This window comes from Klebsiella sp. C360 (assembly GCF_048822415.1).
Classification (GTDB): domain Bacteria; phylum Pseudomonadota; class Gammaproteobacteria; order Enterobacterales; family Enterobacteriaceae; genus Klebsiella; species Klebsiella quasipneumoniae.
In genome coordinates, this window is sequence record NZ_JBMEZZ010000005.1 from 1 (window position 1) to 55,655 (window position 55,655).

The window sequence follows — 55,655 nt, forward strand, 5'->3', positions numbered from 1 at the left end:
AACCTGACGCTCTCCGGGCGGGTGGTGTCAGAAACCTGCAACACGGGTATGGTGAATAAACAACCTCTGCAACGCTGCGGGAAAATACCTATCTTTTTGCCTCGCAAAATACTGAGAATTACGCGCGTGGTGTGGTCGCTCGTACCGTGAATTTATCCAATGATACGAGTCGAAAAATAATTATCAGTGGCTACGATTAAATATCTCTCTCTATTTCAGCGCTATTATCTTGTGCTCTGCGAAATAATAGCGCTGCTTCTTCTTTCGGAATATTAACGCGTTAGCGAAATTACGAAATTATTTCCGCCACTGAGGACTTCACTCCCCATTTATTGCAACAATGGGTATGCATCTTGCCGGTTTTTGGGCTTGATGTGCCATATCATTAACACTTTGTTAACTTGATCTGGTTTATATGACAGCAAATTTGATATACAAAGAGGGATGATTGCCTGTATGGATGCTGTCCGACGTACCTTGCGCTATCTGCTCTGGTTATCGGCTGGCAATATGAGAATAGAAATGAAAATCCTGCTTAACTGGTCGCCGTTGCGCCGGCTCTTCACCTACCTTCAGGAGCGCTTTACCTTTCTGGTGCTGCTCTGCTGGCCAGCGATAATCTGGCTGTTCTGCCGGGTCGGCGTGTGGCTGACGGATAACCTGTATGAACTGCTGGGGAAATCACCCGCCCAGTCCTTCACTGTCTATCTGCAGCCGTTTATGACCCCCGGCACGCTGCTGCGCATCTCCATCAGCTGGGTGGTGCTGCTGTTCATTCTCTTCAGCATGGCGATGGCCTTCACCTGGGGTCTTCGCCACTTTATGAATCGCCACAAATAAACCATTCGGGCCGCCGGGAGTCGACGGCCCTTCTTAAGCCCTTACGCCATCTGACCAATCGTTTTGCGAAAACGCAGCAGGGCGATAGTAAAGAACACCGCTCCGATAGCCAGCAAGGTTAAGAACTGCGGCCAGACGATACTGAAGCTGGCGCCGCGGTAGAGAATCGCCTGCGCCAGACTGACGAAGTGGGTGGTCGGCATGGTCAACATGATATCCTGAACCAGCTGCGGCATACTTTCACGCGGCGTGGAGCCGCCAGAGAGCATCTGCAGCGGCAGCAGCACCAGGATCATCAGCAGCCCCAGCTGCGGCATCGAGCGGGCGAGGGTGCCCATAAAAATGCCGATCGAGGTGGTGGCGAACAGGCTGAGCGCCACCCCCAGCATAAACAGTGGAATCGACCCCTCAATGGGCACCTGCAAAATCCCCTGAACCATCAGCAGCAGCGACAGCCCGGAGACCACCAGCACCACCAGCCCCATCGACCAGATCTTGGCCATCATGATCTCAAACGGCGTAACCGGCATCACCAGCAGGTGCTCGATGGTACCGTGCTCGCGCTCGCGGATCAGCGCCGAGCCGGTGAGGACAATAGCCAGCATGGTGATGTTGTTGATGATCGCCATCACCGCGCCAAAGCGCTCCTGTTCCAGGTTAGGGTTAAAGCGCATTCTTACCGCCAGCTCTACCGGCAGCACGCTGTTCTCCCGGTAGCGGGCAATGAAGCCGTTTACTTCGCCGTTAATAATATTCTGGATATAGCCGTTACCGGTAAAGGCCTGGCTCATGCGCGTGGCGTCGACGTTGACCTGCACTTCCGGCTGGCGGCCGGCCAGCACATCGCGCTGGAAATTTGGCGGAATATTGATGGCGAAAGTGTAGCGCCCGGCATCCAGGCCGGCGTCCATCTCATCGGCGGTGATCAGCTCCGGTTCGAGAAACCAGGGGCGGTAGAAAGCGTTAATGATGCGTGAAGAGAGCTGCGACTTATCCATATCGGCAACCGCAATCGGCGCCAGGTGCAGCGAGCCGGGCATCACCGTAGCTGAGGAGTACACCGACACGGTAAAAGCAAACACGATCAGCGCCAGCATCGCTTTATCACCCAGCAGGCTGCGCAGCTCTTTAACGCCGAGGTTATAAATATTACGTAATCCGCGCATCACCCCTCCTGTTTCTTCAGCAGCAACACGCTCAGCCCGAGCACCAGCGGCACCGCAATCAGTAGGGGAATAAAGGAGCCCCACAAATCACTGAGATTCAGCGCTTTGGAGAAGGTGCCGCGGGCGATAGTCAGGAAGTGGCTGGTCGGGTAGATTTGTCCAATCCAGCGCCCGGGGCCTTCCAGCGACGCCACCGGATCGATCATCCCGGAGAACTGGGTCGCCGGGATGAGCGTAATGATGGCGGTGCCGAAGATGGCGGCGATTTGGCTCTTCATAAAGGTTGAGATCAGCAGTCCCAGTCCGGTGGCGATGGTGACATAGAGCAGCGCCGCCAGGCTCAGCGTCAGGAAGCTGCCCTTATGTGATACGCCAAAGACGAAGACCGACAGCGCGCACAGCAAAAAGAAGTTAAACATTCCCAGTACGATGTAAGGCACCTGCTTGCCGAGCAGGAATTCGCTGCGGGTGGTCGGCGTCACGTACAGGTTGATGATCGACCCGAGCTCCTTCTCGCGTACCACGCTCAGGGCGCTGAGCATCGCCGGGATCATCATCAGCAGCAGCGGGATCACCGCCGGGACGATGGCCGGCAGGCTCTTCACGTCCGGATTATAGCGATAGCGGGTCTCAATGGAGATGAGAGAGGTAGCGCGCTGCGGACTGCTCTGCCGGGCGGCCATCTCCTGCAGCCAGGCCAGATGCATGGCCTGCACGTAGCCGCGCACCGTTTCCGCGCGGTTTGGCATTGCGCCATCCACCCAGACGCCGATTTGCACCGGCGTGCCGCGGGCGATATCGCGGCCAAAGTTCGGCGGGATCTCTATCGCCACCGCCAGCTCGCCGTCGCGCATCCGCCGGTCGAGCTCATCGTAACTGCGCAGCGGCGCCTGTTCAATAAAGTAACGTGAGCCAGCGATATTCTGCGACCAGCCCTGACTGCTGAGGGTTTGATCGCGGTCGAGTACCGCAAAGCGCAGATCCTCGACGTCCATGCTGATCCCATAGCCCATGATAAACATCAGGATCACCGTTCCCAGCAGCGCCAGCGTCGAGCGCACCGGATCGCGGCGCAGTTCCAGCGCTTCGCGGCGGCTGTAGCTGAACAGCCGTTGCAGACTGAAGGCCTGGCGCGGGGCCGCGCGTTCTGGATGGAATGCTGCAGCAGGCGCAGGTTCCTCAGGAGCTGCGGCGGTTGGCTGCGCCTCCTGGAGCCAGGCGATAAACGCCTCTTCGAGGCTGGCGGCACCGCGCTGCTCGACCAGCGCCTGCGGCGTATCGCTGGCCAGCACCTTGCCGGCGTGCATCAGCGAGATGCGGTCGCAGCGTTCTGCCTCATTCATAAAGTGGGTGGAGATAAAAATGGTCACCCGATCCTGACGCGCGAGGTCGACCATCAGCTGCCAGAACATATCCCGTGCCACCGGATCGACCCCGGAGGTGGGTTCGTCGAGGATCAGCATTTCCGGGCGATGGATGACCGCCACCGCCAGCGACAGACGCTGACGGATGCCCAGCGGCAGGGCGGTGGGCAGGGCGTCTTCCACTTCGCTGAGCATGAAGCGCTCGCTCATTTCCGCCACCCGCCCGGGGATCTCGCCGTCCGGAATATGAAACAGGCGGGCGTGCAATTCGAGGTTTTGCCGGACGGTCAGTTCGCTATAGAGCGAGAAAGCCTGCGACATATAGCCCACCCGCTGGCGGGTAGCGATATCTTTCGGGTCGACCGGCTGGCCGAACAGCCAGGCTTCGCCTTCGCTGGCGGGCAGCAGGCCGGTGAGCATCTTCATGGTGGTGGATTTGCCGCAGCCGTTGGAGCCGAGGAAGCCGAAGATTTCACCGCGGGCGATGCGGAAGTTAACGTGGTCGACGGCGACGAAGTCGCCAAAGCGCATGGTCAGCCCACGGGCTTCGATGGCGATCTCTTCCTCGCGGTCGTCGCGCGGCGGGATTACCACTGCCTTATGCGCCTGGCGCTGCGCTTCCGGCAGCAGGGCGATAAACGCCTGCTCCAGTGTCTGACTGCCGGTCTGCGCTTTCAGCTCCGCAGCGGTACCGGTCGCCAGCACCTCGCCGGCGTTCATCGCCACCAGCCAGTCAAAGCGCTCAGCCTCTTCCATGTAGGCGGTAGCCACCAGTACGCTCATCTCCGGCTGGCGCTGACGAATGCTGTCGATAAGCTCCCAGAACTGCGCCCGGGAAAGCGGGTCGACGCCGGTGGTGGGTTCATCGAGGATCAGCAGCTGCGGGTCGTGGATAAGGGCGCAACAGAGCCCCAGCTTTTGCTTCATCCCGCCGGAGAGCTTACCCGCCGGGCGATCGCGAAACGGCGCCAGCCCGGTGCTCTGCAGCAGCTCGTTGATACGAGATTCGCGTTCGGCTTTATCGTGGCCAAACAGGCGGGCGAAGAAGTCGACGTTTTCATACACCGAAAGGGTGTGATAGAGGTTTTTCCCCAGCCCCTGCGGCATCCAGGCAATCTTCGGGCACACCTCGCGGCGGTGATGAACGTCGCGCATATCCCCGTCGAGCACCATCACGTTACCCTGCTCAATGGCCCGCGCCCCGGCGATGAGAGAGAGCAGGCTCGATTTGCCGACGCCGTCCGGGCCAATCAGGCCGACCATGCGCCGCGCCGGGATCGCCAGACTGATATCCCGCAGCGCCACGGTGGTGCCGAAGCGCTGGCCAACGTTGTCCAGCCGGGCGACGGGGGGCGAGGTATCCTGTGGCGTCAGTATCATTGCGGCAACCTCACCGTCAGGGCTTCAGGCCAGGACTGCTGGTTATCCAGCCGCACGTAAGCCATGCCGGGCAGACCGGTTTTGACATACTCCAGGTGCTGCGCCAGCAGCTCCGGCGGGATACGCGCTTTGACGCGGAACATCAGTTTGAGACGCTCGTCGCGGGTCTCCACCGTTTTCGGCGTGAACTGGGCGACGCTGGCGACAAAGCTGATATTGGCCGGGATCACCAGATCCGGAGCGGCATCGAGGATCAAGCGCGCTTCGCTGCCGAGCGCCAGCAGACCTGCCTGTTCGGTGGGCAGAAAGAAAGTCATATAGACGTCGGCGAGATCGACCATATTCAGCACCCGACCACCGGCGGCCAGCACTTCGCCGGGCTCGGCGACGCGATACTGAATACGGCCGTCGCGGGGGGCTTTCAGCTCGCTATCGTCAATATCGGCGAGGATCCGCCGCTCGGTCGCCTGGGCGGCTTCGACGCGGGTTTGCGCCTGAATAATACTGGTGCGGGCGGCCTCGATGGCGGCGCGGGCGGCAGAGACCTGGGCTTTCGCCGACTCCAGCGCCGCGCGAGCGCTCTCCGCCGCGGCGCGATCGTCATCCAGCTGCTGAGCGGAGACGGCGCCGCGCTGGGAGAGAGTGTGCGAGCGGACGTGACGTTTCGCCGTGGAGTCGAGCTCCGCCTGACGCTGCTTCACTACCGCTTCGCTGGCGCGCATTTCACTTTGCCGCTGATCGAGCAAGGCTCTGGCGGCCAGGACCGTGCTTTCCGCTTCCTTGATTTGCGCGGCGGCTTCAAGACGCTGCTCGTTCAGTACACGGGTATCCATTCTCGCCAGCACCTCTCCCTGGTGCACGAACTGACCCTCTTTGACCAGAATGGTGTCGATACGCCCGGCGATTTTGCTGGCAATATCCACCTCGGTGGCTTCGATTCGTCCGTTGCTACTGGCAAAACCCTCCGGGAGGCCCGGCGGGCGCAGCAGCCACCATGCTGCGGCGGCGAGTACCACCAGTAAGCCGACAAAATACCCTGTCCAACGTTTCTTTATTTTGTCCATACGCGACTCGCTTGATTCCCTGTGCGAAGTGATACGCGTGTCTTCTCCGACGGGCGGAGCGTCCTCCTTGCGAAGGACGAATGAGTGGGGAAGGGCCGCTGACGCAGCGCTCTACCGCGTCGATGCGCAGCCGAACGCTGTACTACTTATGTGGTCATCATCAGCGATCCTGGCCTTAATGAAACACGCATAGTGAGAGCTACCGTTAACGTGATAGTAACATTCGCGGCGGTATTGTCCACACTAAAGACAGGGTCTTGTCGGCGCGTTAACAAAATATCCACTACCGGAAACCTTTCATCACCTCAGAACAGGACCGGCAGCCCCAGACCTCGTTTCACCTCATGCAGCGTCTGCTGCGTCAACTGGTGGGCGCGCTCGCTGCCCTGACGCAACAATTCCAGCAGCATCCCTTTATCCTGAATAAAGGTGGCCCGCCGTTCGCGGATCGGCGCCAGGAGCGCCTGCAGGCAGGTTTCCAGTTCATTCTTACACTGGCGATCCCCCAGCCCGCCGCGCTGATAGTGGGCTTTCATCTCAGCCACCCGCGCCTTATCGCTATGGAAAGCGTCGAGATAGGTGAACACCACGTTGCCGTCGACATGGCCCGGATCGCTGACTCTCAGGTGCGTCGGGTCGGTATACATCGCGCTGACCGCGCGGTGGATCTCCTCTTCACTGGCCGATAACGTCAGCGTATTGCCCAGCGATTTCGACATTTTGGCGTTGCCGTCGACGCCCGGCAGGCGGCTCACTTCGCTGAGTAGCGCCTTGCAGTGGCGCAGCACCGGTTCGCCGGTGAGGCTATTCATCTTGTGGACGATCTCGTTGGTCTGCTCAATCATCGGTAGCTGATCGTCGCCCACTGGCACCAGTTCGGCTTTGAAGGCGGTGATATCGGCCGCCTGGCTAATCGGATAGGCGAGAAAGCCCACCGGCAGCGAACGGGCGAATCCCTTCTGGGCAATCTCATTTTTGACCGTCGGATTACGTTCCACGCGGGCGACGGTGACGATATTCATATACAGCGCGCTGAGCTCCGCCAGCGCGGGCAGGGCGGACTGCAGGCAGAGCGTGGTGAGCCTGGGGTCAATGCCGACGGCCAGATAATCGGCCATCACTTCGAGAATATGATGGCTGATTTTTTGCGGGTGGCTGCCGTTGTCAGTGAGCCCTTGCAGGTCGGCGATAAGGATAAACTGCTGGTGGTCGTGCTGCAGCGCGACGCGCTGGCGCAGCGAGCCGACGTAATGGCCAAGATGTAGCTGGCCGGTGGGGCGGTCGCCAGTGAGGATGGTTTGCGGATGGTTCATCAGGGACTCCTTATCAGACTGTTCAGCCGAAAGACGTCCTGAAAACACCAAAGCCGCCTTCCGGCGGCTTTGAAAATGGAAACGTGTATCGTGCCGCCTGTTATGCAGGCAGCCACCAACGGCGGGGATAGGTTACGATCGCGTTTCTGTTCATCTTTTTATCCTGCCACGGAATAGGCCAAGAGCGCAATCAAAAACCATATGATTTTTCTGGTATTATTTTTTTGTTGTTTTGCGGTAAATGACCAGACGGGAAAATAGGTTTTCTCATAGACCTGATAATTATTATGGAACAATAAAGTATGTTGCAGGCTTTTTGTGAAAAAGCTCACGTCACAGGATTATAGTATTATTATCCATATTTATAGCTGGATATTACCTGTCTGCTGTTACAGCTTGTGTTTATTCTCTTCTAAATTATTAACATTATTACTATTTATATCTTTTTTCCATTTTGCGTCATACCCCTGTCTGACTACAACGTATTGAGGCTAATTATTATGCATAAACGTCTGGTCGTTAATATTTTTTCATCCTTGCTGTTGGGGGCTGCGCTTATTTCCGCGCCGGTATATGCGGCGGAAAAAACGGTAGTCAATATTTCAAAAGTAGATGGCATGCCATGGTTTAACCGGATGGGTGAAGGGGTAGTCCAGGCTGGGAAAGAGTTTAACCTCAACGCCTCTCAGGTTGGGCCGTCCAGCACCGACGCGCCGCAGCAGGTGAAAATTATTGAGGACCTGATTGCACGTAAAGTGGATGCCATCACTATCGTGCCTAACGATGCCAACGTGCTGGAGCCGGTATTCAAAAAAGCCCGTGATGCCGGCATCGTCGTGCTGACCAACGAATCGCCCGGGCAGCCGAGCGCCAACTGGGATGTGGAGATCATCGATAACGAGAAGTTCGCCGCTGAATATGTGGAGCATATGGCCAAGCGGATGGGTGGCAAAGGCGGCTACGTTATCTATGTAGGTAGTCTTACGGTACCGCAGCACAACCTGTGGGCCGATCTGCTGGTGAAATACCAAAAAGAGCATTATCCGGACATGCATGAAGTCACCCGCCGCATGCCGGTAGCGGAAAGTGTTGATGATTCCCGCCGTACCACGCTCGATCTAATGAAAACTTATCCGGATTTGAAAGCGGTGGTCTCTTTTGGTTCGAATGGTCCGATTGGCGCGGGGCGCGCGGTGAAAGAGAAGCGTGCGAAAAACAAAGTTGCGGTCTACGGGATGATGATCCCATCGCAGGCGGCCTCCCTCATTAAGAGTGGTGATATTACAGAAGGCATTACCTACGATCCGGCGACAGCCGGCTATGCCCTCGCGGCCGTCGCCAGCACCCTGCTGAACGGCAAATCCATTGAGCCAGGATTTGAACTGAAAGAGCTCGGTAAAGCGGATGTCGATAGCGACAAGCATATTATCCGCTTCCATAAAGTGCTGCTGGTAAATAAAGACAATATTGATTCGCTCTACTAATCCATCTTCCGGGGCGCCTGGCGCCCCGGCTTAACCTGCCAGGGGATGTTATGGAACCTTTCCTTTCCCTTCGTCACGTCAGCAAAACCTTCCACGCCAACCGCGCGCTCAATGATATCAGCATCGATTTTATGCCCGGGGAAGTACACTGCCTGGCCGGGCAGAACGGTTGCGGGAAGTCGACGTTGATCAAAATTATCTCCGGCGTCTATCGCCCGGATGAGGGCGCGGCGATGGAGCTGGGCGGCAAGACGTGGCCCAGACTGACGCCTGCGGCCTCTGTCGCCCATGGGATCCAGGTGATTTATCAGGATCTGTCGCTGTTTCCCAATCTCAGCGTGTGGGAGAACATTGCCATCAACCACTATCACCGCGGCGTGCTGGTAAAGCGCAGCGAACTGCGGCGCAGTGCGGAGCAGGCGATGCGGAGTATTAACGTCTCGCTGCCGCTTGATGCCACCGTTGAGTCGCTCTCCATCGCCCGCTGCCAGCTGGTGGCGATCTGCCGCGCGCTGGCGCAGGACGCCCGGCTTATCATTATGGATGAACCCACGGCCTCATTGACCCATCAGGAAGTGGAGGGACTACTGAATGTCGTGCGCCAGCTACGTGAGAGGGGGATCTGCATCGTCTTCGTTAGCCACCGTCTGGAAGAGGTCATGGCCGTATCGGATCGCATCAGCGTGCTGAAGGATGGCAATCTGGTCGGCACCTTACCGGCAGCAGAGGTGACTACTCGGCGACTCGGTTTTCTGATGACGGGCCAGGAGTTTGATTATCAGGTGCGCGAGCTGTGGCAAGGGAAGGGCAGCACGCCGGTACTGGAAGTGCGCAATCTCAGCCGCAAGGGGGAATATCACAACGTCTCTCTGAAGGTCGAAGCCGGAGAAGTGGTGTCGATAGTCGGCCTGCTGGGTGCGGGGCGAACAGAGTTGTGCCTGAGCCTTTTCGGCATGACCCGCCCCGACAGCGGCGAGATCCTGATAAATGGCCAACCGGTGCGGTTGCGTAGCAATCAGGACGCTATCCGCCACGGTATCGGCTATGTCTCTGAGGACCGTATGTCACGCGGCCTGGTGATGAGTCAGTCGATTGAAAATAACATCATCAGCACGGTGTTTCATAAAGTGAAAGGCACTTGCGGACTATTGAGTGACAGTAAAGCTCAGCAACTGGTCGCGAGAATGGTCAACGCGTTGACCATTAAAGCGCCGGATACGCATTTGCCGGTGAATACCCTCTCCGGCGGCAATGCCCAACGCGTCTCTATCGCCAAATGGCTGGCGATCGCCCCTAAGCTGCTGATCCTTGATAGCCCGACGGTGGGGGTGGATATCGCAAACAAAGCCGGGATCTATCATATCATCAGCGATTTGGCTGCCCATGGCATCGCCGTGCTGATGATTTGTGACGAGATCGAAGAGGCGTGGTACCAGAGTCATCGCATCCTGGTGATGAAGCAGGGCGAATTGACGCATAGCTTCCTGCCGGACAGCAGTAACCAACAGCAGATAGCGGAGGTGGTTAATGGCTAATCTGTTGAAACAACATGAATTCTGGTTAGGTATGTTTATTATCGCGCTGTGCCTGATGCTGGGCTGGCGCAGTGAGGAATTTTTCACTTTCGGTAATATTTACGACCTCGCTAATAACTACGCGATGCTGACTATCCTCGCCTGTGGCCTGTTCGTGGTGCTGATCGCCGGCGGGATTGATATCTCCTTCCCGGCCATGACCATTATCGCCCAGTACGGCATGGTAGTGATGCTGCAAAAAGTGGGCGGCAACTTCGCGGTGGCCTTTGTGCTTGCCGGCGGTATCGGCGTGCTACTGGGGCTGGTTAACGCGCTGTTGGTCAATCGTCTGCGGGTCCCCTCGATCATTATCACCATTTCCACGCTCAATATTTTCTACGGTTTGCTGCTGTGGTTAAGCAAAGGTGTCTGGCTCTATGACTTCCCCCCGTGGTTTGAAAAGGGGGTCATGCTGTTCAAATACACCGATGCCGATGGTTACGATTACGGCCTGGGGCTGCCGCTGCTGACGATGATAGCGGTGGTGTTGTTGACCGCCTTTATCATGAATTTCACCACCGTTGGCCGCAAGATCTATGCCATGGGCGGCAACCGGGAATCCGCCAGCCGCGTCGGCTTCAGTGTGCTCCGCCTGCAGTTGTTCGTTTATGGCTATATGGGGTTGATGTCGGGGGCCGCAGGTGTCGTGCAGGCATGGACAGTGATGACTGTCGCGCCGGATTCATTGCTGGGCTATGAGCTGACGGTGCTGGCCGCGGTGGTGCTGGGCGGTACCAGCCTGATTGGCGGGCGCGGATCCCTCACCGGTACGCTGCTGGGGGTGATTTTACTGGCGGTGATGCAGAACGGCCTGAACCTGCTGGGGGTCTCCTCCTACTGGCAGACCCTGATTACCGGGGCGATCATCGTCGTCAGTATCAGCGTAACGGCCTGGAGCCAGCATCAGAACCGGAGCTTGTTATGAAAAAATCATGGCGCAATAACGTTGAGTTTTACCTGATCGGCCTGCTGCTGCTGACGGTTATCGCCTTTAGCATTGCCATGCCAAACATCTTCTGGTCTGTCACTAATTTCCAGTCGATTGCCTCGCAAATGCCGGTGTTGGGGATCCTGGCGCTGGCGATGGCAATGACCATGCTTTGCGGCGGCATTAATCTATCAATTATCGCGACCGCCAACGCCTGCTCGCTGGTGATGGCCTGGGTAGCGACAAGCTATCCACCGGGTGCCGCCACTGCGCTGGCGACGCTGCTGGCCGGCGGAGGGGCGGCGATGATCATTGGCCTGTGCAACGGGATACTGATCGCCGGGATCCGTGTTTCGCCGATCCTGGCTACCCTCGGTATGATGACCCTGCTCAAAGGGATAAATATTTTGATCACCGGCGGCAGCGCCATCGCTAACTATCCTCAGTGGGTGCTGTGGCTGAATCATGCCCAGTGGTTTGGTATTCCGCTACCAATGTGGCTTTTTGCGGTGGTGGCGATCGGGCTGTGGGTGCTGCTGGAGAAAAGCCCGCTGGGTCGGGCGATCATGTTGATCGGATCCAACGAGCGGGCGACCCATTATTCCGGGATCAATACCCGACGGGTGTTGATGTGGGTATATGTCATCTCGGCCCTGCTCTGCGCTGTGGCCGCGTTTCTGATGATGTCGAAGCTGAACTCAGCCAAAGCGTCTTATGGAGAATCGTATCTGTTGGTGTCGATCCTCGCGGCGGTGCTTGGCGGCGTGAATCCGGATGGCGGCAGCGGGCGCATCGTCGGGATGGTGCTAGCGCTGTTTCTGCTGCAGATTATTGAGAGTGGGTTCAATATCCTCGGTATCAGTCCCTATCTGACGATGGCGCTGTGGGGTGTATTGCTGCTGTGCTTTATCCAGGCGCGAGGCATGCTGGGGCTGGAGAGAGTCGGATAAACTACCCATCCTCGGTGGCGAAGACGGGCAGCGTTTGTCTGCTACTCGCTACGCAAATGCACCGCCAGGCCGCTTTGCCCCGGCGCCAGCTCCGGGCGCAGCGTCAGCGACGGGATCAGATAGTCGCCATGATTTTGCCGGCGAAATGGAATGGGCTCAGTTTGCCACAGCGTGTCCAGCCGCCCGGCCAGGGTGGCGCACTGGTCGGCGAACTGCGCGGCATCGGTTTTGTCCGTGCGGTAGAACACCAGCGGCGGAAGCACCTCGAAGCCGGGGTAGAACAGCATACCGTGCTGAATGGGGAACAGGATGTCGTCGATGGGGCCATTGATCCCGCGAGGTGAATAGTGTTCCGCCCAGCCGCCGGCGGTGACGATCAGCATTGCCCGCTTGCCGACGAAGGTGCCTTCCCCATAGCGATCGCCCCAGTGGCGGTCGCTGTGCTCGCCGACGCCATAGGCAAAGCCCCAAGCGTATACCCGATCGATCCAGCCTTTCATGATCGCCGGCATCGAGAACCACCACAGCGGGAACTGAAAAATCACCGTATCGGCCCACAGCAGCTTTTCCTGCTCGGCTGCGATATCCGCGCTTTGAGTTCCTTGCGAAAAGGCCTGTTTTGAATCAAGGGTAGGACGCCAGAACTCGCCGACCGGCGGCGCGCCGCTGTCGTCGGCGTCATACCCGGCCTTCCAGCGCATGGCGTAGAGATCGGACACCTGGACTTCATGACCGGCCTGCTGCAGATGACGGATGGCGAAATCTTTGAGTCCGCCATTGAGGGAGCGCGGTTCCGGATGGGCGTAAATCAGCAGTACTTTCATAACATCACCTCTGAAGTGGGAAGATCTGCAGAGTAGGAAAGCTGGCGCTATAGTAGAAATTAATTACTTCAATCCCAGGTATAGCTGTGATTAATTTACATCGTCTGGATCTCAATCTGCTGCGCACGCTCGACGTGCTGCTCAGTGAAAACAACGTCACCCGGGCGGCGCAGCGGCTGAATCTGTCGCAGCCGTCGGTGAGTATTCAGCTCGCCAGGTTACGGGAGATGTTTGCCGACCCGCTGTTGATGCCGGGCCCGCGCGGCATGCAGCCCACCGCCCGCGCCGATGAGCTTCGCCAGCCGCTGCGCGCCGCGTTAGCCGCGCTGGAGCAGGCGGTGGCGCCGGTCAGCCCTTTTGATCCGGCGACGGCGGCGGAGACCTGGCGGGTGGCAGCGACGGACTATATGGCCTCGGCGATCCTCCTGCCGATGCTGGGCAGGCTACGGCTGGCCTCTCCCGGCAGTCGGCTGGCGGTGTTCGAGCTCCAGCCGGCGCGTCTGGAGCAGCAGGCGGCCAGCGATGAAGTGGATCTCTGCTTCCATACCCGCGAGGGCGCGCCGCCGGGGCTGCATCAGCGCCTGCTGTTTCGCGAACGCTACGTGCTGGCAGGCCGGGCGGAGCATCCGGCGCTGCGGCAAGGGTTGAGTCTGGAAACGTTCTGTCAGCTGGAGCAAGCGATCGTCTCCCCGGACGGGGGCGGCTTCAGCGCGGCGACCGATACCGCGCTGGCGAATCTTGGCCTGGCGCGGCGGGTTGTCCTTTCCGTGCCACATTTCCTGTTTATGCTTGAGACCCTGCGCAACAGCGATTTGGTGGCGATGCTGCCGGAGCGGCTGGTGCGCGGGCAGAGCGGGCTGGCGGTCGTCGAGCCGCCGCTGGCGGTCGCCGGCTTTGAGATGCTGATGCTGTGGCACGAGCGCTGGCACCGCGACCCGGCGCATCAATGGCTGCGCCAGTTCATTGTGAATTCACTGGAGGAACAGACATGCTGAGCGGACTGAATCACCTGACCCTGGCGGTCAGCCAGCTGGCGCCGAGCGTGGCGTTTTATCAGCAGCTGCTGGGTATGACGCTGCACGCCCGCTGGGAGAGCGGCGCCTATCTCTCCTGCGGCGATCTGTGGCTATGCCTGTCGCTGGATCCGCAGCGGCGCATCACCCCGCCGGAGGAGAGCGATTACACCCATTATGCGTTTAGCATCAGCGAAGCCGATTTCGCCTGCTTCGCCGCTCGTCTTGAGGTTGCCGGCGTGGCGGTCTGGAAGCTGAACCGCAGCGAAGGCGCCTCGCACTATTTCCTCGACCCCGACGGCCATAAGCTGGAGCTGCACGTCGGCAATCTCGCCCAGCGTCTGGCCGCCTGCCGTGAACAGCCGTATAAGGGGATGGTATTTTTTGACCAGTGAAGCTGATTTGCGGACGCGAGGTAACCCGTCGCCCCGGTAAGCACAGCGCCACCGGGGAGAACAGGTTAAATTCATTCCATTGCCACCTTCACCGCTTCTCCCAGCTTCACCATCACCGCTTTATGTTTCTCGGTCGGCGGCAGGGCGCAGTTGATCCTGACGCAGTTGCGATACTTGCCCGCCGCGGAAAACAGCGACCCCGGCGCGACCTGGATCTTCAGCCGGCACAGCTGTTTGGCGACACAGACCATATCCACCTGCTCCGGCAGCTCCACCCACAGCATAAAACCCCCTTTCGGCCGGGTGACGCAGATCCCGCAGGGGAAAAATTCCCGTAGCCAGCAGGTATAGATCTCCATATTGCGCTGATAGATCTGCCGCATCCGCCGCACATGACGGTGGTAGTGGCCTTCGCGAATAAAGTTACAGGCCGCCAGCTGAGTGGAGGGGACGTTGGTGCCGCTGGCGGCGTACTTCATCTGTAGCAGCTTGTCGTAGTAGCGACCGGGGGCGATCCAGCCGATGCGCAGCCCGGGGGCGATGGTTTTGGTAAAGGAGCTGCAGAGCATCACCCGGCCGTCGATATCCCAGGAGTGAATGGTGCGCGGGCGCGGGTACTCGGTGGCCAGCTCGCCGTAGATATCATCCTCGAAAATAACGATATCGTGGCGCTGGGCCAGGTTCAGCACTGCGCGCTTGCGAGCGTCCGGCATGATAAAGCCCAGCGGGTTGTTGCAGTTCGGCACCAGGATCACCCCTTTGATCGGCCACTGATCCAGCGCCAGCTCCAGGGCCTCGATGCTGATCCCGGTTTCCGGATCGGTGGGGATCTCAATCGTCTTTAATCCCAGTCCGCGCAGCATCTGCATGGTGCCGTAGTAGCAGGGGGATTCCACGGCGATGATGTCCCCTGGCTGGCACACCGACAGCAGGGCCAGCGACAGCGCGCTGTGGCAGCCGCTGGTGAGCACCAGATCGTCGGCAGTCACCACCGATCCGCCGTCGAGCATCAGGCGGGCGATCTGCTCCCGCAGCTCGCGGCGCCCGGCCAGTTCGTCATAGTTCAACACCTCAGTGAGGTTGTGCTGGATCGCCCGGCTCAGTTCGCGCCAGATGGGCTTCAGGCTTGGCTGCGTCACGTCCGGCGAGCCGCCGCCGAAGGGGATGATCGTTTTATCGTAGCGGGCGTCGAGCATGGTCAGCACCTGATCCCACTGGGTGATCTCCACCGGGCGCTGCACCGGGCGCGACATCGGCGGCACCGGCGGCTGGGCCTTGCGGGGGGCGACGAAATAGCCCGATCGCGGCTGCGGCACAATCATCTGCTGCTGCTCAAGCAGCTGATAGGCCTGCTGGACGGTGCTGATGCTGACGCCGTGCTCCTGGCTCAGGCTGCGCACCGACGGCAGCTTTTCGCCGTGGCGATACAGGCCCTGTTCAATGCGTTCGGCCAGCAGCGTCGCGAGATGTTGATAGCGGGTCATGTGTATCCTTAATTGCCGCCATACAGATGGAATAACCAGTACAGATGGCCGTAAAAAGTGGGGTCTGCTGTACGTTTTAGCTAATCTGTATGTTAAAGAAAAGTGTTTTGTGAATCTGTATTCCTTACCCCCAAATCCGTGAAGATAAAGCCTCTGGCAAGGTGAGGAGGTAGAGGATGGAATTTCACGAGAACAGGGCAAGACAGCCATTTATCGGTTTCGTACTGCTGACGCGGTTTGTCAAAAAATGGTGGCTTCGGGAGCAAACGCGCAGAGCTTTGCAGAAAATGAGCGACGAACAGCTGAAAGATATCGGCCTGCGTCGGGATCAGATCAATTAAAAAGTGCGGTTTTTTTCAGACATCATTTCTTCTTTGCCCCGGTAAGCGCTGGCGACGCCGGGGAAACATTCACGAAATTTATCAATTGATGCGACGCGACCTTCCGTTTCTTGATACTTACCCTGATAAGTATTATTTTCTTCTCAACAATGAGAGGAAAAGCTGTGACTGAAGACGAACTGTTTGCCCGCCGCCCGCTGGGGATGCGGATGGCCATGGTGGTGCGCCAGTGGCGCGCGATTATTGACTCCGCTATCACCGATACGGGACTCACCCAGTCCAGCTGGACGGTGCTGATGCAGCTGCATCAGCTGGGAGACAACGTCTCGGTCAGCGAACTGGCGGAGGTGCAGGGGATTGAACTGCCGCCGCTGACGCGCACCCTCTCATTACTGGAAAAGCAGGGCTATCTGTTGCGTTCCACATCGCCATATGACAAACGCATTCGCCTGCTGACGCTGACCGCCGAGGGGCGGGCTATTCTGGAAAAACTGAGCCGCGTGATCGAGACCTATCAGGAGCGCGTAACCCAGACCATCCCGGAGGCCGACCTCGCCACCTTCAGCGCCACGTTAAATCAAATCGCCTGCCGTTTGCGGACTATCCGCGAAGAAGATAACAAGATCTAACACACTATGATGACGCCTGAACAAAAATTTGCCCGCTGGGTACGGGTGAGTATTGCCGCTTTTCTGGGAATATTCGCCTGGTTTATCGTTGCCGATATCTGGATCCCGCTGACGCCGGACTCCACCGTCATGCGCGTGGTGACCCCAGTTTCGTCGCGGGTCTCCGGCTATGTCTCGCACGTCTACGTGCATAACAATAGCCAGGTGAAAAAGGGCGACCTGCTGTATGAGCTCGACCCAACGCCATTCATTAATAAAGTTGAAGCGGCACAGATCGCCCTTGAACAGGCGAAGCTGAGCAACCAGCAGCTGGACGCGCAAATCGCCGCCGCCCGCGCCAACCTGCGCACCGCGCAGTACACCGCCCGTAACGATAAGGTCACGCTCGATCGCTATCAGCGCCTGAGCACCATGCAGAACGTCTCGCAGTCCGATCTCGACAAGGTGCGGACCACCTGGCAGACCAGCGAGCAGTCGGTCTCGGCGCTGAACGCGCAGATCCAGAACCTGCTGATCCAGCGCGGCGAGCGCGACGATAAGCGCAACGTCACCCTGCAGAAATACCGCAACGCGCTGGAGGAGGCGCAGCTGAACCTGGCCTGGACCAAAGTGCGTGCGGAAACTGACGGCATGGTCAGCAACCTGCAGCTTAACCCGGGGATCTACGCCACCGCGGCGACGGCCGTGCTGGCGCTGGTCAACAACAATACCGATATCGTCGCTGACTTCCGTGAGAAGAGTCTGCGCCACACCGCGGTAAACACCGATGCGGCGGTGGTCTTTGACGCCCTGCCGGGGGAAGTTTTCCCGGCGCACGTCACCAGCAGCGATGCCGGGATTCTGGCGGGGCAGGAGGCAGTTAACGGTCAGCTGTCGCAGCCGGAACAGTCCACCCGCTGGGTGCGCGACGCCCAGCGAATGCGCATTCACGTCGCGCTGGATCAGCCGCTGGAGAAACCGCTGCCGACCGGCGCCCGCGCCACGGTGCAGCTGTACAATAGCGAGGGACCTTTCGCCCGCACCTTCGCCGGCCTGCAGATCCATCTGGTGAGCTGGTTGCACTATGTCTATTAATACCCTGGCGCACGTCTTTACCCCGCACGGCAATATCGTCTACACGGCGAATGATTTTCGCCAGACGGTGCGTATCGCCGTGGCCGGGACCATTGCCCTCAGCATCTCCACCTTCTACGACGTGCAGTACGGCGTATTTTTTGTGGTTTATCCGCTGATGCTGATGTCGCTGGTGCCGGTGTTCAACCGCCATGTCGCCCGCCAGTTTGTATTCAGCGCGGCGGTGAACTGCGTCGAAATGGTATTGATCGTTGGCTATCTGTCGCAGTGGCCGGTGATCATGACGCTGGTGGTGTTCGCCTTGTATGTGATGCGTTTTCGCTTTATGAGCCAGGGGCCGCTGTTTCTGCTGGGGTCGATGGGGGTGGTGTGTCAGAGCACGATGCTCAACTTTATGAGCTACCCGACCAGCAACTGGCACACCCTGATGTTCTCCAACATGGAAGCGTGCGTGCTGGCGGTGGCGCTAAGCGCGCTGCTGCATTACCTGATCCCGGACGTCGAGCCGCGCAAGCCGCCGCCGCGCCTTGAAAAAGACGCCGCCCGCATCCGCCACGAGTCGCTGCTCTCCGGCACGGTGGCGACGATCATCTTCGTGGTGTTTCAGATCTGCGATCTCAGCGACTCGCTGTCAGCGCTGATGGCCGGGATCCTGATCCTGTTCCCGATGCACTATCGCGGGGCGGTGATCAGCTCGATCTGGCGCGTGGCGGGGGTGGTGCTGGCCTGTCTCTATATTCTGGTGGTGCAGTTGATTATCTATGACTTCAGCAACCACATGGTCCTGATGATGCCGCTGATTGGCCTCGGGCTGGCCTTCAGCGCCCGTCTGCACGTGATGGAGAAAGTGGGCGCCGGGGTGGGCTTCGCCAGCATCACCACCATCGGCATTATGTTTGGCCAGAATCTGCATCCCTATCAGGATCTGGTATTCAGCGATCTGTACCGCATCACCTCGGTGACGGTCTCGCTGGTGGTGACGCTGACCCTAGTCTTTCTGATGCACCGCCTGCTGAACTGCTTCGCGGCGACGCGCTTTGTGGTAAGCGATTAACCTGCCGATGGGAAGGTGGCGAGACAGCGCCACGCTTCCCCGTCCTGCTGATACAACGCCGCCGTCAGCTCCGGCAGGATCCAGCTTCGCGCATCGGCTTCCGTCCCCTCCAGCAGGATGCACAGCCCGCAGCCGCTGCGTAACTGGCGGGGAATATCTTTGACCTCGAAGGTCATTCCCGCCGCCTGCAGGGCTTTGCGCGTGCGCACCACTCCCACCGTGGAATGAAATAAAAACAGAAAGGTTGTCATCCGCGCCTCCGCTGACGCTGGCCGATCAGCGCCGCGCCGATCGCCCCGGCATACTGGGCGTCGGGATGGGTTGTCACCGCCATGCCGACATGGCTTTCCAGCATGCGGGCAAAGGCGGCGCAGTGGCTGACGCCGCCGGTAAACAGCAGCGGTCCCTGCGCCGATAAGCGGCCGATAAAGTTCGCGCTGCGCCGGGCCATGGCGTTAATCACCCCCGCCAGAATCGCCTCCGGCGCGACCCCGGCCGACCGCAGGCTGATGACTTCCGATTCGGCGAATACCGTACACATGCTGGTGATGGCGTGCGGTTCCACGCCGTCGGTAATGACGTCCAGCTGTTCGACGCTGGCGCCGAGGGTTCGTGAAATGACCTCCAGAAAACGGCCGGTGCCGGCGGCGCATTTGTCATTCATCAGAAAGTCGCTGAGGTTACCCCCGGCATCCAGCTGGATAACCTTGCTGTCCTGGCCGCCGATATCAATCACCGTGCGGGTGTCCGGCGCCAGCAGGCGGGCGCCGAGGCCATGACAGGAAATCTCCGTCACCTGTTTATCGGCAAAATCCACCAGCTGGCGGCCATAGCCGGTGAGGGTTAAAAAGGGCGTTTCCGCGAGGCCAGCGCGCAGCGTCTCCCAGGCCTCATGGATGGCGTCGGCGGGGCGAAAGGGGGTCGGGCAGAGGAAACGACGCGTAATCACCCCGTCCGCCAGCAGGATGCCTTTCGTGGCGGTGGAGCCGGAATCAATACCAACCGTGTAGATCACGCCTGCTCCTTACAGCATTTCGATAAAGGCGGCGACGCGGGTGCTGAGCTGGCCGAGGTCCGCTGTCGAATAGTCGGTTTCAATCGACATATAAGGAAGGTCGTGCTGCTGGCGCAGATGGCGTTTAATGGCCAGCGATTCCACGGCATAGGTATGGCAGGCCTGCAGGATGACGTCGATTACCCCGTCGGCCTGGTACTCCTCCACCATCTGGCTCAGCAGCTGCAGGCGCTGATCGTTAGGGGAAATACAGGAGCAGCCGATGGCGAGATATTTATCGGTTAAGGCGTCGTAGACGTCGCCCTCTTCCGCCACGCAGCGCTCGGTAGCCTTCGCGCCGGTGCAGTTTTCATAGCCCACCACCCAGCCGCCGTTTTCTTCGATGGCGCGAACCACTTTCTCCGCCGCGCCGCCGATCGGGCAGCCGGTGATCAGAATGCGCGGGCGTGAGGCCAGTCGTTTACCCTGCCGCCACTCCTGACGGATGCGCTCCGCCATGGCGTTGAGCTCGTCAATCAGCGCGGTTTTGTCGAAGCGGAAGGTGGCGCCATACACCACTTTCAGGATGTCGCCGCCGCTGAGCGCCGGCGGATTGAGCTGCCCGAGACGATAAAAGTGGGCCAGCGCCCGGCGTTCGCGGTTTTTCAGCACGATGGCCTCGCGCAGCGCCGCCTCGCTAATCGGCGCGCCAAACTGCGCCTCAATCACCTGCTGCAGGCGCAGGATCTCCGCTTTCCACAGGGCGCGGGAGGCCGCGTCGCTGGCGCTGTTCGGTAACTGCATCACGTGGACCGCCTTGAACTCGGCCATGTACTCGTACATTTTCTTTTTACCGTCGCAGGTGGTTTCCCCAACCACCAGGTCAGAGAAATAGAAGTAGGGGCATTTATCGGTTTTGCCGAAGCCGTAGCTGCTTTTGATTAACGGACAGAGGTTGCGCGGCAGATCTTTTTCCGCTTCCTCGATGGTTTCATCGGAGGTAGAGCACAGCGAGACCACCACGGCCCCCGCCGCCATGGCGATCTCCTGAGGCATAAAGGTGCAGTAGGTGCCCACCAGCGGCACGTTCTGTTCTTTAAGATCCATGACGGTGAGAAAGCCCTTCTGGCGAGCTTCCGAGAACTGGTCAAAAATGGCGGGTAGATCGGTGATAAGCGACATGGTTTTCCTTCCCCGTACACGGGAGATGCTGAAAGAGTCGCCATTATAACCCTGTTATTTGTATGCTTTTATTGATCTCCTGCGTCTGCGCGCGGCGTTAATAGACCTTCTTTAAATCCATCTCTTCCTGGATCCGCTCGCTCCATGCCAGATGGGTGCGGATGGCCTCTTCGATACCGGCGTTGTAAAACAGCGGCCCCAGCTCCTGGGCGATAAAGTCGACAAAAAATTCAGCGTCAAACTGCTCCAGTTCGAGGTTAAATGTCTCTTCGCAGTACTTGCTGAGCCTGTCGCGCAGCAGGTCGCGCTGCGCCGGGCTGAGTTCAATCTCACTCATGATGGGGCTTTCTCCGTAAAAGGGGTCACGACTGCCGGGCTTCAATGACCGCTTGCGCACACTGACGCTGGTGGCGTAACAGTCCGGCGAGGCAGCAGGCGGCGGCGAGCCCCGCGACCACCGCCAACAGGTGGAAGGGCAGTCTCCCGCCATGGAACCACAGCCAGCGCGCGCCTTCAATCGATAAGGCGCTGACGCTGAGGATCACGATATTCAGCGAGGCGGAGACCGTGCCTTTCGGCAGGTCGTTGGAAAAGAGGGTAAAGCGGAACAGCGTCGGGAAAATCAGCCCGATGCCAAAGGCGTAGAAGCAGGTGCCGAGCACCGACCACAGCCAGACGTGCGGCCAGGCCAGATTCCCGACGATCAGGATGGCCAGGCCGAGCATCTGTACCGGCACCGCGCTCAGCACAAAGCGCGGACGGGTGGGATCTTTTACCCAGCGCGCCACCGACAGGTTGGCAATGATGACGGCGCTGAAGACCGGCACCTGGCTCCAGGCGAACTCGCTGGTGGTCAGCCCGCCGGCGTCCATTAAAATCACCGGCGATACCGCCACCCAGCTCATCAGCGGAATATAGCTCAGCGACAGCGTGGCGGCGCCGAGCAAAAAGATGCGGTTGCGAAAGACGTTGCGAAAATCGCGCAGCACGCCCAGGGGGCTGAACGGCACATCGCCGCGGCGCACCGTCTCCGGCATGGTCAACAGCAGCCCCAGCCAGGCCACCAGCCCCATGGCGGCGATAATGCCGAACAGCGCTTTCCAGTGGATAAAATGCATCAGCGCCGCGCCGGAGAGCGGGCCGACGATCGGCGCCACCAGCACGACGGAGGTGATCACCGCCATCAGCCTGATCGACCTTTTTTCCTCAAAGGCTTCCTGTACGGTGACGTAGCCGACGGTGGCGATAAAGCAGATGCTGGTGCCCTGCACGAAGCGGGCGATCAGGAACTGGGTCATGGAGGTGGTGAACAGCGTCGCCAGGCAGGCGAGGGTGAAAATCAGCGCGCCGGTGAGCAGTACCGGACGCCGTCCGATCCGGTCAGAGAGCGGCCCCAGCAGCCACTGCAGCGCCATGCCGCCGGCCATATACAGGCTCACCGAGGCTGGAGCCAGCGCCACATCGGCGTTGAAATCCCGCACCACGTGCAGGATCCCCGGCTGGATCAGGTCGGTGGTGAGATAGGCGGAAAAATCATACAGAATGAGCGCCGCCGGGAAGAACAGCGCGGCGGCGTGCCGGGTTAGCCAGCGGGTCATCCGGTGCATCATCTCGCCCTCCCTGTGGAATATTTTTCAGCGCTATTGTTCAGATAGTATCATTGCTAACCAATATGCAGATGCAGCAGCGACGGGATCTGCGAGAGCAGCCACAACAACAGGCCGATGGTTCCCCCCACCAGGGTGCCGTTGATGCGGATGAACTGCAGATCTTTACCGATATTAAGCTCGATCTGCCGCGACATATCGCGGGCGTCCCAGCTCTTCACCGTGTCGCTGATATGCCGAGTGAGGAAGGCGGCGAACTCCGGCGCCACCCGGTGCGCCGCCTGCTCCAGGTGTTCGTTAAGCGATTCGCGCAGCGCGTCGTCGCGGAGTAAGGTTTCACCGAACCACTGGCCAGCCTCGGCGATGCGCTGCTTGATACGCGAGTCGTCGCTGCTGATATCGTTTTTTACCCAACCGCGCAGGTCGCCCCACACTTCGCCAAGATAGCGGTTGAAGGTCTCATCATTTTTCAGCCAGGCTTTGATGTTATCGGCCTTCTGCGCCAGTTCCGGGTCGGATTTCAGGTTATCGATTAGCTTTTGCGTCGCGCGGTCAAAGGTCTGGCGGATCTGGTGGGTGCGATCGTGAGTGACCTCGTCCAGCAGGGTATTCACGGCGTCGGTGACCATCTCGGCGCTGTGCTCGCCGAGCCACTCGGTGGGTAAGAGCCTGGCCTTCAGCGGGTGTTCGGTCTCCAGCCAGCGTACGATGCCGCGGGCGATAAAGGCGCGGGAGCTGTCGCGCTGCAGCAGGGCGATCAGCTGATTTATCAGCGAATCCAGCAGCTTTTGATGGCGGTTGTCGCGGGTCAGCCCCTCCAGCATCATGGCGCTGGTCTGCGTCAGGTCGACCTTATCGATCGCCTTATGCACCGCGCGCCGCAGCAGGCGCTGAATGCGGGCGTCATCGGTCAGTTCGAGAAAACCGCTCATCACCTGCAGCAGGTGCTGGCCGACCCGCCGGGCGTTCTCCGGCTGGCTGAACCAGTTGCCGAGCATCAGAGCTGGTTGATAGCGGCGGATCAGCGCCACCAGCGACGGGGTATCGAGGAACTTCTCTTCCACAAAGCGGCCGAGGTTGTCGGCGATGCGATCTTTGTTGCGCGGGATAATCGCGGTATGGCGGGCGACAAAGGGCAGCGGAATACGACGAAACAGGGCCACCACCGCAAACCAGTCGGCCAGCGCCCCGACCATCGCCGCTTCGGAAATGGCCTTCAGCGCGCTGACCCATGGCGTCGGCGGCAGCAGCAGGGTGGTGATAAATAGCGCGGCGGCGATCAGCAGCAGCGACAGCGCCAGCAGTTTGGCGCGTTTCAGTTCAGCGAGTTTTTCCATAAACTTAAGCATATAACCTGACGGCGAGGTCGTGCAAAAATCGCCAGATAATCCACAGACCGAACATCATCAGAATCGCCCCCGCCGCCCGCTCGACCCGCCAGACGATGGCGCTCAGGCGGTGCTGCACCTGCGGCAGCGCAATCGCGCTCACCAGCAGTAAATCCCAGAAGAACACCACGCTGACCATCCACAGGCCACTTACCGTTTGCTGCAGCAAGGTAACCGCCGGCCCCAGCAGGGAGGTCATCAGCGCCAGATAAAACAGCGCGTTCTTCGGGTTGAGCAGCGATGACCCCAGCCCCAGCAGCAGCTGCTTGCCGAACCCCGGACACGATGCGCGAACGCTCTCCACCGCCAGCGCCGCGGGACGGCTGCGAATCAGCAGGCTGCCAATCCACAGTAAATAGCCTGCGCCCAGCAGCTCGATGAGCAAAAACAGCAGCGGCGCCTGGCGCAGAAGCCCCCAGCCAACGATGGCCAGGACAATATACAACGCATTCCCGGCGGCGATGCCGAGACACAGTCCGAGGCTGCCGCGGATCCGGTAGCGTACAGCGTAACCGACCAGCAGAAAAAAATCGGGGCCCGGGCTGAGCAGGGCGACAAAGTGGGACAGGGCTAACGCCGGGAAGGCGGCGGGGAAGAGAGTCGATAAGGTATTCATAGTGGCCTCGATAATGGTGCTGAGGCCACCCTACGCCAGGTGGAAAATTACTTATTGTCGGAAATTGATCGGCTTTGCGCATACTGCCGCGGCGTGGCGGCGGTATAACTGACGAAGGTTTTATGGAAATGGCTCTGATCGGCAAAGCCGGCCTGATAGCCGACGTCGGCAATAGGGTCCCCGGCACGTAAGCGTGTTTTCGCATATTCAATGCGCGCCATATTGATCAAACTGGCGGGCGTCAGGCCGGTATCCTGTTTCACGGCGCGGATAACGGTCTCTTTACGTAGCGCGCTGTCGTGGGCCAGCTTATCCAGCGATGGCGGCGCCGGCAGATCTGTCGCCAGGCGCTGAAACAGCAGGGCGCTGGCGTGATGTGGCGCCTGCGGCGCGGCGGCGCACAGCGGCAGCGCGTGCAGGAGCTGCGCCAGCCGGGCGGGCAGTTGCTCAATGCGGCCGCGGCTCATCAGGGCGACAATCTGCTGGAAGCAGGCAAAGAGAGGGCTGTCGCGCAGCAGCGGCTGCGGCGAGGTGATACTGGCGCCAGGGGGAATATCTGGACGCTGCGCATGGCACCATGCCGCCTCCAGGTACAGCATATGATAGCTGCGCGGCCGGTCACGCAGCGGATTACAGCTATGCGGCGCGTGCGGCGGGATCACGATCAGATCTCCGGGCTGCAGGAGATATTCCTGACCATTGCACAGGCAGCGCGTTTCACCGTCGATAATCGCCCCCACCGAGAGCTGCGGGTGGCTGTGGCGCTTATAGGCCTGACGGCTGCCCCAGGTGCTGCGCAGCTCCAGCCACGGCAGGCGATCGTCTCGCCAGAAGGTTTGGGGAATATCTCGGGTATGGTTCACCGCATCGACCTTTGCTGAGGGGATAAATCGTTTATAGCATGCTGCGCCGAGGCTGTCGCCCGCCGGGATTTGCGTACCGCGTCGAAAAAGGATGTCACGCTTGCAGTCCGGGGAAATATGTTTTCGTCGCGGAATGTAAAATCCCGGTTTCCGGGGTGTCAGCGACATTCATGGGAGGTAGAGTCCCTGCAGGATAAGCAGGCAGGGATGAGTCGATGGCAAAGGGCACCACCTCGACGCCGCATGATGCGGTGTTTAAACAGTTTCTCACTCAGGCCGACATCGCGCGTGATTTCCTGGCGATCCATCTACCGCCTGCGCTGCGTCAGCGCTGCGACCTCGATACCTTACAGCTGGAGTCGGCAAGCTTTATCGAGGAGAGCCTGCGGGCCTGGTACTCCGATGTGCTGTGGTCACTCAAAACCGCGTCTGGCAAGGGATACATTTATGTGGTTATCGAACATCAGAGTTCACCGGGTGTGCAAATGGCTTTTCGCCTGATGCGCTACGCCATCGCCGCGATGCAGCGCCATCTGGATAACGGTCATACCAGACTGCCGCTGGTGGTGCCGATGCTGTTCTATCACGGAGCGACCACGCCATACCCGTGGTCGCTCAGCTGGCTGGACTGCTTTGCCGATCCACCGCTGGCGAGGGAGCTTTATGCCTCGCCCTTTCCGCTGGTGGATATCACGGTGATCCCCGACGATGAGATCGTTCGTCACCGGCGGGTGGCATTACTCGAGCTGATACAGAAGCATATTCGCCAGCGCGATTTAATGGCGATTGTTGAGCAGCTGACGACGATTTTACTTAGCGGTGACGCTAATGACAGGCAGATAAAAACGCTGTTTAATTATCTACTGCAGACTGGCAACGCGCGTCGCTTTGGCCGGTTTATCCAGGAAGTGGCGCAACGGGTTCCTCAGCACAGGGAGAGATTGATGACCATCGCCGAACGAATACAGGAAGTGGGCCGCAGAAAAGGCAAACGGGAAGGCCGGCAGGAGGGACAGCATGCCGAGGCGCTGCGCATTGCCCAGAGGATGCTGGCCGACGGCATTGCCCGCGAGACGGTGGTGAAAATCACCGGCCTGACCGCCGATGAGATCGCCGCGCTGGCGCATTGATAACGCCGGGGCGGCCTGACGGTCGCCCCGGTTAGCCACCGTTATGGAATATTCCGGATATACCTAACTTTACCCGCATCGCCAGCCATCTCGACTACCCTTAATATCCTTAACGGCATTTTTGACTGCCTTAATAGCGATAACAAGGAGACATGCGATATGGCCTATCAGACGGTGAATCCTGCGAACAATCAGCTTATTAAAACGTACCCGGCGCACAGCGATGCGGACGTGGAGGCGGCGCTGCGGCAGGCGGATGCGCTCTATCATTCTGCCTGGGCGAAAGGCGATATTGAACCGCGTCTGGCGGTGCTGCATAAGCTGGCGGATCTGATCGACAGCCGGGCGGAAGATCTGGCGAAAATCGCCAGCGAGGAGATGGGGAAACTCATTAAGCAGAGCCGCGGCGAAGTGAAACTGTGCGCGCAAATCGCCCGCTATTACGCCGATAACGCCAAATCGATGCTGGCGCCGGTGAAATATCCCACCGAACTCGGCGACGCCTGGGTTGAACACCATCCCATCGGCGTATTAGTGGCGGTGGAACCGTGGAACTTCCCCTATTACCAGCTGATGCGCGTCCTGGCGCCAAACCTGGCGGCCGGGAACCCGGTTATCGCCAAACACGCCAGCATTGTGCCGCACTGCGCGGAGACCTTTGCTCATCTGGTGCGCGAGGCCGGCGCACCAGATGGGGCGTGGACCAATCTGTTTATCTCCCAGGATCAGGTGGCGAAGATTATCGCCGACGATCGTGTGCAGGGCGCGGCGCTGACCGGGTCGGAAAAAGCTGGCAGCGTGGTGGCGGCGCAGGCGGCGAAGCATATTAAAAAATCGACCCTGGAACTCGGCGGCAACGATGTGTTTGTGGTGCTCGACGATGCCGACCTCGATCGCGCGGTGAAAATCGGCGTCCAGGCACGGCTGAACAACGCCGGCCAGGTGTGTACTGCCGCCAAGCGGTTTATCCTGCATGAGAACATCGCTGAGTCGTTTCTGACGAAATTTAGCGAGGCGTTTCGCCAGGTAAAAATAGGCGATCCGCTGGATGAAAGCACCACGCTGGGGCCGCTCTCCTCTAAAGATGCGCTGGAAACCTTAAGCAAGCAGGTTGACGAGGCGGTCAAAAACGGCGCCACGCTGCATCTGGGCGGCAAGCCCGTGGCGCGAGACGGCAACTTCTTTGAACCCACTATCCTGACCGGTATTACCCGCGACAATCCGGCGTACTTCGAAGAGTTCTTTGGCCCGGTGGCGCAGATCTACGTGGTGAAAAACGATGAGGAGGCGATTGCGCTTGCCAACGATTCTCACTATGGCCTGGGCGGCGCGGTGTTCAGTCAGGATATCGAACGCGCTAAACGGATGGCATCCGCCATTGAAACCGGGATGGTCTATATCAACTGGCTGACCGATACCGCGCCTGAACTGCCGTTTGGCGGCGTGAAGCGTTCCGGTTATGGCCGGGAGCTCTCCGATCTCGGCATCAAAGAGTTTGTGAACCAAAAGCTGGTGGTGGTTCGCCGCTAAGCCCGACCATAAAAAAACCTGCCATCCGGCAGGTTTTTTTATAATAGATTTATTGCACTTCGACTTTATCCCAGCCGCTTTTGAACATACAGCTGTCGACTAAGGTCTCCCGCTGATATTCATTCGCGTCTTCTACCGTATAACTTGTTTCAACATCCTGTTTCTTATGCTTTTTGTCGGTTTTTTCTGAACTGGACCCGGTCACCACGTTATCCGGAGGGAGATCGACCAGGGCCTGCGCTTCACATTCGGTGAGCTTTTTATGCATGTCGGCATCGCTTAAACCCGGCTTCACCCAGGTATACTGAGTGCAGCCGGTGAGCAGCAACGCCAGGCTCAGCGCAGAGAGCGCGGCGAGACGTGATTTCATCAGAAGGTAATCCCGCCGCCCACGTAGGCGCCATCAATCAGGGTGTGGTTTGGGCGGCCCTCTTTGCCGTCAACGCTCACGTGACGGTAACCGACCTTCAGGGTCAGTGGACCAACCGGGGACCAGCTCACGCCGCCGTTCGCCTCAACATAGTTTTTCACGCTGTTGTTCAGGCCGTCGGGGGCGACATACCCTTCGCCAAACACGTGGATGCTGTCGGTCAGGGCCACGTTCACTCCGCCGCCGACCGGAAACGCGACGCCGTTATCGCCTTTTTTCGGCCCGAGGTAGATAGCTTTCGCGCCAGCGTTGAGCATCACCGGGCCAACTTCCAGATTGTAACCCGCGCCAACGCCGCCGGTCTGGCTACCATCATCGGTATTCTTCAGCCAGTGGCTTTCGGCATACAGGCCGGAAGAGGATTTACCCATTTCCATATTCAGGTTGGTAAAATTCTTACCTTGTTCAACGGTAAACCCCATTGCCATGGCGGAACCAGAGACCGCGGTCAGGGCAGCAACAATCAGGATGTTAAGCTTTTTCATGGTTTGCTCCTCGTCATTAAATTTGTCTGAGGGCACCTTAACAATCGATGTTTACCTCTGCAAATGTGACTTACGTCGATTTTTTATGCTGTGTTTGTCAGGGAAGTGTTTTGAAAATGTTGTAATGACGTTGGGTTATGGCGAGGTCAATCATCAAATTTGGTCTGTTTAGCCACAGTTTAATGGGTGGGCTAAACAGAAACTGAACAGGGCGGGCATTAATTATTAAGCATCCTATTCATTGAATTTCTTATTATTTGCAAAAGTGTTTCTGCTGTTACTTATAAAAACGTTGATTTACATTTTTCGACGCGATGACGACGTTTTACCCCTGTCTTTGACGATGTACGGGGAGAGAAGGGGGCCTGCGCCTTAGCGCGCAGGCGGGCAGATTAGCGTCGTAGCCCGGCAAATGCCGCGCGAATCTCCTCTTCCGGCAACTGAATGCCGATAAACACCAGCGTGCTGTGCGGCGTTTCATCGCCCCACGGGCGATCCCAGTCGGCGCTGTAGAGGCGCTGCACGCCCTGGAACAGCAGGCGATTTGGCTCGCCGTCGATCCACAGCATCCCTTTATAGCGCATCAATTGCTCGGCGAAGGAGAGCAGCAGGTTTTCCATTACTCGCGACACTTCGCTGATATCCACCGGGTAATCCATCTCAACCACGATTGATGACACGTCGTTTTGCTTCTCTGCCATAAAGTGGAAACGCGGTTTGCTGTTTACGACGTTCTCTTCCAGCATAAAGCCGCTGGTGTTAAACAGCTGGCTAAGATCGATATCGCCGTGAATGACGGTATAAATCGGCGCCCGGGCATTAATGCGCGCCAGCCGTTCGCGCAATTTTTCGGTGTCGCCGGCAACATCAGTTTTGGTCAGCAAAATGCGGTCTGCGTAGCCTACCTGCGACTGGGCGATGGTGAACTGATCCATCTGCTGGTCGGCATGGACCGCATCCACCAGGGCGATCACGCCATCCAGCAGATAGCGCTCGCAAAGCACCTCGTGGGAGAAAAAGGTCTGGATGATTGGCCCCGGGTCGGCCATGCCGGTGCATTCAATCACCAGCCGGTCGAACCCGATTTCACCGCGGTCTCGACTGTCGAGCAGATCGAGCAGGGCGTCTTCCAGTTCGTTGGAGCGCGTACAGCAGATGCAGCCGTTGGTCAGGGTTTTAATCTGCGTGGCGCGGTCGCCGATCAGCTGATCGTCAACGGCGACTTCGCCAAATTCATTTTCAATCACGGCGATTTTAAAGCCGTGCTGTTCGTTGAGAATATGGCGCAACAGGGTGGTTTTACCTGCGCCGAGAAAACCGGTGAGTAGGGTGACTGCAATCGGTGCCATTATTGCCTCCATTAACAGCAGCGGACGCCGCCTTTGCCGTCGCCGCCGTAGCGGGCCTGCTGGCGTTCGCGGAAGAATTCTTCATAAGTCATGTACGGCTGATCCGGATGGTTGGTTTGCATATGGGTGACGTAGTTGTCGTAATCCGGAATGCCAATCAGCATTTTCGCCGCCTGACCGAGATATTTTTTTGCCTGACCTAAGTTACCAAACATTGTAAGTTCCAGATAACGAATAAAGCCGGATGGCGGCTAGCGCCTTCTCCGGCCTACGTTGATGCGCTTTTTTGTAGGCCGGATAAGCGTAGCGCCATCCGGCATCGGGGTTAATGATGTGACGAGGTCTTCACGCCGCCTTCCGGTACCGGCACGTACGGGGTCTCTTTGTCGGTACGCACTTTATTGTTGCGGACAGTGAGCCAGGTTTTGATGCCGTAGAAGATGATGCTGTACACCACCACCAGGAACAGGATGCTCAGGCCGGCGTTGGTGTAGTTGTTGACCACGATATGGTTCATGTTGGCCACCTGCTGGGCGGTCAGCTCGCCACCGGAAGCGATCTTCTCTTTGTACTGCTGAGCCATGAAGAAGAAGCCTTCCATCTGCGGGTTGGTGCTGAACAGCTTCAGACCCAGCGCCCAGGTGGTGCACAGCAGCAGCCATGCAGCCGGGATCACGGTGACCCAGATATATTTGGTGCGCTGCATTTTGACCAGCACCACGGTACCGAGCACCAGCGCCACGGCGGCCAGCATCTGGTTAGAGATGCCGAACAGCGGCCACAGGCTCTTCACGCCGCCCAGCGGGTCGACCACGCCCTGATACAGCAGGTAGCCCCACAGCCCGACGCAGCCGGCGGTACCGATAATTCCGGCGACCAGCGAGTCGGTTTTTTTCAGGAACGGCACGAAGTTACCCAGCAGATCCTGCAGCATAAAGCGGCCAGCGCGGGTCCCGGCATCCAGCGCGGTGAGGATAAACAGCGCTTCAAACAGGATACCGAAGTGGTACCAGAAGCCCATATCCGCCATCGGGATGATTTTGTGGAACACATGAGCGATACCCACGGCCAGCGTCGGCGCGCCGCCCGCGCGGTTCAGTACCGACGGTTCGCCGATATCTTTCGCCGTCTGCAGGATCTGCTCTGGTGAAATTACGAAGCCCCAGGAGCTGACGGTCGCTGCCGCGTGAGCGGTGACATCCCTCAGCTGGGCGGCAATCAGCGCCGCGTTTTCACCGCCCATTTCGTGCAGGTTCGGCATGGTGATGCCCAGACCCGCCGGCGGGGTGTTCATCGCGAAGTAGAGGCCCGGTTCGATAATTGAGGCCGCTACCAGCGCCATCACCGCCACGAAGGACTCCATCAGCATTGCGCCGTAGCCGATAAAGCGGGCGTCGGTTTCGTTGGCCAGCAGCTTCGGCGTGGTGCCGGAGGCGATCAGGGCGTGGAAGCCGGAGACCGCGCCGCAGGCAATAGTGATAAACAGGAACGGGAACAGGGCGCCTTTCCACAGCGGACCGGTACCGTCAATGTACTGGGTCACCGCCGGCATTTTCAGGTCCGGGTTAAGGATCACGATACCCAGCGCCAGGCCAACGATGACGCCGATTTTCAGGAAGGTCGCCAGGTAGTCGCGCGGCGCCAGAATCAGCCATACCGGCAGCAGAGCCGAGATAAACGCGTAGCCAATCAGGGTAAAGGTGATGGTGGTGTCTTTAAAGGTCAGCGCCGGGCCCCAGTACGGGTCGTGGGCAATCACGCCGCCGAAGTAAATAGACGCCACCAGCAGGACGATACCGATGACCGATACTTCGCCTACCCGGCCCGGGCGCAGGAAGCGCATGTAGATCCCCATAAACAGGGCAATTGGCACCGTCGAGCAGACGGTGAAGACGCCCCACGGGCTTTCCGCCAGCGCTTTCACCACGATCAGCGCCAGCACCGCGAGGATGATGATCATTATCAGGAAGCAGCCGAATAGCGCGATGGAGCCCGGTACGGGACCCATCTCCTGTTTGATCATCTCGCCCAGCGAGGCGCCGTTACGCCGTGAGGAGATAAACAGCACCATAAAGTCCTGTACCGCGCCAGCCAGCACGACGCCCGCCAGCAGCCACAGGGTGCCCGGCAGGTAGCCCATCTGCGCGGCGAGCACCGGGCCCACCAGCGGACCGGCGCCGGCAATCGCGGCAAAGTGATGGCCAAACAGCACGTAGCGGTTGGTCGGCACATAGTTCAGGCCATCGTTATTAATGACCGCTGGCGTGGAGCGCGTCGGGTCAAGCTTCATCACCTTCTGCGCGATATACAGGCTGTAATACCGGTAGGCGACGAGGTACACGGAAACCGACGCCACCACGATCCACAGGGCACTGACGTGCTCACCGCGGCGCAGGGCGACGACTGAGAGGCAAAATGCCCCGATGATCCCGAGAATCACCCAGGGTATGTGCTTGAATAGTTTTTTGGTATCCATAGTAAAACCTGGCGTTAATGAGATGAATAATTGGCCGAAGCCGTCTGGTTTTAAGTAAGAGTTGATGGAGGTATTGATTAGCTAGGCTGCCTCCGATCTTGCCAGACCGGCGCGCGCGTAAAGATGAGTAAATGGGTGAGTGGTTGTATAGGAGGTTAAGCGGTTACTGGAAGGGGTAAGCGGTTGGCTACGAAGTGAACAGGGCGGGATTATGTGATTGTGATCACAGGAGATTGTGGCCTGCGACGCTGTGGGTTAACGCTCCTCCCCAACCGGGGAGGAGCTGACAAGGCGATTACACTGCGACTTCCATTTCCATCATTACCGGGTGGAAGCGGCGCTTAAAGTAGATCAGCCCGTGGCCCTGCTGGCTCAGGGTTATATTCCTGATTTCTACCAGATAGACCAGGTGGGTGCCGATGGTTTGTACCTGGCTAATCTCCCCCTCGAGACTGGCCAGCGACCCCTTCAGCACCGGCTGCCCGAGCGCGCCCTGCTGCCAGCCGCTGAGGGCAAAACGCTCTTCCATCGTCACCCCGGTCATCCCGGCGAAATGACGGGCCATGATTTCCTGTTCATGGTTCAGCACGTTGATGCACAACTTGCCGTTGCCCTGAAACACCGGGTTCATCGCGCTGTTGGCGTTGATACACACCATCACCGAGGGCGGCGTATCCGTCACCGAGCACACCGCCGTGGCGGTAATCCCGCAGCGGCCGGCTTCGCCTGCGGTGGTGACCACGTTAACCGCCGCCGACAGGCTGGCCATGGCATCGCGAAAACGCAGGCGTTGTTCATCTAATTGCATTATGACCTCCCGCTGCGAATTACTTCAGCAGCTTATCCAACATGTTGATATCAGCGTTATTGTGCAGATGCGGCACCGTCCAGCCGTTCTGGTCGTACTCGGACAGGCAGCGGTCGACCATCGCCATCATCTTGTCCATATTGCCGGAGCTCTGCGCCTGGCGCAGACACTGCAGGCGAATCTCATCCTGGCTACCGGAGTAGTTGATTTCATACAGCTCGTGGCGGCCGCCGAATTCGCTACCGATGGCGTCCCACATCAGTTTGAGGATCTTGATACGTTCAACGTGATCCATACCGTTGGAGCCGCGCACATACTTCGCCAGATACTGGTCAATCTGCGGGTTGTTCAGATCGCGGGCGCTGGACGGCAGATAAATCAGGCCGCTGGTGACGTTGCGCTCGATGATGTTCTTGATCTTGGCGTAGGCCATCGGGGCCATCACGCGATAGGTCTGCAGCGCGGCGTGATCCGGCAGCCATGCGCCGTTGACCCACGGCGTCGCTTCCGAGCACATGGAATCGCTCAGCGCCCAGAACATGTTGCGCCACGCCACCACTTCGCCGAGGTCGGCCTGCACGCCGCGGAACTCGAGGGTGCCGGTACATTCCAGCGAGCGCTTCAGCAGGGCGGTGATAAAGTCCAGTTTTACCGCCAGACGCACGCAGGCCTGCAGCGGGTACATGCGGGCGAAACCCCCTTCCATGGTCCAGCGGCGGCAGCGGTCGAAGTCGCGATAAATCAGGACGTTCTCCCATGGGATCAGCACCTTATCCATTACCAGAATCGCGTCGTTCTCGTCGAAACGGCTGGAGAGCGGATAGTCGTACGGGGAGCCGGTCGCGCCGGCGACCATCTCATAGGAGGCGCGGGAGATCAGCTTGACGCCTTCGGCGTCCATCGGCGCGACGAACATCAGCGCGAAGTCCGGGTTTTCGCCCATCACCTGCGCGGAGCCGAAGCCGATCATGTTGTAGTGGGTCAGCGCCGAGTTGGTGGCGACCACTTTCGCGCCGCTGACGATGATCCCGGCATCGGTCTCTTTTTCCAGCTTGATGTAGACATCCTTCACTTCATCGGCCGGCTTGTGGCGGTCGATCGGCGGGTTGACGATCGCATGGTTAAAGTACAGGCCGGTTTCCTGTATGCGGGTGTACCAGTTGCGGGCGTTCTGCTCGAACTGGCCGTAAAACGCCGGGTTGGCGCCCAGCGCGCAGCCGAAGGCGGCTTTATAGTCCGGGGTGCGGCCCATCCAGCCGTAGCTTAAGCGCGACCACTCGGCGATGGCGTCGCGCTGCTGGCGCAGATCGTCGGCGCTTTTCGCCACGCGGAAGAATTTATGGGTGTAGCCGCCGCTGCCGGTATCGGTGCCCCAGCACAGGGAATCCTGCATCTCCGGTTTGTGCAGCGCATCGTACAGTTGAGCGACGGAGGCCGCGGCGTTACGGAAGGCCGGGTGGGTAGTGACATCCTTCACGCGCTCGCCGTAGATATAAATTTCGCGGCCATCCTGCAGGCTTTTTAAATACTCTTCGCCAGTTAACGGGCGTTTCGCGTCGGCGCGGAAATCTTCAGGTTTCATAGGGGCCTCTTCAGTATTTATCGGAAAATGATGTTAAATATATGTTTTGTTTTTGTTGTTCAATTGAAGCGGTTATTGCGCTGGTCGTGAAGGGACGTTTGCGACAACGACGGGTACTTTTCAGGCGGGAGTGAATTTTGTGATCTCTGCAGCGTTTGCTGGCTGGCGCGGCGCTGAACCGACCTGTGGACCATCGCCCGGCAGGCGCAGCGCCAGCGGGGAATTACGATACCGGTACTTTTTGCGCCCGGTAGCTGCTGGGCGAGCAGCCGACCTGGCGGCTAAAAAAGCGGGCAAAATAAGCGGGGTCTTTAAACCCCAGCTGCCAGGCTATCTCATTGACGGCGCTATCGGAGAACAGCAGCAGGCGCTTCGCCTCGCGCAGCTGGCGGTCGAATATCAGCCGTTTGGGCGAACGGTTGGCAAAGCGGCGACAGATATCGGTCAGCCGCGATTCGGTCAGGTGCAGCTCCCTGGCGTAATCCGGTACCGTCCAGTGCTGATGGTAGTGGCTGTCGATCATCTGGTTAAAGCGCTGGAATAGCTTCAGCTCGCCGCGCATGCCGCTGGCGGCGTGATCGTCGAGCTTTGCGTTACGCAATAGCAGGGTAAAGACCGCCTGCGCCAGCAGCGCCAGGGTGTGCTCGCGCCCCGGCAACTGGGCGGTGGATTCCCGGCGGATCAGCTGCCAGTAGTGGGCCAGCGCCGCCAGCTCGTCGGGTTTATCCGCCAGCGACAGGCAGATCCCCGGCAGGCCGAAGGTCTCCCGCGTGCCGGGATAGAGCACCTCCAGCAGCGGCCAGATGAGTTCTTCGTGCACCGTCAGCACATGGCCATCGCTATCGGACTCGGTAATAAAGGCGTGCGGCACCGAGGGCGGCGTTAACACAAACAATGGCGCCTGCACCGAATAGCGATGGTCATCAAGCTGCAGCTCAATCTGCCCGGTATCAAGATAGTGCATCTGGAAATAGCGGTCGTGGCGATGCGCCTGCATGTCGCGGCCAAAAAAGGCCGCCATGCGGGAAAACGACTGATAGTGCACCTCCTCGGTGCCCAGGCTCTCGTCGTAATCTTTATTGATATCGATATTGGCGATGGAATGCTGGCACATACCCGCTCCTTAGTGGCCTTTTTGCGCCGCTAAGCCCGGCGCGGCGGCGGCGTCCTCACGCTGGCTCATTGGGATGCGGGTGAGCACCAGCGCGCCGACAATCAGCAGCCCGGCGACAAACCACAGCCCGGAGCTAAAGCTGCCGGTGGTATCGCGCAAAATGCCGATCAACAGCGGGCTGACGGCAGAGCCGACGTTGCCGATGGCGTTGATCACCGCCAGCGCCACCGCGCGCGACTGCAGGCTGATCACCCGATCCGGGGTGGTCCAGAAAATGGCCATCGCGGTAAAGGATCCCACCGAAGCCATAATAATGCCGATCAGCTGGATCAGGCTGTGGTGAGTTGCCGAAGCCAGCAGCCAACCCGCCGCGGCGAACAGGTAGGGCAGGATGGTATGCATCTTGCGCTCTTTGCGCCGGTCGGAGCGGCGGCTCCACCAGATCATGCCGAAAATAGTGCAGAACTGCGGGATCGCCGCCAGCAGGCCAATCATGATGTTGCTACTGCCGGTGTTGAAGCTCTGCAGGATCTGCGGCGTCCAGATATTAATGGCGCTCAGGGTATTGGTCAGGCAGAAGTAGGCCAGGGTATACATCAGCACCGCTGGCGTCAGGACTTCGCGCAGCGTGGAACGCGGCGAAGCCGGAACGACCGCCGCATTTTCCCGTTCACGATCGATCATCGCCTTCAGCGCCTGTTTTTCTTCGCTATCGAGCCAGTTGGCTTTATCCGGCGTGTCGTTGAGGAAGAACCAGGTGACGACGCCGAGCACCACCGACGGCAGGCCTTCCAGCAGAAACAGCCACTGCCAGCCCTTCAGGTTCCACAGGCCGTCGAGCGCCAGAATATAGCCGGAAAGTATCGAGCCGAGCATCATGGTCACCGGCATGGCGATCATAAACAGGGCGTTGGCGCGGGCGCGATGGTAGGCCGGGAACCACCAGGTCAGATAGACGAGGATCCCCGGTAGAAAACCAGCCTCGGCGATGCCGACCAGCATGCGCAGGATGTACAGCGTATGCGGGCTGGTGGCGAACATGGTGCAGGTCGAGGCGATCCCCCAGACCACCATAATTCCGGCGATCCAACGGCGCGCGCCGACTTTCGCCAGCATGATATTGCTGGGGATCCCGCACAGCACGTAGGTGACGTAGAACAGCGTCGCCGCCAGGCCGAACATGGTGGAGGTCAGGCCAAGGTCTTTGCCCATCGTCAGGCCGGCGAAGCCGATATTAATGCGGTCCAAAAATGAGAAAACAAAGAGAACAAACAGGAAGGTAATCAGGCGGCGGAACAGCTTTTTGATCACCCGGTTTTCTACTTCAACGGCTTTATTATCATTGTGTTGCAGGGTAGAGGTAGTCATGTTGCGCTCCACATTATCCGTTCAATAGACGGATTTATTGTTATTGGTTGTGGTCGTTGCGGTGTGGGTAAAACGGGCCGCCAGCGCTTCTGCGCCGCGCGCCAGCAGGGTGGTATCGACGCCGACGGCGACGAACAGCGCGCCCAGTTCGAGATAGCGCTTCGCCAGCGCTTCATTGGCCATCAGGATCCCCGGCGCCTTACCGGCCTGACGGATTTGCTGGATGGCCTGTTCAATGGCGGCCTGCACTTCCGGGTGCTGCGGATTGCCGCCATGGCCCATATCGGCGCTGAGGTCCGCCGGGCCGATAAACACGCCATCCACCCCGTCGACATCGAGGATCTGCGGCAGATTTTTCAGCGCTTCGCGGGTTTCAATCTGTACCAGGACGCACATGGCGTCGTTGGCCTGGTGAAGATAATCCGGCACCCGATTCCAGCGCGAGGCGCGGGCCAGCGCGCTGCCGACGCCGCGAATGCCGGCGGGCGGGTAGCGGGTGGCTCTGACCGCCAGCCGCGCTTCGTCGGCGTTCTGCACCATGGGCACCAGCAGGGTTTGCGCGCCGATATCCAGCAGCTGTTTGATCTGTACCGGGTCGTTCCACGACGGGCGAACCACCGGCTGGCTGGGGTGGGGGGCGATGGCCTGAAGCTGGGTCAGCACCGTTTGCACATTGTTGGGCGCGTGTTCGCCGTCGATCAGCAGCCAGTCGAAGCCGGCGCCGGCCAGCAGTTCGGCGCTGTAGCTACTGCACAGCCCCAGCCACAGGCCGATTTGCGGGCGCCCGGCCTTGAGCGCCGCTTTAAAAGCGTTGTTCATGTTGCTCTCCTCAGACAAAGCGGCAGCTGATGGCGCCCATGTTGCCGTAGTCGACGTGGAAGGTATCGCCCTTGCGCGCCGGGACCGGACGGGTGAAGGAGCCGCCGAGGATGATTTGCCCGGCTTCGAGCTGGACATCGTACGGCGCCAGTTTGTTGGCCAGCCAGGCCACGCCGTTGGCCGGGTGATTGAGCACCCCCGCGGCGACGCCGGTCTCCTCAATCACGCCGTTGCGATACAGCAGGGCAGAGATCCAGCGCAGATCCAGCTCGTCGGGCTTGATCGGGCGGCCGCCGAGGATCACCCCGGCGTTGGCGGCGTTATCGGAAATGGTGTCGAACACTTTACGCGGGCGCTGGGTTTCCGGGTCGATGTTGTGGCAGCGGGCGTCAATCAGCTCCAGCGCCGGGATCACGTAGTCGGTGGCGTTGTAGACATCAAACAGGGTGCAGTTCGGGCCGCGCAGCGGTTTGGCCAGCACGAACGCCAGCTCGACTTCGATACGCGGAACGATAAAGCGGTCGGTGGGGATATCGCTGCCGTCGTGGAAGAACATATCGTCAAGCAGCGCGCCGTAGTCCGGCTCGCTGATCTGCGAGCTGGCCTGCATGGCTTTTGAGGTCAGGCCGATCTTGTGGCCTTTGAGTACGCGGCCTTCGGCGATCTTCATCTCGACCCACTCGCGCTGGACGGCGTAGGCGTCCTCAATGGTGATCGACGGATAATCCAGCGAGATCGCGCGGATCTGTTCACGCTGTTTTTCGGCCTGATTCAGCCGCTGGGCAATCAGGGTTCGGGTCTGTTTATCGAGCATAGTGATTCCTGTGGCATTGTATTGCCGGATGGCGCTTCGCTTATCCGGCCTACAAATTCATGGCCGCTGTAGGCCCGGTAAGCGCAGCGCCGCCGGGCAATTTGCACGTTATTTAAATAAAGCGTGCACGTTGTTCTGTTTGTAGTTCAGCGTCGGATCGAGCTCTTCCATGGCGAACGACAGCGCCAGGTAGCGGCTCTCCATCAGCGCCGCGAAGTGGGATTTGATCAGCGCGAACAGCATATCTCCCACGTCCTGACGGCTCTCCAGGCTGCGCCCGGAGCCGATCTTCAGCGTCATATGGACAAAGGCGTAATCCTGCCTGCCGTCGGCCATCTGCCAGGTATCCAGCCAGTGGGCACGGCTGCGGATCCCGCCGATCGGAAAGATGCCGGTAGCGGCCAGCGCCTCGTTGACTTTGGCGAACAGCCCAGGCAGATCGGCCTGCTCGCGGATGTTGTCGGTACATTCGGCGATAAAATGCGGCATGGGGCCTCCTTACGCCTGCGCCGGCAGCGGGAACACGGCGTTAACCTGGCCGGTGCCGGAGCTGGCGAACAGCTCGGTGATAAACTCCACCTTGCCGTCGTATTTATCCCAGCCCAGCAGGCCAAGCAGCATCACCGTGTCGTGCATGTTGCCTTCGCCGTAGCAGTAGTCGGCGTACTCCGGCAGCATGGTGCAGAACTCTTTAAATTTGCCCTCGCGCCACAGCTTCACCACCCGCTCATCCATCTGATGATCGAACTCGCGGGTGTAGCTGTTCATGCCTTCTTCGGCACGCTGATCGTCGATAAAGCGGTGCGACAGCGAGCCGCTGGCCAGCACCGCCACGGTGCCGTCATATTTCTCAATGGCTTTGAGGATCGCTTCGCCCAGCCTGCGGCTGTCGGCAAAGTCGTGAACGGTACAGAAGGCGGAAATGGACACCACCTTGAAGTGCTTATCGCTGTTCATGTAGCGCATCGGCACCAGGGTGCCGTACTCCAGCTTCAGGCTCGGAATATTGTGCGCTTTGGCGCGCACCCCGAGCTTCACCGCCTCGTCGGCGATGAGCTGACCCAGCTCCGGGTTGCCGTCATAGTCGTAGGTCATGTCGCGAATAAAGTGCGGCAGTTCGTTACTGGTGTAGACGCCCTGGAAATGGTCGGCGCAGTTGATGTGGTAGGCGCTGTTGACCAGCCAGTGGGTATCGAACACGATGATGGTATCGACGCCCATTTCCCGGCAGCGCTTGCCAATTTCTTTATGCCCGTCGATAGCGCCCTGGCGGCAGCCGTGGTTTTTCCCCGGCAGCTCAGACAGGTACATCGACGGCACGTGAGTGATTTTTGCTGCTAACGCTAACTTACCCATATCAGACTCCCCATTTCGGGATCGGATGGTCGCCCATCGAGATGCAGACGTTTTTCATTTCGGCGAACACTTCAAAGCTGTACTCGCCGCCTTCGCGGCCGGTGCCGGAGGCCTTCACTCCGCCGAACGGCTGACGCAGGTCGCGGACGTTCTGGGTGTTGACGAACACCATCCCGGCTTCAATACCGCGCGCCAGACGCAGCACTTTGCTGACGTCCTGGGTCCAGATATACGACGCCAGGCCGTATTCCACATCGTTCGCCAGGCGCAGCCCTTCCGCCTCGTCTTTGAACGGCAGCAGGCAGGCGACCGGGCCAAAAATCTCTTCCTGCGCGACGCGCATGCGGTTGTCGACATCCGCCAGCACCGTCGGGCGCAGGAAATTGCCGGCTTTCAGATGCGCCGGCAGGTCGGACGGTTTATCCGCGCCGCCGGCCAGCAGGGTCGCCCCTTCTTCAATGCCGAGGCGGATATAGCCGGAGACTTTCTCCCAATGTTGCTGGCTAATCAGCGCGCCGACCTGGGTGTTCGGGTCGGTTGGATCGCCGACGCGCAGGCGGTTAGCGCGCTCGGCGAAGCGCTTAACGAACTCGGGGTAGATGCTCTGCTGAATGAAAATGCGCGAGCCGGCGGTGCAGCGTTCGCCGTTGATCGAGAAGATGGTGAACAGCGCGGCGTCGAGGGCGCGCTCAATATCGGCGTCTTCGAAAATCAGCACCGGCGATTTGCCGCCCAGCTCCATGGAGTACTTTTTCAGCCCGGCATTTTTCATGATGTTGCGCCCGGTGGCGGTACCGCCGGTAAACGATACCGCGCGCACGTCATGGTGGCGTACCAGCGCATCGCCCGCCGTCGCGCCGTAGCCCTGCACCACGTTCAGTACCCCCGCCGGAATACCCGCTTCCAGCGCCAGTTCGCCCAGACGGTCGGCGGTCAGCGGCGACAGCTCGGACATCTTCAGCACCGCGGTATTCCCCAAGGCCAGGCACGGCGCCACCTTCCAGGTGGCGGTCATAAACGGCACGTTCCACGGCGACACCAGCGCGCAGACGCCCACCGGCTGCACCAGGGTGTAGTTCAGCATCTTGTCGTCGACCGGATAGGTCTTACCGTTCATCTGCTGGCACACTTCGGCGAAAAACTCGAAATTGTGAGAGGCGCGCGGGATCAGCACGTTTTTGGTCTGGTGGATAGGCAGACCGGTATCGGCGGTTTCCATCGCCGCGATCTCCGGGACGTTCTGGTCGATCAGATCCCCGAGGCGGCGCATCAGACGCGCGCGCTCTTTCATCGGCAGGTTAGCCCACTTCGGGAAGGCCTCTTTCGCCGCCGCTACCGCCTGATGGACTTCGGCTTCACCGCCGGCGGCGACTTCCGCCAGCACTTCGCCGGTGGCCGGGTTGGTGGTATGAAAATAGTCTGCGCCGGCAACGTTTTTACCGTTGATCCAATGGTTAATCTTTTTCATGACAGTGTCTCCTCATACGCTTGCTGGCTGATGATATGGTTGACCAGGCGGCCCACGCCCTCGACTTCAACGATCACCTCGTCGCCTGGCACCACGTCGGACAGCCCTTTCGGCGTGCCGGTGGCGATCATGTCGCCCGGTTGCAGGGTCATAAATTCGCTTAAGTAAGCGATGAGAAACGGGATGCTGAAGATCAGATCGGCGGTGGTGCCCTGCTGGCGCAGCTCGCCATTGACCCAGGTGCGCAGGGCCAGATTATGCGGATCCGGGATCGCCTCTTTGCCGACGATCCACGGGCCGATCGGCGTCAGGGTATCGCGGCTTTTCACCCGCAGGTTTGGCCGGTAGTAGTTTTCCAGATAGTCGCGGATCGCGTAGTCGTTGCAGACGGTATAGCCGGCGACATAGTCCATGGCCTCGGCTTCGCTGACGCGGCGGGCGGTTTTACCGATCACCACCACCAGTTCAGCTTCGTAGTGCATGTATTCCACGTTATCCGGGCGTACCGACTGCTGCTGGTGGCCAGTAAAGGTGTTTGGCGCTTTGATAAATACCAGCGGCTCGGTTGGCGGCTTAAACGCCAGCTCGCTGGCGTGGTCGGCGTAGTTCAGCCCCAGCGCGAACAGCGTGCCGTCGGCGGGCGGTAGCCAGCGGAATTCACCTTCTTTCAATACCGTGCCATCGTCCAGGCGCACCTGGTCGCGTTCATCGACCACCGCATCGCGTACCTGTCCCTGCCATTCAATACGTGCCTGTTTCATGCCAGCTCTCCTTCTGCGACAACCGGGTTTTCCAGCGCCGGGAAGCCCTCGGCGAGAATGCGTACGCGATCGCCGGGACGCAGCGTAACGCGGGAGTGGGGCGTACCGATGAGGATCGCGTCGCCGGGATTGAGGGTGGCGAACTCGCTCAAGGCGCTCAGCAGCTGCGCGGCGTTACGCTGCAGATCGCCGGTATGCCAGCTGTCCGCTTCGCGGCCGTTGATTTCGGTGATGATGGTCAGGTTATCAACGTTGCGCACCGGCGACAGCGCGCCGACGGGGCAGAAACCATCGCGGCACTTGGCCTTGATCGCCGGGCGATAAAAACTCTCTTCCGGCAGGCTGACGTCGTTCGCCAGCGCGTAGCCGGCGATATAGTTCGCCGCCTCTTCCGCCGCCACCTTGCGCGCGGTTTTGCCGACAATCAGCGCCACGGTGGCGCCGCTTTGCACGGTTTCGCCCTGCGGATAGGGGATCGCCTCGCCATCGCCAATCACGGTATTGCGCGGCTTGATAAACCAGACCGCGGTTTTCGGCGGCGTTTTGTAGGGGGCCTGTTGAAACGCCTCGCGCCAGGCGTCGAGCTGGCTGCGATGATTGAGCGCAACGGCGAAGATGGTACCTTTCATTCACCACTCCTCTGGGACTGATTTCGGTTCAAAGGGATTTCGTTAATATATTAATGATCATCTTTTATGCTTTGCGATGAGGTTTAGCAACTGGAAGTGAATGTTTTGTGATCGGATTAACACAATATTTACACTTCAATAACTTATTTGTTATTAATCAAATGGTTGAATATTTTTCGGGGAAAGACTGGTACTTTTCAGGTGCAGAAACCGGTTGTACATGGCAGGATTAAAGCTAATTATTAAGTTGTTAATAAGTTTTAGATGAGGCCGTTGAGGGGATACTATGCATGATTCATTAACCATTGCCTTGTTGCAGGCGCGTGAAGCGGCGATGGCCTACTTTCGACCGATCGTCAAACGACACAATCTCACCGAACAGCAGTGGCGGATCGTGCGTATCCTCGCCGAACGTCCGTCAATGGACTTTCACGATCTGGCTTTTCGCGCCTGTATTCTGCGCCCCAGTCTGACCGGGATTTTGACGCGCATGGAGCGGGATGGACTGGTGTTGCGGCTGAAACCGGTTAACGATCAGCGCAAGCTGTACGTCTCGCTGACGCCTGCCGGAACCGCGCTGTACGAAAGCGCCCAGGCGGAGGTGGAAGAAACCTATCGCCTGCTGGAGGCTCAGTTCACTACGGAAAAGCTGCAGCAACTGACCTCGCTGCTGGAGGAGTTTATTGCGCTTGGCGTCCCTGCCGGGCGCGGTGATGAAGAAGAGTAGCGGTTATGGCTCGGCGCTCAGCCTGGCGAGGGCAATAAGCGTTTCCGCGCGGGCGGGGGACAGCGGCTCTCTCGGCTGCGGCAGCGGCCAGCCATACAGCCAGCGGGCGCTGGCGGCGCAGGTGCGCCCCTGACAGGCGCCCATTCCGCAGCGCTGAGTAAGCTTGGCCTGTAGCCAGTCGTCGGCGGCTGCCACATCGCCGCAGCGCACATCTTCGCAACGGCACAGCAGGCTCTCCGGCGTCGCCGCGTTTTTCAACGACTCCGCCAGCCGGAAGGTGCGGTTGATGGCCGTGGCGAAGCGCTGCCAGCGGGCGCGACGGGCAAATAACGCCTGGGCCTGCTGGCTGGCCCCGGCGGCGGCATACCCGGCGATTTCGCCCTCCGCCAGCGCCAGCTCGCTCCCGCCGAAACCGGTGCACTCCCCGGCGGCGTAAATATCCGCGAGGCTGGTCTGCTGCCAGCGGTTAACCTGGATCGCCTCCTGCGCCGTGGCGCAACCGAACAGCAGCCCCGTCTCGATATTGGGCACCAGCCCGTAGCCGATGGCCAGCCGATCGCAGGCGACAGTCCGCTCGACGCCGCGCTGGCGCAGCGTCACGGCTTCCAGCCGCGTTGTACCGTGGGCGCGGATCGCCTGGGCGCCGCTAAGATAGCCTTTCGGAGCCAGCGTTGCTAACTGGCGCAGTTTCTGCGGCCAGCGCCACAGCCCGCTGGCGAAGCGCAGCAGCGCCGGGAGCGGCGCTTGCTCAACGATATTCGTTACCTGGCCTCCGGCCTTGTTCACCGTATCCGCCACCGCCAGCAGCAGCGGGCCGCTGCCGGCAATCACCACTTTTTCGCCTTTTAGCGACAGGCCATGTTTGATCTGCGCCTGCAGGCCGCCCGCGCCGGTCACGCCGGGTAAGGTCCAGCCGGGAAAGGGCAGCGACAGCTCGCGCGCGCCGCAGCAGAGGATCAGTTTCCGCCAGTAAACCACGCCACCGCCGTCGGCGGTTTCAAACAGCACGCTGCGTGCGGAGGGGCGGGCAATCAGCCGCGCGCCGTTCACCACCCGGATGGCGGCAGACGCGGCGATGGCGTCGCGGTAGCGCCGGGCCAGGGCGGGCAGCGTCGTCTGCGGGCCGGCGCGCCAGATTTGCCCTCCGGGGGCGGGGTTATCGTCGAGAATAATGACCTGTTTATCGCAGGCGGCGGCAGCGAGGGCTGCCGCCATGCCGGCGGGGCCGGCGCCGAGGATTAAAATGTCACAGCGCAGCGTGTACATAGCGGCTCCTTTCTATTTGCATGCCGGCCCGGCACAGGGTCTGGCAGGCCAGCACCCGCCGGCCGTCGACGGTGATCCGGCACTCCTGGCAGACCCCCATGCCGCAAAACGGCGCGCGGGGGTCGCCGTTAACCGCCTGTCGGGTGGTGGGATCGCCGGTCAACGCCAGCGCTGCCGCCACGCTGATACCTTCCGGCACCGTCAGCGCTTCGCCATCGACAGTGATATTGAGCGTGCTATTCATGCGATTGCCTCCTGATGGTACAGACGGGCCGGGAGCCAGGCCTCAGGCGCCAGCGGGCAGCGTTCGCCGAGGATCTGCGCCGCCAGCAGCTCAGCCGTCGCCGGGGCGGTGGTGACCCCCAGTCCTTCATGGCCCAGCGCCAGCCATACACCGCGACGCGTGGGGTGCGGGCCGATCAGCGGATTGCCATCCTGCGAGGCGGCGCGCAGGCCGCTCCAGCAGCGGATGATATTCAGCGTCGCCAGCGCCGGCACAAAATGGCGGGCGCGGTCGAGCATCTGCCCCAGCAAGGGGAGATCCAGCTGGCGCTCGCGATTATCGAACTGGCGCGAAGAGCCAATCAGCAGCTGGCCAGTGGGCCGCGGCTGCAGGTTAAACGCTACCGAGGTACCGCCGCCGTGGGCGCTGGCGCCGTAGCCCAGCTCAACCAGCTGGTGATGCACCCGCGGCCCGTAGCGATCGGTAATTGCCAGCTGACCCTTCCTTGGCCGCAGCCAGTTTTCCGCCAATAGCGTATTGGCCTCCAGGCCGCAGGCCACCACGATGGCCCGCGCCTGTAGCCGTTTGCCGCTGGCGAGCAGCACCTCCGGTTCGGTAATCGCCTGCGCGCTGTCGTGCAGGCAGGTGAGATGGTCTCCGGCATCGGCCATCAGCCAGCGGGCGACGTTTGGCGCGTAGACGATGCTGTCGCCGGGTACCCATAGCCCGCCGGCCAGCCCGCTGCGCAGCAGCGGCTCGCGCCCGGCGATCTGCTGTGGGGTCTGCAGTTCGCTGTGGACCTGATAGCCAGCCAGCCGCCGCTGTTTTTCACCCGCGACGGCCATCTCTTCTTCGCTTTCCGCCAGCCACAGCGTGCCGCAGCCGCGCCAGGCGCAAGTGGCGGGCATCCGCGGGGTGATGGCGCGCCAGCGCGCCAGCGACCACGCCGACAGCGCCAGTTCGGCGGGGTCGTCATCCATGCACACCAGATGGCCCATACCCGCCGCCGTGGCGCCGGGTTGACCGTCATCGATAAGCGTCACTTTCTGCCCCCGCTTCGCCAGCTGCCACGCGCAGGCGGCGCCGATGATCCCGGCGCCGATCACGATGACATCGCACGGCTTCACGGCGCGATCCCCCAGCAGAAGGGATCGTCCGGGTTAAGGATCAACTGGTTATCGCCGCACACCCAGGCTTCGCCGCGGATCGTTGGAATGATGCCTGCGGCGGCGCGCTGGTAGCTGGCGGTAAACTGGCTGCCGATGATGCTGGCCTGGCGCCAGATCGCTCCCGGCTGGAGTTTGCCATCCTGCGCCAGGCAGGCCAGCTTGGCGCTGGTGCCGGTGCCGCACGGCGAACGATCCCAGGCCTTTCCCGGACAGAGTACAAAGCTACGGCTGTCGGCGGCATCGTCATCGGCGAACAGCTCGATATGGTCGATAACGCCGCCGTCGTCGCCGCGGATCCCCGCGGCCTCCAGCCCCTCGCGCACCGCCCAGGCGTAGTCGGTGAGCTGTGGAATGTGCGCCGGGGTAATGGCGAACGGGTGATCGTTAATCAGGAAAAACCAGTTGCCGCCCCAGGCAATATCGCCGATGACGGGACCCCGCGCGGTCTCCACGCGGACCTGCTTTTTCCAGCGGCGGGCCGGGACGTTTTGCACCGATACGCTGCCATCGTCGTGCAACGTGGCGCTTACGTCGCCGACCGGGGTTTCAATCAGATGAACGCCTGGCTGGATACGGCCAAGCCACGCCAGCGAGGCGATAAGCCCGATGGTGCCGTGGCCGCACATATTCAGAAAACCGGCGTTGTTGAAGAAAATGACGCCAGCGGTGGCCGCCGCCGAGACCGGTTTGCAAAGCAACGCGCCGACCAGCACATCGCTGCCGCGCGGTTCGAGAATCACCGCCTGACGCCAGCGATCGAAGTCACGGGCGAAACGGTCGCGACGCTCCGCCATGCTGCCGCCGCCGAGGTCGGGGAAGCCGTCAACGATCAGGCGGGTGGGTTCGCCGCCGGTGTGTGAATCAATGGCTCTCAGCGCAATAGGGGGGCGTGGCGCGGTCATTCTGCTCTCCGGAAGTTAACAACATGTTTCATCATGCTGGCGCAACCCGTGACGGGCGGCTTGAACGCTTTCGGCAGAGATAATGACGAAATCGGCATAATAGCGCTGGGGGGATGTTCATGTGGTGCATAATTATTTCTTATTAATCATTCTGTTAATGGCGTGGTAAACCGAAAGTGGCGATTGCGCCAGTGGATAAACCAGGGGAAGGCGTAAAGCGGATCCAGGATCGCAAAACCGGCGGTTGCCGCTTGAGGTGTTAACAGGAAGTGAATAAATATCCTTCGGTCACTTACCATGAGGAAGCCCTATGATCGGTGTGTCTGAAGCGGCGCCGCCGCGCGCTGTTAATCAACCGGAGCTGGCGGTCGATGAGCTGAGCCAGATCTGCGAAGGGCTGGCGCGCCAGCGGCCGGAGAATATGGCGGCGCTGCTCAATGCCCTGGCGCTGATCGCCCCCCTGCTCAATGCCATCCCCAACGTGGTCTTTTTTATCAAAGACAGCGAAGCGCGTTATCTGCTGGCGAATCTGACGCTGGCCCGCCGCTGCGGTTTCAAAACCGTCTCCTCGCTGCTGGGGAAAACCTCCGCCGACGTCTTTCCTTCCGCGCTGGGTCAGGGTTACACCGAACAGGATCTTCGGGTATTGCGGGAGGGCGTGACCCTGCGCGACCAGCTGGAAATGCATCTCTACAATGGCCGGGAACGCGGCTGGTGCCTGACGCAGAAGCTGGCGCTGCGCGATGTCCGCGGACAGGTGATCGGCATGGCCGGGATCTCTCACGATCTGCAGGAGGCCCACGCCCGCCATCCGGCGTGGCAGCGGCTGGCGATCGTCGACGATCATATCCGCCGCCACTATCACCGGCCGATCGCCATGGAAGAGCTGACCGCCTTGAGCGGGATGTCGATTGCGCAGATCGAGCGCTACTGCAAACGGATCTTTCATCTCACGCCGCGGCAGATGATCCACAAAGTGCGTCTGGAAAAAGCCACCGAATTGCTGGCCGGCGACACGCCGATTACCGATATCGCTTTGCAGTGCGGCTATACCGATCACAGCGCCTTCAGCCGCCAGTTCAAAGCGATGACAGGCTCGACGCCGCGCGATTTTCGCCTGACGCTGCAGGGATAACGGCTGGCTCACACTTTTGTCGACTGTGCTAATTTCGTCATCGGATTAAGGGAAAACCGACAAGCCGCCGGTTCCGCGACGCGTCAATCTGTCAGTGAATATTCACCAATCATTCACCTCGACTTAACAAAATGACGACAAGGAACCGAGCATGAGCAATAAAGCGATTCACTGGAGCGGCGTATTCCCGGCGGTTAGCACGCAGTTTCGTAGCGATTACTCCCTCGATTTAGACGCCACCCACGCGGTGATGAAAAACCTGGTCAAAGATGGCGTTTCCGGGCTGGTGGTGTGCGGCAGCGTAGGGGAGAACACCTCCCTGAGCACTGATGAAAAATTGCAGATTATCGAGGTGGCGAAAGATGCCGCCGGCGGCAAAATTCCGGTGATCGCCGGGGTGGCCGAGTTCACCACCGCCTTTGCCCAGAAGATGGCGAAAGAGGCGGAGCGCGTCGGCGTCGACGGGATCATGGTGATGCCGGCGCTGGTCTACTCCTCAAAACCGCATGAAACCGCCGCCCACTTCCGCAGCGTGGCCACCGCCACCGACCTGCCGATCATGGTCTACAACAACCCGCCGATTTACAAAAACGACGTGACGCCGGACATTCTCGCCACCCTGACCGATTGCGACAACATCGTCTGCTTTAAAGACTCCTCCGGCGATACCCGCCGCTTTATCGACCTGCGTAACACCGTTGGCGACCGCTTCGTGCTGTTTGCCGGGCTGGATGACGTGGTGGTGGAAAGCATCGCCGTCGGCGCGGAAGGGTGGATCTCCGGAATGTCCAACGCCTTCCCGCGCGAAGGGGAAACGTTATTCCGTCTCGCCCGCCAACAGCGTTACGAAGAAGCGATGGCGCTGTACCGCTGGTTCATGCCGCTGCTGCATCTCGATGCGCGTCCGGATCTGGTGCAGTGCATCAAGCTGTGCGAAGAGCTACTCGGACGCGGCAGCGCTGTGACCCGTCCGCCGCGTCTGGCGCTGGAAGGCGAAACGCGCCAGCAGGTGGTGGCGATCGTGGAACAGGCGCTGGCGACTCGTCCTGCCCTGCCGGACGTTGGCCTCTGAGCACAGGAGTCAGTATGAATGCATCTCAAACCACGGCGGGACGGCAGTTTATCGCCGGACGCCGCGTTGCCAGCGGCGAAGCGACGCTATTGAGCCTGCGGGCGGTGGATGGCGAAGCCACCGGCCATCGCTTTTATCCGGCTTCCCGCGAGGAGGCCGCCCAGGCCGCGGAGGCGGCGCAGCAGGCGTTTGCCATTTATTCACAGACCGCGCCGCAGCAGCGGGCGCACTTTCTCTGCGCCATTGCCGATGAACTGGACGCGCTGGGGGAGGCGTTTTTTGCTATCGCCGAACAGGAGACCGCGCTGCCGCTGGCGCGGCTGCAGGGCGAGCGGGCGCGAACCAGCGGCCAGCTGCGGATGTTTGCTGGCGTGATCCTGCGCGGGGATACCTTCGCCGCCCGTATTGATACCGCCTTAGCCGACCGTCAGCCGCTGCCGCGCCCGGACCTGCGTCAATATCAGCAGGCGTTAGGGCCGGTGGCGGTGTTTGGCGCCAGCAACTTTCCGTTGGCCTTTTCCACCGCTGGCGGCGATACCGCCTCGGCGCTGGCGGCTGGCTGCCCGGTGGTGGTGAAGGCCCATGCGGGCCATATGGCCACCGCCGAGCTGACCGCTGACGCGATCGTCCGGGCGGTCGCGCGGTGTGGGTTACCCGGCGGCGTATTCAATATGATTTTCGGGACGGATATCGGCGCCGAATTAGTCCGCCATCCAGCGATTCAGGCCGTTGGCTTTACCGGCTCGCTGGCCGGCGGTAAGGCGCTATATCAGCTGGCGCAGCAGCGCCCGCAGCCAATCCCGCTGTTTGCTGAAATGTCGGCGATTAACCCGCTGATTATTCTGCCGCAGGCGCTGCAGACGCGGGCCGAGGCGCTGGCGAACGCGCTGGTGGCGTCATTTACCCTCGGCGGCGGCCAGTTCTGTACCCGTCCGGGACTGATTCTGGCGCTGCGCGGCGCCGGACTGGAACGCTTTAAGTCGGCGCTGTGCGCGGCGGTAGCGGGCTGCGCGCCGCAGGTGTTGCTCAATGCGCCGACCCTTCAGCACTACCACCAGGGCGTGGCGGCGCTGGCGGCGCATCCGCGTATCGAGAGGCTGGCGAGCGGCCTCGCCGCCGGCGCCGGGGAGGCGCAAACCCAGCTGTGGCAGGCTCAGGTCGAGGATCTGCTGGCGCAGGATACGCTGCTGCAGACCGAAGTTTTCGGCCCGCTATCGTTGCTGGTGGAAGTGGACGACGCAGCCCAGCTGCAGGCGGTGGTGAAAGCGCTGCAAGGACAGCTCACCGCGACGCTGCACGCGGAAGCGGACGACGGCCCGCTGGCGGCGAGTCTGCTACCGCTGCTGTGCGAGAAGGCCGGACGGGTGCTGTTTAACGGTTATCCCACCGGCGTGGAAGTGTGCGATGCGATGGTCCACGGCGGCCCATGGCCGGCGACGACCGATGCGCGCGGGACGTCGGTCGGCAGCCGGGCGATTGAGCGTTTTCTGCGCCCGGTCTGCCTGCAGAATGCGCCGGCCGCCCTGTTACCGCCGGCGCTGCAGGATGCGAACCCTTTAAACCTGCTGCGCCTGGTCAACGGCCAGTGGACCCGGGAAGCGATTTCCTCCTCTCATTGACGCAAGGGCATCACCATGACCATTCACACTACGCATAACAGTCAAACACGCGTTGCGGAGTCGGGTAAGTTTAAAAAACAGCTGACTCTGACCGACCTCACCTTTATCGGCCTGGGGGCGATCTTCGGCTCCGGATGGTTATTCGCCGCCAGCCATGTGGCATCCATTGCCGGTCCGGCCGGTATCGCGTCGTGGGTGATCGGCGGCTTTGCGGTGCTGCTGCTGGGGATTGTCTACTGCGAGCTGGGGGCGGCGCTGCCGCGCGCCGGCGGCATTATTCGTTACCCGGTCTTTTCCCACGGCGAGCTGATGGGTTATCTGCTGGGGTTCATCACCCTGATCGCCTTCTCCAGCCTGATCTCGATAGAAATTGTCGCCGCCCGGCAATATGCCGCGGCCTGGTTTCCGGCGCTGACCCAGCCGGGCTCCAGCTCGCCGACGCTGCTGGGGTGGGGGGTGCAGTTCCTGCTGCTCTGTTTCTTCTTCGCGCTGAACTACTACAGCGTCAAGACCTTCGCCCGCTCGAACAACTTCATCAGCGTGCTCAAGTTTCTGGTGCCGCTGCTGGTGGTGGTCACGCTGTTCGCCTTCTTTAAACCTGAGAACCTGCATGTTCAGGGCATTGCGCCGTTTGGTATGTCCGGGGTGGAAGCGGCGATCAGCGCCGGGGGAATTATCTTCGCCTATCTGGGACTGACGCCGATTATCTCGGTGGCCAGCGAAGTACAAAAGCCACAGCGGACTATCCCTATCGCGTTGATTTTATCAGTGGTGCTGTCGACGATTATCTACGTGCTGCTGCAGCTGGCGTTCCTTGGCAGTATCCCCACCGAGATGCTGAACGGCGGTTGGGCCGAAGTGAGCAAACAGTTCTCGCTGCCGTATCGCGATATCGCCATTACCCTCGGCATGGGCTGGCTGGCCTTTATGGTGATAAGCGATGCGATCATCTCCCCGAGCGGCACCGGCAATATCTATATGAACGCGACGCCGCGGGTGATCTACGGCTGGGCGAAGGCGGGTACTTTCTTTAAAGCCTTTACCCATATTGATAAAGCGTCCGGTATTCCGCGCCCGGCGCTGTGGCTGACCTTTGGGCTGTCGATTTTCTGGACGCTGCCGTTCCCCTCCTGGGAACAGCTGATAAGCGTGGTGTCGGCGGCCCTGGTGCTGAGCTACGCCATCGCCCCGGTGACCGCCGCCGGGCTGCGCCGCAACGCCCCGGATCTGCCGCGGCCGTTCCGCGTGCGCGCCTTCGGCATCATCGGCCCGGTGTCGTTTATGGTCTCGGCGCTGATCGTCTACTGGTCCGGCTGGAATACGCTCTCGTGGCTGCTGGGGCTGCAGATCGTGATGTTTGTGGTGTATGTGATGTGCAAAGGCAAGGTGCCGGAACATACCGTGAGCCTGGCGCAGCAGGTGAAGTCTTCGCTGTGGCTGATCGCTTTTTATGCGTTGATTATCCTCTTTTCCTGGCTGGGCAGCTTCGGCGGGCTTAATGTTATTGGTCACCCCTGGGATACGGTGCTGGTGGCGGCGATGTCGCTGGGGATTTATTACTGGGGCGCGCGCAGCTGTCTGCCGCAGGCTAATTTTAGCGGAGACGAAGAAGAGTAAAGGAGAACAGTATGGGGTCGGTAACTCTATCGTTACCAGAAGCTTATGACCTGGCGCTGGCGGTGCTCAGCGCCAATGGATTCAGCGCCGACCACGCGGCGGCCATCGCCCGTAACGTGGCTGCCGGGGAGCGCGACGGCTGCGCTTCCCACGGCCTGTGGCGGCTGTTGGGCATTGTCGATACCTTGCGTAAAGGTAAGGTTTCGCCTGATGCCGAGCCGCAGATCCACGACCAGGCGCCGGCGATTGTGCGGGCGGATGCCGGGGGCGCCTTTTCGCTGCTGGCCTACGAACGCGCGCTGCCGCTGCTGCTGGAGAAAGCGCGGCACAGCGGTATTGCGGCGCTGGCGATTAACCGCTGCGTCCATTTTTCCGCGTTGTTTGCCGATATTGAGCCGTTGACTGAGGCAGGGCTGGTGGGGCTGGCCTGTACGCCAAGCCATGCCTGGGTCGCCCCGGCGGGCGGCACCCGTCCGCTGTTCGGCACCAACCCTATCGCCTTTGGCTGGCCGCGGCGGGAGGAGCCGCCGTTTATTGTGGATATGGCGACCAGCGCCGCGGCGCGCGGCGAGATCCAGCTGCATCAGCGTGCCGGCAAAGCGCTACCGGAAGGGTGGGGAATCGACAGCCAGGGGCAGCCGACTACCGATGCCACAGAGGTACTGAACGGCGCGATGTTAACCTTCGGCGGCCATAAGGGCTCGGCGCTGGCGGCAATGGTTGAGCTGCTGGCCGGGCCGCTTATCGGCGATATGACCAGCGCCGAATCGCTGGCGTGGGATAACGGCGCGGGCGGTTTACCCTACGGCGGAGAACTGATTCTGGCGCTGGATCCGCAGCGTTTTCTCGGCGCGCAGGCACAGGAGCAGCTGGCGCGCGCCGAAACCCTGTTCAGAGGGATGCAGGAGCAAGGGGCACGGTTACCGGGAGAGCGGCGGTTCGCCTGTCGCCAGCAGAGTGAGCAGCAGGGGGTTGTCATCAGCCGTTCATTGCATGATGAGATTTGCGCCTTGCGCCAGGGCGGGTAAGGCGCGAATCGCCGTCCCCCGGGACATCCCCCGGCTTGCGCTACGCTTAGCCGGGCTACCGAACGTCGCGGGTTGTGTAGCCCGGGCAAGGCGCGAAGCGCCGCCACCGGGGCATCCCCCGGCTTGCGCTACGTTTAGCCGGGCTACCGAACGTCGCGGATTGTGTAGCCCGGGTAAGGCGCGAAGCGCCGCCACCCGGGATGCCTGTCAAAACAGCGTGTCGAGCTCGTCCAGCACGTTGTAGTCGTCATCGACCAGCAGCAACGTCTTCCACTTATCAAAGGTCAGACAGGGGTGCGAGGTGCCGAACAGCAGAATATCGCCGACCTGCACATCGCTGCCCGGCGCCAGGCGCAGCATACAGTGCTGATCCATGATGCCGATGCTGACGATCGACTCCGCGCGCAGCGCTAACTCCCTGCCGTGACGATAATGGGCGATCGGCTGCGGCAGCCCGGCGTCGAAAGCGCAGTCGCGCTTGCCGAAATTCACCACCGCACGATCTGCCTCCGGCACCGATTGCACCATTGCCATCAGCTCCAGCGCTGAAGTGAGATCGCCGGCGAGATCGCAGGCAATCGGATCGCGGGCGATCAGCGCTTGTTGGGCGAGATCGTAGATCCCGCGATCGTGGGTGATATAACAGCCAGGGCGAATGACGATACGGCAGCGGCGCGGTTTTGCCGCCGCCAGCCAGATGTTGCACACCACGTCATACCAGACGGTGCCCGCGCCGGTGAGAATAAATTCGCCGTCAACCAGCGGCTCCATGCGGCAGGCTAGCGCTGCAGCCTGTTGTAATAGCGCTTCCACCTGCGGTTGCGGATCGTCGCCGTGCAGGACCCCTTCATACAATTCCAGACCGCGTAGCCGTAGCCCCGGCAGGTCGCTGACCCGCTGCGCCAATGCCAGCGCGTCATCCACGCTACGACAGCCGCAGCGCCCGCCCGGCACGCCAAGTTCAATCAGCACATCCAGCGTTTGCCCCTGGGCGGCGAAGAACGCGGAGAGGGCGCGCACGTTGGCCTCGCTATCGACACAGCAGATAAAATCCACTGCCCGGTAGTGGGCTTTTAGCTGCGCGACCACCTGCATATTGGCCTTACCGACCAGCTGATTGACCATCAGGACGCGCTGGATGCCGCTGGCCATCGCCGCGCTGGCCTGCCAGGCGCTGCCCACGCCAATCCCCCACGCTCCCGCTCGCTGCTGCGCCTGAAATATCCATGGCGTCATTGTCGTTTTACCATG

The 55,655-nt window shown here is 60.2% G+C and carries 55 protein-coding genes and 1 pseudogene (1 of these 56 running past the window's edge); 20 read left to right on the forward strand and 36 right to left on the reverse strand.

Going from position 1 to position 55,655, the window contains the following annotated elements; genetic code table 11:
* Positions 1-3 precede the first annotated feature (3 nt).
* Together ACOI7D_RS14925 and ACOI7D_RS14930 are read left to right on the forward strand one after the other, a co-directional pair.
* Complete coding sequence (locus ACOI7D_RS14925) at positions 4-150, forward strand: DUF2574 family protein (protein ID WP_142905846.1); 147 nt, start codon at positions 4-6, stop codon at positions 148-150.
* A 372-nt stretch (positions 151-522) separates the two neighbouring features.
* Positions 523-840 (forward strand): hypothetical protein, encoded by a 318-nt coding sequence (locus ACOI7D_RS14930; protein WP_004204117.1) that lies wholly within the window; start codon positions 523-525, stop codon positions 838-840.
* Positions 841-881: 41 nt separating this feature from the next.
* On the opposite strand, the gene ACOI7D_RS14935 is transcribed toward ACOI7D_RS14930, so the two are convergent.
* From ACOI7D_RS14935 to trpS, 4 genes are all read right to left on the reverse strand, one after another.
* Complete coding sequence (locus tag ACOI7D_RS14935) at positions 882-2,006, reverse strand: ABC transporter permease (RefSeq protein WP_048336335.1); 1,125 nt, start codon at positions 2,004-2,006, stop codon at positions 882-884.
* A complete protein-coding gene (gene rbbA / locus ACOI7D_RS14940) occupies positions 2,006-4,750 on the reverse strand; it encodes a ribosome-associated ATPase/putative transporter RbbA (RefSeq protein WP_109546688.1) in 2,745 nt (914 codons plus the stop codon). The genes ACOI7D_RS14935 and rbbA overlap by 1 nt, the downstream gene beginning before the upstream one ends.
* Entirely contained in the window at positions 4,747-5,814 is a 1,068-nt protein-coding gene (locus ACOI7D_RS14945) for an HlyD family secretion protein (protein ID WP_072422436.1), read from the reverse strand. Before ACOI7D_RS14945 ends, rbbA begins: the two co-directional genes overlap by 4 nt.
* Positions 5,815-6,119: 305 nt before the next feature.
* The gene (gene trpS / locus ACOI7D_RS14950) at positions 6,120-7,127 is read right to left on the reverse strand and encodes a tryptophan--tRNA ligase (protein WP_109546687.1); all 1,008 of its coding nucleotides are present in this window, start codon (positions 7,125-7,127) and stop codon (positions 6,120-6,122) included.
* Positions 7,128-7,627: 500 nt separating this feature from the next.
* On the opposite strand from trpS, the gene ACOI7D_RS14955 reads away from it, so the two are divergent.
* The 4 genes from ACOI7D_RS14955 to ACOI7D_RS14970 are packed head-to-tail and all read left to right on the forward strand — an operon-like array spanning position 7,628 to position 12,063.
* On the forward strand, positions 7,628-8,611 hold the full coding sequence (locus tag ACOI7D_RS14955; RefSeq protein WP_023291822.1) for an autoinducer 2 ABC transporter substrate-binding protein: 984 nt from the start codon (positions 7,628-7,630) through the stop codon (positions 8,609-8,611).
* 50 nt (positions 8,612-8,661) lie between these two features.
* A complete protein-coding gene (locus tag ACOI7D_RS14960; RefSeq protein WP_048296582.1) occupies positions 8,662-10,146 on the forward strand; it encodes a sugar ABC transporter ATP-binding protein in 1,485 nt (494 codons plus the stop codon).
* The gene (locus ACOI7D_RS14965; RefSeq protein WP_044525269.1) at positions 10,139-11,110 is read left to right on the forward strand and encodes an ABC transporter permease; all 972 of its coding nucleotides are present in this window, start codon (positions 10,139-10,141) and stop codon (positions 11,108-11,110) included. Before ACOI7D_RS14960 ends, ACOI7D_RS14965 begins: the two co-directional genes overlap by 8 nt.
* Positions 11,107-12,063 carry an ABC transporter permease gene (locus tag ACOI7D_RS14970; RefSeq protein WP_023291825.1) on the forward strand — a complete coding sequence of 319 codons (957 nt, stop codon included), beginning with the start codon at positions 11,107-11,109 and terminating at the stop codon, positions 12,061-12,063. The genes ACOI7D_RS14965 and ACOI7D_RS14970 overlap by 4 nt, the downstream gene beginning before the upstream one ends.
* A 41-nt stretch (positions 12,064-12,104) precedes the next feature.
* Here the strand turns inward: ACOI7D_RS14970 and ACOI7D_RS14975 are convergent, their stop codons facing one another.
* On the reverse strand, positions 12,105-12,887 hold the full coding sequence (locus ACOI7D_RS14975) for an NAD(P)H-dependent oxidoreductase (RefSeq protein WP_048336338.1): 783 nt from the start codon (positions 12,885-12,887) through the stop codon (positions 12,105-12,107).
* Between the two features lie 86 nt (positions 12,888-12,973).
* Between ACOI7D_RS14975 and ACOI7D_RS14980 the strand changes: the two genes are divergently transcribed.
* Together ACOI7D_RS14980 and fosA are read left to right on the forward strand one after the other, a co-directional pair.
* The gene (locus ACOI7D_RS14980; protein ID WP_109546686.1) at positions 12,974-13,882 is read left to right on the forward strand and encodes a LysR family transcriptional regulator; all 909 of its coding nucleotides are present in this window, start codon (positions 12,974-12,976) and stop codon (positions 13,880-13,882) included.
* Positions 13,876-14,295, forward strand: coding sequence for a FosA5 family fosfomycin resistance glutathione transferase (gene fosA, locus ACOI7D_RS14985; protein WP_048336340.1), 420 nt, complete (start codon positions 13,876-13,878; stop codon positions 14,293-14,295). Before ACOI7D_RS14980 ends, fosA begins: the two co-directional genes overlap by 7 nt.
* A gap of 71 nt (positions 14,296-14,366) precedes the next feature.
* Here the strand turns inward: fosA and ACOI7D_RS14990 are convergent, their stop codons facing one another.
* A complete protein-coding gene (locus ACOI7D_RS14990) occupies positions 14,367-15,779 on the reverse strand; it encodes a PLP-dependent aminotransferase family protein (protein ID WP_023291829.1) in 1,413 nt (470 codons plus the stop codon).
* A gap of 176 nt (positions 15,780-15,955) precedes the next feature.
* Between ACOI7D_RS14990 and ACOI7D_RS14995 the strand changes: the two genes are divergently transcribed.
* The 4 genes from ACOI7D_RS14995 (at position 15,956) to ACOI7D_RS15010 (ending at position 18,877) form a co-directional block, all read left to right on the forward strand.
* Complete coding sequence (locus ACOI7D_RS14995) at positions 15,956-16,120, forward strand: DUF1127 domain-containing protein (protein ID WP_109546684.1); 165 nt, start codon at positions 15,956-15,958, stop codon at positions 16,118-16,120.
* A gap of 164 nt (positions 16,121-16,284) precedes the next feature.
* Positions 16,285-16,749: a MarR family winged helix-turn-helix transcriptional regulator gene (locus ACOI7D_RS15000; RefSeq protein ID WP_023291830.1), complete on the forward strand. Its 465-nt coding sequence runs from the start codon at positions 16,285-16,287 to the stop codon at positions 16,747-16,749.
* Between the two features lie 6 nt (positions 16,750-16,755).
* Entirely contained in the window at positions 16,756-17,823 is a 1,068-nt protein-coding gene (locus tag ACOI7D_RS15005; protein WP_023291831.1) for an HlyD family secretion protein, read from the forward strand.
* Positions 17,813-18,877, forward strand: coding sequence for a DUF2955 domain-containing protein (locus ACOI7D_RS15010; RefSeq protein ID WP_023291832.1), 1,065 nt, complete (start codon positions 17,813-17,815; stop codon positions 18,875-18,877). The genes ACOI7D_RS15005 and ACOI7D_RS15010 overlap by 11 nt, the downstream gene beginning before the upstream one ends.
* Here ACOI7D_RS15010 and ACOI7D_RS15015 read toward each other — a convergent pair.
* From ACOI7D_RS15015 to ACOI7D_RS15050, 8 genes are all read right to left on the reverse strand, one after another.
* Positions 18,874-19,128 (reverse strand): DUF3343 domain-containing protein, encoded by a 255-nt coding sequence (locus ACOI7D_RS15015; protein ID WP_044525274.1) that lies wholly within the window; start codon positions 19,126-19,128, stop codon positions 18,874-18,876. The two genes, ACOI7D_RS15010 and ACOI7D_RS15015, sit on opposite strands and share 4 nt — an antisense overlap.
* The gene (yjiL, locus tag ACOI7D_RS15020) at positions 19,125-19,892 is read right to left on the reverse strand and encodes a putative 2-hydroxyacyl-CoA dehydratase activator YjiL (RefSeq protein WP_023291834.1); all 768 of its coding nucleotides are present in this window, start codon (positions 19,890-19,892) and stop codon (positions 19,125-19,127) included. The genes ACOI7D_RS15015 and yjiL overlap by 4 nt, the downstream gene beginning before the upstream one ends.
* 9 nt (positions 19,893-19,901) lie before the next feature.
* Positions 19,902-21,053: a double-cubane-cluster-containing anaerobic reductase gene (locus tag ACOI7D_RS15025; RefSeq protein WP_109546683.1), complete on the reverse strand. Its 1,152-nt coding sequence runs from the start codon at positions 21,051-21,053 to the stop codon at positions 19,902-19,904.
* Positions 21,054-21,150: 97 nt separating this feature from the next.
* Positions 21,151-21,390 (reverse strand): DUF2164 domain-containing protein, encoded by a 240-nt coding sequence (locus ACOI7D_RS15030; protein ID WP_004204157.1) that lies wholly within the window; start codon positions 21,388-21,390, stop codon positions 21,151-21,153.
* 25 nt (positions 21,391-21,415) lie between these two features.
* Positions 21,416-22,663 carry a multidrug efflux MFS transporter MdtM gene (gene mdtM, locus ACOI7D_RS15035; RefSeq protein WP_023291836.1) on the reverse strand — a complete coding sequence of 416 codons (1,248 nt, stop codon included), beginning with the start codon at positions 22,661-22,663 and terminating at the stop codon, positions 21,416-21,418.
* 53 nt (positions 22,664-22,716) lie between these two features.
* On the reverse strand, positions 22,717-24,009 hold the full coding sequence (locus ACOI7D_RS15040; RefSeq protein ID WP_023291837.1) for a DUF445 domain-containing protein: 1,293 nt from the start codon (positions 24,007-24,009) through the stop codon (positions 22,717-22,719).
* Positions 24,002-24,664: a LysE family translocator gene (locus ACOI7D_RS15045; RefSeq protein WP_023291838.1), complete on the reverse strand. Its 663-nt coding sequence runs from the start codon at positions 24,662-24,664 to the stop codon at positions 24,002-24,004. The genes ACOI7D_RS15040 and ACOI7D_RS15045 overlap by 8 nt, the downstream gene beginning before the upstream one ends.
* 47 nt (positions 24,665-24,711) lie before the next feature.
* A complete protein-coding gene (locus tag ACOI7D_RS15050) occupies positions 24,712-25,527 on the reverse strand; it encodes an AraC family transcriptional regulator (protein WP_023291839.1) in 816 nt (271 codons plus the stop codon).
* A gap of 215 nt (positions 25,528-25,742) precedes the next feature.
* Between ACOI7D_RS15050 and ACOI7D_RS15055 the strand changes: the two genes are divergently transcribed.
* Positions 25,743-26,657: an Rpn family recombination-promoting nuclease/putative transposase gene (locus ACOI7D_RS15055; protein ID WP_109546682.1), complete on the forward strand. Its 915-nt coding sequence runs from the start codon at positions 25,743-25,745 to the stop codon at positions 26,655-26,657.
* Positions 26,658-26,816: 159 nt separating this feature from the next.
* A complete protein-coding gene (locus ACOI7D_RS15060; RefSeq protein ID WP_048296596.1) occupies positions 26,817-28,187 on the forward strand; it encodes an NAD-dependent succinate-semialdehyde dehydrogenase in 1,371 nt (456 codons plus the stop codon).
* 49 nt (positions 28,188-28,236) lie between these two features.
* Here ACOI7D_RS15060 and ACOI7D_RS15065 read toward each other — a convergent pair whose 3' ends face one another.
* The 17 genes and pseudogenes from ACOI7D_RS15065 to ACOI7D_RS15145 form a co-directional block, all read right to left on the reverse strand.
* A complete protein-coding gene (locus ACOI7D_RS15065; protein WP_023291842.1) occupies positions 28,237-28,557 on the reverse strand; it encodes a hypothetical protein in 321 nt (106 codons plus the stop codon).
* Positions 28,557-29,102, reverse strand: a complete 546-nt coding sequence (locus tag ACOI7D_RS15070; RefSeq protein ID WP_023291843.1) for a YfaZ family outer membrane protein — start codon at positions 29,100-29,102, stop codon at positions 28,557-28,559. Before ACOI7D_RS15070 ends, ACOI7D_RS15065 begins: the two co-directional genes overlap by 1 nt.
* Before the next feature lie 392 nt (positions 29,103-29,494).
* Positions 29,495-30,451 carry a GTPase gene (gene yjiA, locus ACOI7D_RS15075; protein ID WP_102003925.1) on the reverse strand — a complete coding sequence of 319 codons (957 nt, stop codon included), beginning with the start codon at positions 30,449-30,451 and terminating at the stop codon, positions 29,495-29,497.
* An 11-nt stretch (positions 30,452-30,462) separates the two neighbouring features.
* Positions 30,463-30,666: a YbdD/YjiX family protein gene (locus ACOI7D_RS15080; RefSeq protein ID WP_002887451.1), complete on the reverse strand. Its 204-nt coding sequence runs from the start codon at positions 30,664-30,666 to the stop codon at positions 30,463-30,465.
* Positions 30,667-30,776: 110 nt separating this feature from the next.
* Positions 30,777-32,927, reverse strand: a complete 2,151-nt coding sequence (btsT, locus tag ACOI7D_RS15085; protein ID WP_032454758.1) for a pyruvate/proton symporter BtsT — start codon at positions 32,925-32,927, stop codon at positions 30,777-30,779.
* Between the two features lie 295 nt (positions 32,928-33,222).
* Entirely contained in the window at positions 33,223-33,735 is a 513-nt protein-coding gene (locus ACOI7D_RS15090) for a 4-hydroxyphenylacetate 3-monooxygenase reductase subunit (protein WP_023291846.1), read from the reverse strand.
* 19 nt (positions 33,736-33,754) lie between these two features.
* Positions 33,755-35,317, reverse strand: coding sequence for a 4-hydroxyphenylacetate 3-monooxygenase, oxygenase component (gene hpaB, locus ACOI7D_RS15095; protein ID WP_002887473.1), 1,563 nt, complete (start codon positions 35,315-35,317; stop codon positions 33,755-33,757).
* A 223-nt stretch (positions 35,318-35,540) separates the two neighbouring features.
* A complete protein-coding gene (gene hpaA, locus ACOI7D_RS15100) occupies positions 35,541-36,431 on the reverse strand; it encodes a 4-hydroxyphenylacetate catabolism regulatory protein HpaA (RefSeq protein WP_023291847.1) in 891 nt (296 codons plus the stop codon).
* Positions 36,432-36,440: 9 nt separating this feature from the next.
* On the reverse strand, positions 36,441-37,799 hold the full coding sequence (gene hpaX / locus ACOI7D_RS15105; protein WP_023291848.1) for a 4-hydroxyphenylacetate permease: 1,359 nt from the start codon (positions 37,797-37,799) through the stop codon (positions 36,441-36,443).
* Between the two features lie 21 nt (positions 37,800-37,820).
* Positions 37,821-38,618 (reverse strand): 4-hydroxy-2-oxoheptanedioate aldolase, encoded by a 798-nt coding sequence (hpaI, locus tag ACOI7D_RS15110; protein WP_109546681.1) that lies wholly within the window; start codon positions 38,616-38,618, stop codon positions 37,821-37,823.
* A 10-nt stretch (positions 38,619-38,628) separates the two neighbouring features.
* Positions 38,629-39,432 carry a 2-oxo-hept-4-ene-1,7-dioate hydratase gene (gene hpaH / locus ACOI7D_RS15115; RefSeq protein ID WP_002887487.1) on the reverse strand — a complete coding sequence of 268 codons (804 nt, stop codon included), beginning with the start codon at positions 39,430-39,432 and terminating at the stop codon, positions 38,629-38,631.
* Positions 39,433-39,540: 108 nt separating this feature from the next.
* Positions 39,541-39,921, reverse strand: a complete 381-nt coding sequence (locus tag ACOI7D_RS15120) for a 5-carboxymethyl-2-hydroxymuconate Delta-isomerase (protein WP_064158449.1) — start codon at positions 39,919-39,921, stop codon at positions 39,541-39,543.
* Between the two features lie 9 nt (positions 39,922-39,930).
* Positions 39,931-40,788: a 3,4-dihydroxyphenylacetate 2,3-dioxygenase gene (gene hpaD / locus ACOI7D_RS15125; protein WP_002887492.1), complete on the reverse strand. Its 858-nt coding sequence runs from the start codon at positions 40,786-40,788 to the stop codon at positions 39,931-39,933.
* A 1-nt stretch (position 40,789) separates the two neighbouring features.
* Complete coding sequence (gene hpaE, locus ACOI7D_RS15130) at positions 40,790-42,256, reverse strand: 5-carboxymethyl-2-hydroxymuconate semialdehyde dehydrogenase (RefSeq protein ID WP_023291851.1); 1,467 nt, start codon at positions 42,254-42,256, stop codon at positions 40,790-40,792.
* Positions 42,253-43,017 carry a fumarylacetoacetate hydrolase family protein gene (locus tag ACOI7D_RS15135; protein WP_044525284.1) on the reverse strand — a complete coding sequence of 255 codons (765 nt, stop codon included), beginning with the start codon at positions 43,015-43,017 and terminating at the stop codon, positions 42,253-42,255. The genes hpaE and ACOI7D_RS15135 overlap by 4 nt, the downstream gene beginning before the upstream one ends.
* Entirely contained in the window at positions 43,014-43,646 is a 633-nt protein-coding gene (locus ACOI7D_RS15140; protein WP_049014166.1) for a fumarylacetoacetate hydrolase family protein, read from the reverse strand. The genes ACOI7D_RS15135 and ACOI7D_RS15140 overlap by 4 nt, the downstream gene beginning before the upstream one ends.
* A 57-nt stretch (positions 43,647-43,703) precedes the next feature.
* Positions 43,704-43,868, reverse strand: a pseudogene (locus ACOI7D_RS15145) (hypothetical protein).
* Between the two features lie 64 nt (positions 43,869-43,932).
* On the opposite strand from ACOI7D_RS15145, the gene hpaR reads away from it, so the two are divergent.
* Positions 43,933-44,373 (forward strand): homoprotocatechuate degradation operon regulator HpaR, encoded by a 441-nt coding sequence (hpaR, locus tag ACOI7D_RS15150; RefSeq protein WP_002887503.1) that lies wholly within the window; start codon positions 43,933-43,935, stop codon positions 44,371-44,373.
* A gap of 3 nt (positions 44,374-44,376) precedes the next feature.
* Here the strand turns inward: hpaR and ACOI7D_RS15155 are convergent, their stop codons facing one another.
* The 4 genes from ACOI7D_RS15155 to ACOI7D_RS15170 are packed head-to-tail and all read right to left on the reverse strand — an operon-like array spanning position 44,377 to position 47,933.
* The gene (locus ACOI7D_RS15155) at positions 44,377-45,639 is read right to left on the reverse strand and encodes an FAD-dependent oxidoreductase (protein ID WP_109546680.1); all 1,263 of its coding nucleotides are present in this window, start codon (positions 45,637-45,639) and stop codon (positions 44,377-44,379) included.
* Entirely contained in the window at positions 45,620-45,883 is a 264-nt protein-coding gene (locus tag ACOI7D_RS15160; RefSeq protein ID WP_032455020.1) for a (2Fe-2S)-binding protein, read from the reverse strand. The genes ACOI7D_RS15155 and ACOI7D_RS15160 overlap by 20 nt, the downstream gene beginning before the upstream one ends.
* The gene (locus tag ACOI7D_RS15165) at positions 45,880-46,989 is read right to left on the reverse strand and encodes an NAD(P)/FAD-dependent oxidoreductase (protein ID WP_072414072.1); all 1,110 of its coding nucleotides are present in this window, start codon (positions 46,987-46,989) and stop codon (positions 45,880-45,882) included. Before ACOI7D_RS15165 ends, ACOI7D_RS15160 begins: the two co-directional genes overlap by 4 nt.
* A complete protein-coding gene (locus tag ACOI7D_RS15170) occupies positions 46,986-47,933 on the reverse strand; it encodes a 4-hydroxyproline epimerase (protein WP_032455016.1) in 948 nt (315 codons plus the stop codon). Before ACOI7D_RS15170 ends, ACOI7D_RS15165 begins: the two co-directional genes overlap by 4 nt.
* A gap of 310 nt (positions 47,934-48,243) precedes the next feature.
* Between ACOI7D_RS15170 and ACOI7D_RS15175 the strand changes: the two genes are divergently transcribed.
* The 5 genes from ACOI7D_RS15175 to ACOI7D_RS15195 all read left to right on the forward strand — a co-directional run bounded on the left by ACOI7D_RS15175 (position 48,244) and on the right by ACOI7D_RS15195 (position 54,404).
* On the forward strand, positions 48,244-49,068 hold the full coding sequence (locus ACOI7D_RS15175) for an AraC family transcriptional regulator (RefSeq protein ID WP_032455015.1): 825 nt from the start codon (positions 48,244-48,246) through the stop codon (positions 49,066-49,068).
* A 151-nt stretch (positions 49,069-49,219) separates the two neighbouring features.
* On the forward strand, positions 49,220-50,140 hold the full coding sequence (locus tag ACOI7D_RS15180; RefSeq protein ID WP_004204197.1) for a dihydrodipicolinate synthase family protein: 921 nt from the start codon (positions 49,220-49,222) through the stop codon (positions 50,138-50,140).
* A 14-nt stretch (positions 50,141-50,154) separates the two neighbouring features.
* Positions 50,155-51,759, forward strand: a complete 1,605-nt coding sequence (locus ACOI7D_RS15185; protein WP_109546679.1) for an aldehyde dehydrogenase (NADP(+)) — start codon at positions 50,155-50,157, stop codon at positions 51,757-51,759.
* A gap of 15 nt (positions 51,760-51,774) precedes the next feature.
* A complete protein-coding gene (locus ACOI7D_RS15190) occupies positions 51,775-53,376 on the forward strand; it encodes an APC family permease (protein ID WP_060591511.1) in 1,602 nt (533 codons plus the stop codon).
* A gap of 11 nt (positions 53,377-53,387) precedes the next feature.
* Positions 53,388-54,404 (forward strand): Ldh family oxidoreductase, encoded by a 1,017-nt coding sequence (locus ACOI7D_RS15195; RefSeq protein WP_085551426.1) that lies wholly within the window; start codon positions 53,388-53,390, stop codon positions 54,402-54,404.
* A 207-nt stretch (positions 54,405-54,611) separates the two neighbouring features.
* Here the strand turns inward: ACOI7D_RS15195 and ACOI7D_RS15200 are convergent, their stop codons facing one another.
* A protein-coding gene (locus tag ACOI7D_RS15200; protein ID WP_109546678.1) for an amino acid deaminase crosses the window boundary here: on the reverse strand, positions 54,612-55,655 show its 3' portion. Its footprint extends 177 nt past the window's final position; 1,044 of the gene's 1,221 nt are visible here — the last part of the coding sequence; its start codon lies beyond the right edge, outside the window; its stop codon occupies positions 54,612-54,614.

Excerpts from the sequence above, each read along its gene's own strand:
- ACOI7D_RS14930 (WP_004204117.1), top strand. The coding sequence starts at position 523 with ATGAAAATCCTGCTTAACTGGTCGCCGTTGCGCCGGCTCTTCACCTAC.
- ACOI7D_RS14935 (WP_048336335.1), bottom strand. The coding sequence starts at position 2,006 with ATGCGCGGATTACGTAATATTTATAACCTCGGCGTTAAAGAGCTGCGC.
- rbbA (WP_109546688.1), bottom strand. The coding sequence starts at position 4,750 with ATGATACTGACGCCACAGGATACCTCGCCCCCCGTCGCCCGGCTGGAC.
- ACOI7D_RS14945 (WP_072422436.1), bottom strand. The coding sequence starts at position 5,814 with ATGGACAAAATAAAGAAACGTTGGACAGGGTATTTTGTCGGCTTACTG.
- trpS (WP_109546687.1), bottom strand. The coding sequence starts at position 7,127 with ATGAACCATCCGCAAACCATCCTCACTGGCGACCGCCCCACCGGCCAG.
- ACOI7D_RS14955 (WP_023291822.1), top strand. The coding sequence starts at position 7,628 with ATGCATAAACGTCTGGTCGTTAATATTTTTTCATCCTTGCTGTTGGGG.
- ACOI7D_RS14960 (WP_048296582.1), top strand. The coding sequence starts at position 8,662 with ATGGAACCTTTCCTTTCCCTTCGTCACGTCAGCAAAACCTTCCACGCC.
- ACOI7D_RS14965 (WP_044525269.1), top strand. The coding sequence starts at position 10,139 with ATGGCTAATCTGTTGAAACAACATGAATTCTGGTTAGGTATGTTTATT.
- ACOI7D_RS14970 (WP_023291825.1), top strand. The coding sequence starts at position 11,107 with ATGAAAAAATCATGGCGCAATAACGTTGAGTTTTACCTGATCGGCCTG.
- ACOI7D_RS14975 (WP_048336338.1), bottom strand. The coding sequence starts at position 12,887 with ATGAAAGTACTGCTGATTTACGCCCATCCGGAACCGCGCTCCCTCAAT.
- fosA (WP_048336340.1), top strand. The coding sequence starts at position 13,876 with ATGCTGAGCGGACTGAATCACCTGACCCTGGCGGTCAGCCAGCTGGCG.
- ACOI7D_RS14990 (WP_023291829.1), bottom strand. The coding sequence starts at position 15,779 with ATGACCCGCTATCAACATCTCGCGACGCTGCTGGCCGAACGCATTGAA.
- ACOI7D_RS14995 (WP_109546684.1), top strand. The coding sequence starts at position 15,956 with ATGGAATTTCACGAGAACAGGGCAAGACAGCCATTTATCGGTTTCGTA.
- ACOI7D_RS15005 (WP_023291831.1), top strand. The coding sequence starts at position 16,756 with ATGATGACGCCTGAACAAAAATTTGCCCGCTGGGTACGGGTGAGTATT.
- ACOI7D_RS15010 (WP_023291832.1), top strand. The coding sequence starts at position 17,813 with ATGTCTATTAATACCCTGGCGCACGTCTTTACCCCGCACGGCAATATC.
- ACOI7D_RS15015 (WP_044525274.1), bottom strand. The coding sequence starts at position 19,128 with ATGACAACCTTTCTGTTTTTATTTCATTCCACGGTGGGAGTGGTGCGC.
- ACOI7D_RS15025 (WP_109546683.1), bottom strand. The coding sequence starts at position 21,053 with ATGTCGCTTATCACCGATCTACCCGCCATTTTTGACCAGTTCTCGGAA.
- ACOI7D_RS15030 (WP_004204157.1), bottom strand. The coding sequence starts at position 21,390 with ATGAGTGAGATTGAACTCAGCCCGGCGCAGCGCGACCTGCTGCGCGAC.
- mdtM (WP_023291836.1), bottom strand. The coding sequence starts at position 22,663 with ATGATGCACCGGATGACCCGCTGGCTAACCCGGCACGCCGCCGCGCTG.
- ACOI7D_RS15040 (WP_023291837.1), bottom strand. The coding sequence starts at position 24,009 with ATGCTTAAGTTTATGGAAAAACTCGCTGAACTGAAACGCGCCAAACTG.
- ACOI7D_RS15045 (WP_023291838.1), bottom strand. The coding sequence starts at position 24,664 with ATGAATACCTTATCGACTCTCTTCCCCGCCGCCTTCCCGGCGTTAGCC.
- ACOI7D_RS15055 (WP_109546682.1), top strand. The coding sequence starts at position 25,743 with ATGGCAAAGGGCACCACCTCGACGCCGCATGATGCGGTGTTTAAACAG.
- ACOI7D_RS15060 (WP_048296596.1), top strand. The coding sequence starts at position 26,817 with ATGGCCTATCAGACGGTGAATCCTGCGAACAATCAGCTTATTAAAACG.
- ACOI7D_RS15065 (WP_023291842.1), bottom strand. The coding sequence starts at position 28,557 with ATGAAATCACGTCTCGCCGCGCTCTCTGCGCTGAGCCTGGCGTTGCTG.
- ACOI7D_RS15070 (WP_023291843.1), bottom strand. The coding sequence starts at position 29,102 with ATGAAAAAGCTTAACATCCTGATTGTTGCTGCCCTGACCGCGGTCTCT.
- yjiA (WP_102003925.1), bottom strand. The coding sequence starts at position 30,451 with ATGGCACCGATTGCAGTCACCCTACTCACCGGTTTTCTCGGCGCAGGT.
- ACOI7D_RS15080 (WP_002887451.1), bottom strand. The coding sequence starts at position 30,666 with ATGTTTGGTAACTTAGGTCAGGCAAAAAAATATCTCGGTCAGGCGGCG.
- btsT (WP_032454758.1), bottom strand. The coding sequence starts at position 32,927 with ATGGATACCAAAAAACTATTCAAGCACATACCCTGGGTGATTCTCGGG.
- ACOI7D_RS15090 (WP_023291846.1), bottom strand. The coding sequence starts at position 33,735 with ATGCAATTAGATGAACAACGCCTGCGTTTTCGCGATGCCATGGCCAGC.
- hpaB (WP_002887473.1), bottom strand. The coding sequence starts at position 35,317 with ATGAAACCTGAAGATTTCCGCGCCGACGCGAAACGCCCGTTAACTGGC.
- hpaA (WP_023291847.1), bottom strand. The coding sequence starts at position 36,431 with ATGTGCCAGCATTCCATCGCCAATATCGATATCAATAAAGATTACGAC.
- hpaX (WP_023291848.1), bottom strand. The coding sequence starts at position 37,799 with ATGACTACCTCTACCCTGCAACACAATGATAATAAAGCCGTTGAAGTA.
- hpaI (WP_109546681.1), bottom strand. The coding sequence starts at position 38,618 with ATGAACAACGCTTTTAAAGCGGCGCTCAAGGCCGGGCGCCCGCAAATC.
- hpaH (WP_002887487.1), bottom strand. The coding sequence starts at position 39,432 with ATGCTCGATAAACAGACCCGAACCCTGATTGCCCAGCGGCTGAATCAG.
- ACOI7D_RS15120 (WP_064158449.1), bottom strand. The coding sequence starts at position 39,921 with ATGCCGCATTTTATCGCCGAATGTACCGACAACATCCGCGAGCAGGCC.
- hpaD (WP_002887492.1), bottom strand. The coding sequence starts at position 40,788 with ATGGGTAAGTTAGCGTTAGCAGCAAAAATCACTCACGTGCCGTCGATG.
- hpaE (WP_023291851.1), bottom strand. The coding sequence starts at position 42,256 with ATGAAAAAGATTAACCATTGGATCAACGGTAAAAACGTTGCCGGCGCA.
- ACOI7D_RS15135 (WP_044525284.1), bottom strand. The coding sequence starts at position 43,017 with ATGAAACAGGCACGTATTGAATGGCAGGGACAGGTACGCGATGCGGTG.
- ACOI7D_RS15140 (WP_049014166.1), bottom strand. The coding sequence starts at position 43,646 with ATGAAAGGTACCATCTTCGCCGTTGCGCTCAATCATCGCAGCCAGCTC.
- hpaR (WP_002887503.1), top strand. The coding sequence starts at position 43,933 with ATGCATGATTCATTAACCATTGCCTTGTTGCAGGCGCGTGAAGCGGCG.
- ACOI7D_RS15155 (WP_109546680.1), bottom strand. The coding sequence starts at position 45,639 with ATGTACACGCTGCGCTGTGACATTTTAATCCTCGGCGCCGGCCCCGCC.
- ACOI7D_RS15160 (WP_032455020.1), bottom strand. The coding sequence starts at position 45,883 with ATGAATAGCACGCTCAATATCACTGTCGATGGCGAAGCGCTGACGGTG.
- ACOI7D_RS15170 (WP_032455016.1), bottom strand. The coding sequence starts at position 47,933 with ATGACCGCGCCACGCCCCCCTATTGCGCTGAGAGCCATTGATTCACAC.
- ACOI7D_RS15175 (WP_032455015.1), top strand. The coding sequence starts at position 48,244 with ATGATCGGTGTGTCTGAAGCGGCGCCGCCGCGCGCTGTTAATCAACCG.
- ACOI7D_RS15180 (WP_004204197.1), top strand. The coding sequence starts at position 49,220 with ATGAGCAATAAAGCGATTCACTGGAGCGGCGTATTCCCGGCGGTTAGC.
- ACOI7D_RS15185 (WP_109546679.1), top strand. The coding sequence starts at position 50,155 with ATGAATGCATCTCAAACCACGGCGGGACGGCAGTTTATCGCCGGACGC.
- ACOI7D_RS15190 (WP_060591511.1), top strand. The coding sequence starts at position 51,775 with ATGACCATTCACACTACGCATAACAGTCAAACACGCGTTGCGGAGTCG.
- ACOI7D_RS15195 (WP_085551426.1), top strand. The coding sequence starts at position 53,388 with ATGGGGTCGGTAACTCTATCGTTACCAGAAGCTTATGACCTGGCGCTG.